Annotated in this window: 49 protein-coding genes (2 of these 49 running past the window's edge); 27 read left to right on the top strand and 22 right to left on the bottom strand. The window is 68.6% G+C overall.

All coding sequences use genetic code 11. The features are described from left to right. Positions 1 to 1172 carry the 5' portion of a branched-chain amino acid ABC transporter permease gene (locus AC1DGI_RS07940; protein WP_441403105.1) on the bottom strand. It extends 124 nt beyond the left edge of the window, so the window shows 1172 of its 1296 coding nt (coding positions 1-1172); its start codon is at positions 1170 to 1172; the stop codon falls past the left edge of the window. Positions 1173 to 1702: 530 nt separating this feature from the next. Between AC1DGI_RS07940 and AC1DGI_RS07935 the strand changes: the two genes are divergently transcribed. Continuing rightward, the gene (locus AC1DGI_RS07935; protein ID WP_441402751.1) at positions 1703 to 2587 is read left to right on the top strand and encodes a Bax inhibitor-1/YccA family protein; all 885 of its coding nucleotides are present in this window, start codon (positions 1703 to 1705) and stop codon (positions 2585 to 2587) included. A 74-nt stretch (positions 2588 to 2661) separates the two neighbouring features. Here AC1DGI_RS07935 and galK read toward each other — a convergent pair whose 3' ends face one another. Both galK and galT read right to left on the bottom strand, forming a co-directional pair. Continuing rightward, positions 2662 to 3822: a galactokinase gene (gene galK / locus AC1DGI_RS07930; RefSeq protein ID WP_476898372.1), complete on the bottom strand. Its 1161-nt coding sequence runs from the start codon at positions 3820 to 3822 to the stop codon at positions 2662 to 2664. Next, positions 3819 to 4997 (bottom strand): galactose-1-phosphate uridylyltransferase, encoded by a 1179-nt coding sequence (galT, locus tag AC1DGI_RS07925; RefSeq protein ID WP_476898371.1) that lies wholly within the window; start codon positions 4995 to 4997, stop codon positions 3819 to 3821. Before galT ends, galK begins: the two co-directional genes overlap by 4 nt. Positions 4998 to 5079: 82 nt before the next feature. Here galT and AC1DGI_RS07920 point away from each other — a divergent pair, with 82 nt between their 5' ends. The 4 genes from AC1DGI_RS07920 to AC1DGI_RS07905 all read left to right on the top strand — a co-directional run bounded on the left by AC1DGI_RS07920 (position 5080) and on the right by AC1DGI_RS07905 (position 9440). Continuing rightward, the gene (locus AC1DGI_RS07920; RefSeq protein ID WP_476898370.1) at positions 5080 to 6075 is read left to right on the top strand and encodes an aldose 1-epimerase family protein; all 996 of its coding nucleotides are present in this window, start codon (positions 5080 to 5082) and stop codon (positions 6073 to 6075) included. Positions 6076 to 6173: 98 nt separating this feature from the next. Further along, complete coding sequence (locus tag AC1DGI_RS07915) at positions 6174 to 7553, top strand: AI-2E family transporter (RefSeq protein ID WP_476898369.1); 1380 nt, start codon at positions 6174 to 6176, stop codon at positions 7551 to 7553. Between the two features lie 12 nt (positions 7554 to 7565). Next, entirely contained in the window at positions 7566 to 8804 is a 1239-nt protein-coding gene (ilvA, locus tag AC1DGI_RS07910) for a threonine ammonia-lyase (RefSeq protein WP_441403009.1), read from the top strand. A gap of 9 nt (positions 8805 to 8813) precedes the next feature. Next, on the top strand, positions 8814 to 9440 hold the full coding sequence (locus AC1DGI_RS07905) for a rhomboid family intramembrane serine protease (RefSeq protein ID WP_476898368.1): 627 nt from the start codon (positions 8814 to 8816) through the stop codon (positions 9438 to 9440). Positions 9441 to 9536: 96 nt separating this feature from the next. Here the strand turns inward: AC1DGI_RS07905 and greA are convergent, their stop codons facing one another. Both greA and AC1DGI_RS07895 read right to left on the bottom strand, forming a co-directional pair. Further along, on the bottom strand, positions 9537 to 10031 hold the full coding sequence (gene greA, locus AC1DGI_RS07900; RefSeq protein WP_441402584.1) for a transcription elongation factor GreA: 495 nt from the start codon (positions 10029 to 10031) through the stop codon (positions 9537 to 9539). 202 nt (positions 10032 to 10233) lie between these two features. Beyond that, entirely contained in the window at positions 10234 to 10692 is a 459-nt protein-coding gene (locus AC1DGI_RS07895; protein ID WP_441402585.1) for a DUF4307 domain-containing protein, read from the bottom strand. A 111-nt stretch (positions 10693 to 10803) separates the two neighbouring features. Here AC1DGI_RS07895 and mca point away from each other — a divergent pair, with 111 nt between their 5' ends. The 4 genes from mca (at position 10804) to AC1DGI_RS07875 (ending at position 15028) form a co-directional block, all read left to right on the top strand. Next, a complete protein-coding gene (gene mca, locus AC1DGI_RS07890; RefSeq protein WP_476898367.1) occupies positions 10804 to 11709 on the top strand; it encodes a mycothiol conjugate amidase Mca in 906 nt (301 codons plus the stop codon). A 76-nt stretch (positions 11710 to 11785) separates the two neighbouring features. After that, positions 11786 to 12169 (top strand): hypothetical protein, encoded by a 384-nt coding sequence (locus AC1DGI_RS07885; RefSeq protein WP_476898366.1) that lies wholly within the window; start codon positions 11786 to 11788, stop codon positions 12167 to 12169. After that, positions 12141 to 14354, top strand: a complete 2214-nt coding sequence (locus tag AC1DGI_RS07880; RefSeq protein ID WP_476898365.1) for a thioredoxin domain-containing protein — start codon at positions 12141 to 12143, stop codon at positions 14352 to 14354. The genes AC1DGI_RS07885 and AC1DGI_RS07880 overlap by 29 nt, the downstream gene beginning before the upstream one ends. Next, complete coding sequence (locus AC1DGI_RS07875; protein WP_476898364.1) at positions 14351 to 15028, top strand: HAD family hydrolase; 678 nt, start codon at positions 14351 to 14353, stop codon at positions 15026 to 15028. Before AC1DGI_RS07880 ends, AC1DGI_RS07875 begins: the two co-directional genes overlap by 4 nt. A gap of 140 nt (positions 15029 to 15168) precedes the next feature. Here the strand turns inward: AC1DGI_RS07875 and trhA are convergent, their stop codons facing one another. Continuing rightward, on the bottom strand, positions 15169 to 15810 hold the full coding sequence (gene trhA / locus AC1DGI_RS07870; protein WP_441402510.1) for a PAQR family membrane homeostasis protein TrhA: 642 nt from the start codon (positions 15808 to 15810) through the stop codon (positions 15169 to 15171). Between the two features lie 283 nt (positions 15811 to 16093). Here trhA and AC1DGI_RS07865 point away from each other — a divergent pair, with 283 nt between their 5' ends. Further along, positions 16094 to 16855 carry an isoprenyl transferase gene (locus AC1DGI_RS07865; protein ID WP_441402509.1) on the top strand — a complete coding sequence of 254 codons (762 nt, stop codon included), beginning with the start codon at positions 16094 to 16096 and terminating at the stop codon, positions 16853 to 16855. 235 nt (positions 16856 to 17090) lie between these two features. Next, complete coding sequence (locus AC1DGI_RS07860; RefSeq protein WP_476898363.1) at positions 17091 to 18533, top strand: PhoH family protein; 1443 nt, start codon at positions 17091 to 17093, stop codon at positions 18531 to 18533. A gap of 359 nt (positions 18534 to 18892) precedes the next feature. Here the strand turns inward: AC1DGI_RS07860 and AC1DGI_RS07855 are convergent, their stop codons facing one another. Further along, positions 18893 to 19543 carry a GNAT family N-acetyltransferase gene (locus AC1DGI_RS07855; RefSeq protein ID WP_476898362.1) on the bottom strand — a complete coding sequence of 217 codons (651 nt, stop codon included), beginning with the start codon at positions 19541 to 19543 and terminating at the stop codon, positions 18893 to 18895. A 94-nt stretch (positions 19544 to 19637) separates the two neighbouring features. Here AC1DGI_RS07855 and AC1DGI_RS07850 point away from each other — a divergent pair, with 94 nt between their 5' ends. Together AC1DGI_RS07850 and AC1DGI_RS07845 are read left to right on the top strand one after the other, a co-directional pair. Further along, the gene (locus tag AC1DGI_RS07850; protein WP_441401297.1) at positions 19638 to 20177 is read left to right on the top strand and encodes a prepilin peptidase; all 540 of its coding nucleotides are present in this window, start codon (positions 19638 to 19640) and stop codon (positions 20175 to 20177) included. Between the two features lie 9 nt (positions 20178 to 20186). Beyond that, positions 20187 to 20657, top strand: coding sequence for an NUDIX hydrolase (locus tag AC1DGI_RS07845; RefSeq protein ID WP_441401295.1), 471 nt, complete (start codon positions 20187 to 20189; stop codon positions 20655 to 20657). Positions 20658 to 20682: 25 nt separating this feature from the next. On the opposite strand, the gene AC1DGI_RS07840 is transcribed toward AC1DGI_RS07845, so the two are convergent. From AC1DGI_RS07840 to AC1DGI_RS07820, 5 genes are all read right to left on the bottom strand, one after another. After that, positions 20683 to 22392, bottom strand: coding sequence for an MDR family MFS transporter (locus AC1DGI_RS07840; protein ID WP_476898361.1), 1710 nt, complete (start codon positions 22390 to 22392; stop codon positions 20683 to 20685). Further along, positions 22389 to 23054 carry a TetR/AcrR family transcriptional regulator gene (locus AC1DGI_RS07835; protein ID WP_441401291.1) on the bottom strand — a complete coding sequence of 222 codons (666 nt, stop codon included), beginning with the start codon at positions 23052 to 23054 and terminating at the stop codon, positions 22389 to 22391. The genes AC1DGI_RS07840 and AC1DGI_RS07835 overlap by 4 nt, the downstream gene beginning before the upstream one ends. A 118-nt stretch (positions 23055 to 23172) precedes the next feature. After that, a complete protein-coding gene (locus AC1DGI_RS07830) occupies positions 23173 to 24609 on the bottom strand; it encodes a class II fumarate hydratase (protein ID WP_441401289.1) in 1437 nt (478 codons plus the stop codon). Between the two features lie 64 nt (positions 24610 to 24673). Next, a complete protein-coding gene (locus AC1DGI_RS07825) occupies positions 24674 to 25288 on the bottom strand; it encodes a carbonic anhydrase (protein WP_441401287.1) in 615 nt (204 codons plus the stop codon). A 10-nt stretch (positions 25289 to 25298) separates the two neighbouring features. Beyond that, positions 25299 to 25988 (bottom strand): DUF4245 domain-containing protein, encoded by a 690-nt coding sequence (locus tag AC1DGI_RS07820; protein ID WP_476898360.1) that lies wholly within the window; start codon positions 25986 to 25988, stop codon positions 25299 to 25301. Between the two features lie 212 nt (positions 25989 to 26200). Between AC1DGI_RS07820 and glpX the strand changes: the two genes are divergently transcribed. Both glpX and galE read left to right on the top strand, forming a co-directional pair. Then, the gene (glpX, locus tag AC1DGI_RS07815) at positions 26201 to 27223 is read left to right on the top strand and encodes a class II fructose-bisphosphatase (protein WP_186372267.1); all 1023 of its coding nucleotides are present in this window, start codon (positions 26201 to 26203) and stop codon (positions 27221 to 27223) included. A 446-nt stretch (positions 27224 to 27669) separates the two neighbouring features. Continuing rightward, positions 27670 to 28641, top strand: coding sequence for a UDP-glucose 4-epimerase GalE (galE, locus tag AC1DGI_RS07810; RefSeq protein WP_476898359.1), 972 nt, complete (start codon positions 27670 to 27672; stop codon positions 28639 to 28641). 71 nt (positions 28642 to 28712) lie between these two features. On the opposite strand, the gene AC1DGI_RS07805 is transcribed toward galE, so the two are convergent. The 5 genes from AC1DGI_RS07805 to AC1DGI_RS07785 form a co-directional block, all read right to left on the bottom strand. Beyond that, a complete protein-coding gene (locus AC1DGI_RS07805; RefSeq protein ID WP_476898358.1) occupies positions 28713 to 29684 on the bottom strand; it encodes a lipid II:glycine glycyltransferase FemX in 972 nt (323 codons plus the stop codon). 2 nt (positions 29685 to 29686) lie between these two features. Then, the gene (gene manA / locus AC1DGI_RS07800) at positions 29687 to 30955 is read right to left on the bottom strand and encodes a mannose-6-phosphate isomerase, class I (protein WP_476898357.1); all 1269 of its coding nucleotides are present in this window, start codon (positions 30953 to 30955) and stop codon (positions 29687 to 29689) included. Between the two features lie 67 nt (positions 30956 to 31022). Beyond that, positions 31023 to 32675 carry an LCP family protein gene (locus AC1DGI_RS07795; RefSeq protein ID WP_476898356.1) on the bottom strand — a complete coding sequence of 551 codons (1653 nt, stop codon included), beginning with the start codon at positions 32673 to 32675 and terminating at the stop codon, positions 31023 to 31025. An 11-nt stretch (positions 32676 to 32686) separates the two neighbouring features. Then, the gene (purE, locus tag AC1DGI_RS07790; protein ID WP_476898425.1) at positions 32687 to 33211 is read right to left on the bottom strand and encodes a 5-(carboxyamino)imidazole ribonucleotide mutase; all 525 of its coding nucleotides are present in this window, start codon (positions 33209 to 33211) and stop codon (positions 32687 to 32689) included. A 74-nt stretch (positions 33212 to 33285) separates the two neighbouring features. Beyond that, a complete protein-coding gene (locus AC1DGI_RS07785; RefSeq protein ID WP_476898424.1) occupies positions 33286 to 34434 on the bottom strand; it encodes a 5-(carboxyamino)imidazole ribonucleotide synthase in 1149 nt (382 codons plus the stop codon). Positions 34435 to 34687: 253 nt separating this feature from the next. Here AC1DGI_RS07785 and AC1DGI_RS07780 point away from each other — a divergent pair, with 253 nt between their 5' ends. Beyond that, the gene (locus AC1DGI_RS07780; protein WP_476898355.1) at positions 34688 to 35251 is read left to right on the top strand and encodes a GtrA family protein; all 564 of its coding nucleotides are present in this window, start codon (positions 34688 to 34690) and stop codon (positions 35249 to 35251) included. 83 nt (positions 35252 to 35334) lie between these two features. On the opposite strand, the gene AC1DGI_RS07775 is transcribed toward AC1DGI_RS07780, so the two are convergent. Further along, a complete protein-coding gene (locus AC1DGI_RS07775; RefSeq protein ID WP_476898354.1) occupies positions 35335 to 36051 on the bottom strand; it encodes a TIGR03089 family protein in 717 nt (238 codons plus the stop codon). Positions 36052 to 36401: 350 nt separating this feature from the next. On the opposite strand from AC1DGI_RS07775, the gene AC1DGI_RS07770 reads away from it, so the two are divergent. From AC1DGI_RS07770 to AC1DGI_RS07760, 3 genes are all read left to right on the top strand, one after another. Next, on the top strand, positions 36402 to 36947 hold the full coding sequence (locus AC1DGI_RS07770) for a WhiB family transcriptional regulator (protein ID WP_476898353.1): 546 nt from the start codon (positions 36402 to 36404) through the stop codon (positions 36945 to 36947). A gap of 68 nt (positions 36948 to 37015) precedes the next feature. Beyond that, positions 37016 to 40396, top strand: coding sequence for a glycosyltransferase family 2 protein (locus tag AC1DGI_RS07765; RefSeq protein WP_476898423.1), 3381 nt, complete (start codon positions 37016 to 37018; stop codon positions 40394 to 40396). Continuing rightward, a complete protein-coding gene (locus AC1DGI_RS07760; protein ID WP_476898352.1) occupies positions 40389 to 42149 on the top strand; it encodes a DUF5719 family protein in 1761 nt (586 codons plus the stop codon). Before AC1DGI_RS07765 ends, AC1DGI_RS07760 begins: the two co-directional genes overlap by 8 nt. A gap of 57 nt (positions 42150 to 42206) precedes the next feature. Here the strand turns inward: AC1DGI_RS07760 and AC1DGI_RS07755 are convergent, their stop codons facing one another. Beyond that, positions 42207 to 42704 carry a metallopeptidase family protein gene (locus AC1DGI_RS07755; protein WP_441400963.1) on the bottom strand — a complete coding sequence of 166 codons (498 nt, stop codon included), beginning with the start codon at positions 42702 to 42704 and terminating at the stop codon, positions 42207 to 42209. Between the two features lie 131 nt (positions 42705 to 42835). On the opposite strand from AC1DGI_RS07755, the gene AC1DGI_RS07750 reads away from it, so the two are divergent. The 6 genes from AC1DGI_RS07750 (at position 42836) to AC1DGI_RS07725 (ending at position 49438) form a co-directional block, all read left to right on the top strand. Then, complete coding sequence (locus AC1DGI_RS07750; RefSeq protein ID WP_441400965.1) at positions 42836 to 43228, top strand: DUF3499 domain-containing protein; 393 nt, start codon at positions 42836 to 42838, stop codon at positions 43226 to 43228. Positions 43229 to 43310: 82 nt separating this feature from the next. Beyond that, positions 43311 to 43559, top strand: coding sequence for a Trm112 family protein (locus AC1DGI_RS07745; protein WP_476898351.1), 249 nt, complete (start codon positions 43311 to 43313; stop codon positions 43557 to 43559). A 106-nt stretch (positions 43560 to 43665) separates the two neighbouring features. Then, on the top strand, positions 43666 to 45153 hold the full coding sequence (ahcY, locus tag AC1DGI_RS07740; protein ID WP_476898350.1) for an adenosylhomocysteinase: 1488 nt from the start codon (positions 43666 to 43668) through the stop codon (positions 45151 to 45153). Between the two features lie 143 nt (positions 45154 to 45296). Continuing rightward, positions 45297 to 46520, top strand: a complete 1224-nt coding sequence (locus AC1DGI_RS07735; RefSeq protein WP_476898422.1) for a L,D-transpeptidase — start codon at positions 45297 to 45299, stop codon at positions 46518 to 46520. A gap of 67 nt (positions 46521 to 46587) precedes the next feature. Further along, positions 46588 to 47901, top strand: coding sequence for a L,D-transpeptidase (locus AC1DGI_RS07730; RefSeq protein WP_441403587.1), 1314 nt, complete (start codon positions 46588 to 46590; stop codon positions 47899 to 47901). Between the two features lie 148 nt (positions 47902 to 48049). After that, positions 48050 to 49438 (top strand): TIGR01906 family membrane protein, encoded by a 1389-nt coding sequence (locus AC1DGI_RS07725; protein WP_441403638.1) that lies wholly within the window; start codon positions 48050 to 48052, stop codon positions 49436 to 49438. 91 nt (positions 49439 to 49529) lie between these two features. Here the strand turns inward: AC1DGI_RS07725 and AC1DGI_RS07720 are convergent, their stop codons facing one another. Both AC1DGI_RS07720 and AC1DGI_RS07715 read right to left on the bottom strand, forming a co-directional pair. Beyond that, complete coding sequence (locus AC1DGI_RS07720; protein ID WP_476898349.1) at positions 49530 to 51359, bottom strand: AMP-dependent synthetase/ligase; 1830 nt, start codon at positions 51357 to 51359, stop codon at positions 49530 to 49532. A 64-nt stretch (positions 51360 to 51423) separates the two neighbouring features. Next, positions 51424 to 53172, bottom strand: a complete 1749-nt coding sequence (locus AC1DGI_RS07715) for a dolichyl-phosphate-mannose--protein mannosyltransferase (protein ID WP_476898348.1) — start codon at positions 53170 to 53172, stop codon at positions 51424 to 51426. A 98-nt stretch (positions 53173 to 53270) separates the two neighbouring features. Here AC1DGI_RS07715 and rsmI point away from each other — a divergent pair, with 98 nt between their 5' ends. Together rsmI and AC1DGI_RS07705 are read left to right on the top strand one after the other, a co-directional pair. After that, the gene (gene rsmI, locus AC1DGI_RS07710) at positions 53271 to 54152 is read left to right on the top strand and encodes a 16S rRNA (cytidine(1402)-2'-O)-methyltransferase (RefSeq protein WP_441400865.1); all 882 of its coding nucleotides are present in this window, start codon (positions 53271 to 53273) and stop codon (positions 54150 to 54152) included. A 228-nt stretch (positions 54153 to 54380) separates the two neighbouring features. Then, positions 54381 to 55880 carry an NAD-dependent succinate-semialdehyde dehydrogenase gene (locus AC1DGI_RS07705; protein ID WP_441400859.1) on the top strand — a complete coding sequence of 500 codons (1500 nt, stop codon included), beginning with the start codon at positions 54381 to 54383 and terminating at the stop codon, positions 55878 to 55880. On the opposite strand, the gene AC1DGI_RS07700 is transcribed toward AC1DGI_RS07705, so the two are convergent. Continuing rightward, on the bottom strand, positions 55877 to 57671 hold the 3' portion of the coding sequence (locus tag AC1DGI_RS07700) for a transglutaminase TgpA family protein (RefSeq protein ID WP_441400861.1). Its footprint extends 701 nt past the window's final position; 1795 of the gene's 2496 nt are visible here — the last part of the coding sequence; its start codon lies beyond the right edge, outside the window; it ends in the stop codon at positions 55877 to 55879. The genes AC1DGI_RS07705 and AC1DGI_RS07700 overlap by 4 nt on opposite strands.

Raw genomic sequence — 57671 nt, 5'->3', positions numbered from 1 at the left:
ACGAAGATGCCGACGATGATGGATCCGAACAAGGCGCCCCAGACCGTGCCGAGGCCGCCGAGGGTCACGCCGGCGAAGATGAGCAGCAGGATCTGCGACCCCATGTCGAAGGTGACGCCGGGACGGTAGTAGGCCCAGAGGATGCCGCCGAGGGAGGCCAGCATGCCGCCGGTGACCCAGACGATCCTGATGACGGAGTCGACGTCGATGCCGGAAGCCGCCGCGAGTGCCGGGTTGTCGGCGACCGCGCGGGTGGCCTTGCCGAGGCGGGTCTTGAGCAGCACGACGCCGAGGGCGGCGATGACGACCACACTGATAAGCAGCGACCAGAGGTTGTTGGGCGAAATGGAGACCGGCCCGATCTGGATTTCCGCGCTTTGAGCGAAGGGCAGCTGCTGGGTGGCGCCGCCGAAGTAGAACTGGATTACGTAGCGCACGGCCAGGGCGAGGCCGATGCTGACGATCATCATCGGGACCAGCCCGGTGCCGCGGCGTCGCAACGGTTTCCACAGCCCGGCGTCCTGCACGTAGCCGAAGAGGCCGCCGCCAAGGAGCGCGAGGATGATGGCGAGCCAGAATGGCAGGTTCATAGCGTTGAACGCGAAGACCAGGACGGCGCCGAGCGTGACCATCTCGCCGTGCGCAAAGTTGGTCAGGCCGGTGGTGCCGAAGATCAACGAGAGCCCCACCGACGCGAGCGCGAGCAGCAATCCGAAGCTCAGGCCCGCGACGAGGCGGTTGATCAGGTTCTGGCCGAAGTCCTGCTGCTGCACAACGATGCCTTTGCCGAAGGCGAAGATCACCGAGAGATTGGAGGTCTGGCTAAAGGTGACTTTCCGGGGGTTTTCCTGGCCCTCGGCAAGCTTGATGCCCTCCGGAAGGGTCTTGACGTCCAGTTCCACCTCGTAGGTCCCTTGCTTGGGGACGCCGATGTTCCAGGAGCCGTTGGCGCCGGACTTGGCGGTTCCGGTGAAGTCCCCGCTCTTGGCGGTGATGGTGACACCGGCCAGCGGCGCGCGGTCGTCGCCGCGAAGGAAGCCGCTGATGGTGTCCTGGAACGTGGTGCTCGACGGGGATGGTGTCGGCGCCGGCGTCGTGGCCTGGGATGCCGGCGCGACGATGAGCAGAAGGGCAGCTACGGCGGCGAAAATAGCCCCCACAGCTTTCAACATTCCGCCGCGCCGTCTCCGGGGCAGGCCTCTCGATGTGCTTCTCAAATTGAAAACCTCCACATGGGGGTGGTCTGGGTTGCGCCATTGCAACCACTGCGAACGTTCAGGGCGACTGGGTGGAACGGATACTGCGATGCGATGAAGCGGTAGTGGCTGTGACATTCGTCACCCTGTTGCGCCAATCGTACAGCCCGCGCAGGGCATCCAATGCCCTCGTGAGCAGGCAGTACGTCGCGATCGCGTAACAACCGTGAAGCGAGCCCGGCGCATCAATGTAGCGGGACTAAAGAAAACTTTTGTTGATCGGGAGGCTTCCTAAACAGTCCTGCGCCGCCGGTGCCCCGGAACGGTTCGGCAGACCCGGGCCGCGTGCGTGCTGCGGCCGTCCACGCCGCCACATCACGGTTGGGTTGCGGCCGGAGCCGGACGGGAACTTCCCGCGCCCGCCGGGCGTGGGAATTGGTAGCGTGAAGTGTACGGAACTTCACCACTGATCATCACCTACCCCCTTAATCTGGAGGACACCAGCAATGGCACTTGGCGGAAACCCGATCTTCAACGGAAAGAGCTTCCGTGGGGCCACCCAGGCCCCGCAAGCCCCGTACGGACAGGGATACGGCCAGCCGCAGTACGCCCAGGCCCAGACCGGCTGGAACCCGGCACAGCAGGCCATGAGCAACGACCAGCTGAAGGACCTGTACAACCGCCCGGCTGCCGGGCCGGCCGACACCGGCCGCATGACCTTCGACGACGTCATCATGAAGACCGCGGCCTGCCTCGTTGCCGTAATCGCGGGCGCAGCCGTCACCCTCACTGTGGCGCAGGGCCTGGCCTCGATGCTGATGATCGTCGGCGCGCTGGGTGGTTTCGTGCTGGCCATGGTGAACACCTTCAAGAAGCAGCCGTCGCCGGCGCTGATTCTGGCCTACGCCGCCCTTGAGGGACTGTTCCTGGGCGGCCTCACCCGGATCCTCGACGGGATGTTCCCGGGCGTCGGACTGCAGGCCGTCATCGGGACGCTCTCCGTCTTCGCCGTTACCCTGGTCCTGTTCAAAAGCGGCAAGGTCCGGGCCACGCCCAAGGCCATGCGCTTCTTCATGATCGCGATCATCGGCTACGCCGTCTTCGCGGTCGTCAACATGGTCATGATGTGGACCGGCGCCGTGCAGTCCCCGTTCGGCCTGCGCTCCAGCGTCGAAATCTTCGGCATCCCGCTGGGCGTCTTCATCGGCCTGCTCGCGATCGGCCTGGCTGCCTTCTCTCTGATCCTGGACTTCACCAGCATTGAAGCCGGCGTCCGCAGCGGTGCCCCGCAGCGCTTCTCCTGGACGGCGGCGTTCGGCCTCACGGTCACCCTCGTCTGGCTTTACGTCGAGATCATCCGTCTGCTGGCCATCCTCCGCGGCGACGACTGACGGCCGCAGGGCACCAGTAAACCCGAAGCGGGTCCCGCCGATGGCGGGGCCCGTTTTTGCGTTGTCGGGGTCGTTCAGGCCAACCGCAGGGCGCCCGCCGCCGGGCGCACCGGAAAGATGTCCGGCGCGGCATACCCGGCCCGAGTGAAGGCGCGTCCGACGGCGTCCCGCACTGCGCGCTCCGCGTCCGCCGGGGTGAGTGCGATCGCGGATCCGCCGAAGCCGCCGCCGGTCATCCGGGCGCCGAGGGCGCCCGCGTGGCGGGCCGTCTCCACGGCAAGGTCCAGCTCGGGGCAGGAGATCTCGAAATCGTCGCGCATCGAGGCATGGGAGTCGTCCAGCAGCGCGCCGATCGCGCGCGGGCCGCTGGCCTCGAGCAGCTCGACTGTCCGCAGCACGCGGTCGTTTTCGGTGACGACATGACGGACGCGGCGGAACGTTTCCGCGTCCAGCAGACCGGAGGCTTCCTCGAGGTCCGAGAATCCGACGTCGCGCAGCGCTCGGACGCCAAGCACTTCGGCGCCGAGCTCGCAGGACGCACGACGGGCAGCGTAGCCCCCGCTGGCGTGCGAGTGCGAGACCTTGGTGTCAATCACCAGCAGCACCAAGCCGGCGGCTTCGGCGTCGAACGGCACCAGCCGGACGGCCTGGTCACGGCAGTCGAGGAAGACGGCCCGGCCCGCGGCGCCCCGGAGCGAGGCCGACTGATCCATGATCCCGGTGGGGGCACCGACGAAGTCGTTTTCCGCGCGCTGGGTGGCCAGGACCATGTCCTGCGCGCTGAGTCCTGCGCGGGTCAGGTCGTTGACGGCCACAATGACGGCGCATTCGATGGCGTGCGAGGAGGAGAGGCCCGCCCCGCGCGGCACATCCGAGTCGAGCAGCAGGTCCAGGCCGGGAACGGCGAGGCCGCGCTGTTCCAACGCCCAGAGCACGCCCAACGGATACTTCGTCCAGCCCCTGGCCCTGGCGGGGTCCAAGGCACCGGTGTCCGCGTGTGTCAGGCCCTGGTTTCCGAAGGTGGACAGCATCCGCACGGTGGAGTCCGGCCGGACCCGGACCGCCACCCGGGCGGTGCGGTCGATGGCGAACGGCAGCACATAGCCCTCGTTATAGTCCGTATGCTCGCCGATCAGGTTGACCCGGCCGGGGGCCTGCCACAGGCCGTCGGGGGCCGCCCCGAAGACGGACGCGAACCGCGAGCGGAGTTCACCGATGCCCGCCGGGACACTCATGCGGTGCTCCCTTGCGCTCGGGCCGCGGGGGCTGGTGAGGCTGCTGACGTTCCGGCGGCTGCGCTGCGGAGCCGGGCCGCCACGGCCTCCGGTGTGGTGTCGTTGATAAAGGCCCCCATCGCCGTCTCCGAGCCGGCCAGGTATTTGAGCTTGTCCGCGGCGCGGCGCGGAGAGGTCAGTTGCAGGTGCAGGTAGCCGGCTGGCCGGAGCAGCGCGTCCAGCGGCGCCTGCTGCCAGGCGGCGATGTAGGGCGTGGGGGTTGGGTAGAGGGCATCGAGGCGCCGGAGCAGGTCCAGGTACAACGGCGCGAGTTCGTCCCTCTCCGCGCCGCTGAGTGCCGCCAGGTCGGGGACCTGCCGGTGTGGAACCAGGTGCACCTCCAGCGGCCAGCGGGCCGCGAAGGGTACGTAGGCGCTAAAGTGCCGGCCCTCGAGCACCATCCGGCTCCCGTCAGACCGTTCGGCGCGCAGCAGCGAGCCGGTCAGCGTGTCCCGGCCGCCGGCGTCGTCGTAGTATTTCCGGGCAGCGGCGGCCAGCACGGCGGCCCGCGGCGGCAGGTACGGGTAGGCGTAGATCTGGCCGTGCGGGTGGTGCAGGGTGACACCGATTTCCGCGCCCCGGTTCTCGAACGGGAAGACCTGGCGGATCCCGGGCAGGGCGCTGAGCGCCTCGGTGCGGGCAGCCCAGGCCTCCACCACGGTGCGGGCGCGGGCCTCACCGAGGGTGCTGAAGGAGCCGGTGTGCTGTGGCGTGAAGGAGACCACCTCGCAGCGCCCGTACGCGGGCACCCCGGTGCCCCACGCCGGCCGCTCAGGGAGCCGCCCGACGTCGGGCCCCAGGGAGGGGAAACGGTTTTCAAACACGACGACGTCGTAGTCCGTCGCCGGGATTTCCGAGGGATTGTCCGGGGTGCTGGGGCACAGCGGGCACTCGTCCGCGGGCGGAAGATGCGTCCGGGACTGCCGGTGCGCGGCAATGGCCACCCACTCGCCGGTGAGGGCATCGAAGCGCAGTTCGCCGGCGGGCGCCCGTTCGCCGAGCGCACGACGGTCCGCGAACGACCCCGGTCCGGCCCGCCGCGGTCCGGCGTCGCCGCCCTCGGCGCGCGCATCATCAAAGTAATAGAGCTTCCTGCCGTCGGCGAGGGTGCCTTGGGTGATGCTGTTGGCGCGCATCCCATCATTCGATCAGACTTCGGGAACTTCCGGCAAAGCCCCGCCGTGTACGGGCGGACCCGCGTTGGGTACCGTGGTGCCCATGGACTCCCCAGCTTCCCCCTCCGCCGCAAGCCAGTCCGCCGCAAGCCCGTCCGCCGCAGGCGGCCGGGACACCTCCGCCCGGCGCTTCGCGACCGGCCGGCAGCATGAGCTGCGCCGGGGCGATGCCCTGGCCGTCATCACGGAGCTCGCAGCGGGCCTGAGGCTATACAGCCGCGCGGGCGTTCAGCTGACGGAGAGCTACGGCGACGCCGAGATCCCCCCGGGCGCTACCGGAATCACCCTGGCGCCGTGGTCGAACCGGGTGGAGGACGGCGTCTGGTACCTGAACGGCAAGAAGCAGCAGCTGGACGTCACCGAGGTAGCACGCAACAACGCCAGCCACGGGCTGCTGCGGAACTCCTCCTACGACCTGGTGGACGAGTCGGAATTCTCCGTGACCCTCGAGGCGGCAGTGTTTCCGCAGCACGGCTACCCGTTCCTGCTGCGGCACCGGGTGCGCTACGAGCTGGACGGCGGCCTGGGGCTCGCGGTCCGCCAGACCCTGGTTAACGACTCCCAGGATCCGGCCCCGTTCGTCCTCGGCGCGCACCCGTACCTGCGGCTGGGCGAGGTTCCGAGCGAGGAACTCACGGTGACCGTGGGTGCACGTACCCGGCTGGTGACGGACGCGCGCCTGATTCCGCGAAGCGCCGAGCCCGTCGACGGCGACTTCGACCTCCGTGCAGGCCGGCTGGCCGGCAGCCTCGACCTGGACTGTGCGTACACCGACCTGGATTTCGACGACGACAGCGGCCTGGCCCGCAGCACGCTGCGGGCACCGGACGGCCGCAGCGTGACCCTGTGGCAGGACGAAAGCTGCCGTTACCTCCACGTCTTCGTCACGGACAAGTTCCCGGGCCGGACCAAGGCGGTGGCACTCGAACCGATGACCGGGCCCGCCAACGCCTTCAACAGCGGCGACGGCCTGCGGTGGCTGCCGCCGGGGGAGTCGTTCAGCATGCGCTGGAGGATCACCGCCGCGCTCGGGAGCTAGCTGCACCCGGCCGGCGCCGTGCAACCCCGGCCGGCGCCGGGCTTTTCCGCGCGCCGCCGCCGTTTCGCTTCCACGGCGCACTGCGGAATTATGGAACTATGACGCCAGCCGAGGACTCGACCCCCCGCCCGGACTCCAGCCAACGCGACTCTGACCCACGGGGCTCTGACCCACGCGACTCTGACCAACGCGACGACTCCGCACTGCCCGGTTATGCTGCGCCGGGACTCTCCGCGCCTCCCGCCTCGGCCGCCGTCACGCAGGGGTCAGCCATCGCTGCGCCCCGTGCCGCGCGGCCGGCCCGGAGTGACCGTTCCCTGGACGAGGACATCCCTTACGGCGTACGGATCGCGGCGTCATGGGCTTGGCGGCTGGGCCTCATCCTGGTCGTGGCCGGGGCACTGATCTGGCTGCTCAGCAAGATCAGCTTCCTCATCATCCCGGTGATGGTCGCCGCGCTCCTGGCCGGCCTGCTCAGCCCGGTCACGCGCTGGCTCCGCCGCCGCAGGCTACCCAACGGCGCCGCGGTGGCCCTCACCGTACTCGGCTTCGTCGGGGTCATCGCCGCGGCGCTGGCCCTGGTTGGACGCCAACTCAGCGCCGGTTTCGGGGAACTCTGGAGCCAGGCGCTCGAAGGCGTGCAGCAGGTCCAGGGCTGGCTCGCCGAGGGCCCCCTGCACCTGACGGCCGCCCAGATCGACACCTACATCCAGGAGGGCACGTCTGCGCTGCAGAACAACAGCAGCAGCATCCTCAACGGAGCCCTGACCTTCGGCAGCACCGCGGGGCACTTCGCCGCCGGGCTCCTGCTGGCCATGTTTGTCTTGATCTTCTTCCTGCTCCAGGGCGAGCAGATCTGGGCCTTCCTGGTCAGGCTGATGCCCCGGAAGGCCCGTCCGGCCGTCTACGGCGCCGGGCGGCGCGGCTGGACTTCGATGGTCAGCTATGCCCGGATTCAAATGTTCGTCGCCTTTGTGGACGCGGTCGGAATCGGCGTCGGCGCCGCCATCATCGGGGTTCCGCTGGCCCTGCCGCTCGGCGTGCTGGTGTTCATTGGCTCATTCATCCCCGTGGTCGGCGCGCTGGTGACCGGAGCCGTCGCGGTACTGCTGGCGCTCGTCGCCAACGGCCTGGTCAACGCGCTGTTCATGCTCGGCATCGTGTTGCTGGTCCAGCAGCTGGAAAGCCACATCCTGCAGCCCCTGGTGATGGGCAAGGCGGTGTCACTGCATCCGGTGGCCGTCATCCTGTCGGTGGCCGCGGGCTCCTATTTGGCCGGCATCCCGGGCGCGCTGTTCTCTGTGCCGATCCTCGCCGTAGCAAACTCGGCCGTTCGATACATTGCGGGCAGAACGTGGGAACATGATGAAGAGCTGGCACCCGCAAGCCCGCAGGGAGTCCCTGCACTTGCCGGAGCCGGCGAGGACCCGCGCTCCCGGGAGGTCCACCTCCCAGGCGCCGACGCCGAAACCCCCTAAGGAGATCAGTTCGTGAATACCCTCGAGAGCCTGCCCGTCACGCTGGACGATGTCCTGGAGGCGCAGAAGCTGCTCGACGGAATTATTACCCGGACCCCGGTGGAGTCGTCCCGCGCACTGGGCGCCATCGCGGGCGGCGAGGTCTACTTCAAATGCGAGAACCTGCAGCGCGCCGGTTCCTTCAAGGTGCGCGGCGCCTACGTGCGGATGGCCAAGCTCTCCGCCGGGGAGAAAAAGCGCGGCGTCGTCGCGGCCTCGGCCGGCAATCACGCCCAGGGCGTCGCTGTCGCGGCCAAGGCCCTCGGCATCAAGGCCCGCATCTACATGCCGCTGGGCGTCGCGCTGCCCAAGCTGGCCGCGACGCGCAGCCATGGCGCCGAAGTCGTGTTGCACGGCCACAACGTGGATGAGGCGCTCGCCGAGGCCAAGCGCTACGCGGACGAATCCGGAGCGGTGTTTGTCCACCCCTTCGACGACGTCGACATCGTCGCGGGGCAGGGCACCGTCGGGCTGGAAATCCTCGAGCAGATCCCCAACGTGGACACCATCCTGATGGGCGTCGGCGGCGGAGGGCTGCTGGCCGGCGTGGCCGTGGCGGTGAAAGCCAGGGCCAAGGAGCTCGGCCGGGAAATCCGGATCATCGGCGTGCAGGCCGAGAACGCCGCCGCCTACCCGCCGTCGCTCGCCGCGGACGCACTCGTGCCGCTCAAGCGCGTTTCCACGATGGCGGACGGCATCGCCGTGGGCCGGCCCGGCCAGCTGCCGTTCAGCATCATCCGCGAACTGGTCGACGACGTCGTCACGGTCAGCGAGGACGCGCTGGCGCGCGCGCTGATCTTCCTGCTGGAACGGGCCAAAATGGTCGTCGAACCGGCCGGTGCCGTGGGCGTGGCCGCGCTGATGGAAGGCAAGATCGAAAACCCCGGAACCACCGCCATCGTGCTCTCCGGCGGCAACATCGACCCGATGCTGATGCTCAAAGTCATCCAGCGCGGCCTCTCCGCCGCCGGCCGCTATATGACGGTGCGGATGATGCTGGACGACCGGCCCGGCTCGCTGGCCACCATCGCCCGGATCATCGCCGAAAACGATGCCAACGTAACCGGGCTGGACCACACCCGCGTGGGCGGCTCGATCAGCATGGGCGACGTCTCCATCACCGTCAACCTGGAAACCAAGGGCCACGAGCACTGCGAGCAGGTCCTCGGCGCGCTCCGGGCCGAGGGTTTCCAGCCGATCGTCGTGCACTAGGCGGCCGGAGTGCTTGACGCCTTCAGGGGGGAACGGCGCCGGGGCCCGAGCGCCGCCCTGGCCCGCCAGGGTCTGTTGGTGGTGGGCTCGTTCGTGCTGTTGCTCTACGCGATCGAGATCCTCAACACGCTGATGCTGCACTCGCTCAACGGCGTCTTCGGGCTGCGGCCGCGGACGCCCGGCGGGCTACTGGATATCCTGACCTTTCCGCTGCTGCACGCGAACCTCGCCCACCTGCTGTCGAACACCCTGCCCTTGATCATCTTCGGCTTCCTGGTCTTCCTGTCCGGCCTGCGGGTCTTCGTTACCGCCGTGGCCTCCAGCTGGCTCGGTTCGGGTGTGGTCGTGTGGCTGATCGGCGGCCTAAACGTCACGGTGGGGGCTTCGGGGCTGGTCTTCGGACTCTTCGCATTCCTGCTGGTGCGCGGCTTCTTCAACCGGAACTGGGGCCAGATCCTGCTTTCCGTCGTGCTGTTCCTGGCCTACGGCGGCATCCTCTTCGGGGTGCTACCCACCGTCGCGGGCTACGTTTCGTGGCAGGCCCACCTGGGCGGGGCCGGCGGCGGCGTTCTGGCGGCACTGATGCTCAGCCGCCGCCGGCCGCGGTCCGGAACGTCCGGCCCCGCGGCGCCCTAGGCGGGGTCAGCACCAAGTTCTGAGCCGTCCTTAAACGCCGACGCCGACCGTCCCACTGAGGGGAGGGCCGGCGTCGGGGTTTAACCGCAAGTGCAATTAGCCGACGTACGGCTTGGCGGAGAGGATCTCCACCGTGATGTCCTTGCCGTTCGGGGCGGTGTAGCTGAGCTTGTCGCCTTCCTTGTGGCCGACGATGGCCGATCCCAGCGGTGACTTCTCACTGAAGACGTCCAGGTCGGAGTCGCCGGCAATTTCGCGGGAGCCGAGCAGGAACGTTTCTTCGTCGCCGGCGATCTTGGCAACCACGATCATGCCGGGCTCGACGATGCCGTCGTCGGCGGGAGGCTCGCCGACGTGCGCGTCCCGGAGCAGCGCGGTCAGCTGGCGGATGCGCGCCTCGATCTTGCCCTGCTCCTCCTTGGCCGCGTGGTAGCCGCCGTTCTCCTTGAGGTCGCCTTCCTGACGGGCAGCTTCGATCTTCTGAACGATGTCTGCACGGCCGGCGCCGGAGAGGTGGTCCAGTTCTGCCTTCAGGCGGTCAAAAGCTTCCTGGGTAAGCCAAGCTGCAGTTGCGCTGTTGGTGGTCGACACGGACTTCTCCTTTTAGTGGTCAAACAAACTGGTCAAACAAGCAAAGACCCCGCCACGGTGGCCACTTATGGATCTCAGTAACCAACTCAGCGGGGCAGAGGTATTGATCCATTGTAGTCAATGCTGTGGATAAACCCAAGAACGGCTGCGGTGCAGATCACACCGTGTTACGCCGGGAGCCGCTTCCCGCGGGGGGGATGCCTTACTTCGACGCGGCCGGGATCCAACAGCCGTCGACGACGGCGGACACGGACTGTGATTCGGTGCGCAGCGTGGTCCGGTGCACCGTCGTGCGGCCGCCGTCGGCGCCGTCCTCGGCCGCGTTGGGACCGATGTCCACGACCTTCCAGCCAACCACGGCGAACTTGGAGTCCAGGGCCTTGACCGCGCACTTGGCGGCCGTGCCGGGATTCTTGATGACCTGGAAATCGATCTCGGCCGAGGTGGCGTCCGGGGTGCTGTAGCCAAGGTCCTTGAAGCTGACCGATTCGGTGGCCGCTGACGTCGAGACCCACGCCAGGAAGCCGATTCCGACCGCGACGCCGGCGACCAGAACGGCCCGCCGCGTCTTGCCGCTCAGCGCACGCTTTTGACCGCCGTAACGATTGGCTAGGCTGGTAGGTGCCGGCGCGGGCGGGGCAGGCTGCTCCTCGGAAGTCACCAATCCAGTTTAGTGTGGATCGGGCGTGCGAAAGTCCGCACTCCCGTTCCGCCCGCGCAGCACCGAATTCGCAGCAGAAAAATCCGCAAGAGAAAGAGGAGCCGTCCGACGATGACAGCGCCCCCCAGCCAGCCGGCTCCGCTCCGGCTCCTAGCCGTCCACGCCCACCCCGACGACGAGTCCAGCAAGGGTGCCGCGACGATGGCCATGTACGCGGCCGCCGGCGTAGACGTCATGGTGGCCACCTGCACCGACGGTTCCCGCGGCGACATTCAAAACCCCGCGATGGAGAAGGCGCCGCACCCCAAGCGGGACATGGCGGGCGCCCGCCGGCTGGAAATGAACAACGCTGCCCGGGTCCTGGGCATCCGCCAGCGCTGGCTGGGCTTCGTCGACTCGGGGCTGCCCGAAGGCGACCCGCTCCCGCCGCTGCCGACCGGTTCTTTCGCCACCTTGCCGCTGGAACGTGCGGCAGCGCCGCTGGTCCGGCTGGTCCGCGCTTTCAAGCCGCACGTCATCCTCAGCTACGACGAGAACGGGGGCTACCCGCACCCGGACCACATCATGGCGCACCGCGTCGCCGTCGAGGCCTACGAAGCCGCCGGCGACCCGGCGCGGTACCCCGGCACGGGCGCGGCCTGGGAACCCGGCAAGCTTTACTACGACCGGGCCTTCAGCCCGGAACGCTTCCGCGCCTTGCACTATGCGCTTGAGGAAGCCGGCCTGCAGTCACCGTACGCAGAACGGCTCGCGGCCTGGCTGGAGGCCGACGCCGAGGGCCACACGCCGCCGGCGCCCACCCACCCCACCACGACCCAGATCGAGTGCGGGAACTTCTTTGAAGCCCGCGACGACGCCTTGCGCTGCCACCGCACCCAGGTCGATCCGGAGGGCTTTTTCTTCGCTGTCTCGCCGGCGATGCAGCGGCAGACCTGGCCGTGGGAGGACTACTCGCTGATCCAGTCCCGGGTCCAGGCAGACGTGCCCGAAACGGACTTCTTTGCCGGGCTAAGATAGATCCAGCAGGGACTTCTATGCTGCGTAGAAGCAATGGAAGTCCTGCCGAAGATACTCCCCACAGAAGGTTTCCACCGTGCATTCCTTGCTCATCGCCCTGGCGACATCCCCGGCGCCCGCTCCGTCGCCGTCCTTGCGCCCGGGGCTCGACCAGGATCAGGTCACCCCGGGCCTGCTGGGCTTCCTGCTGACCGCATTCATCGTGGTGCTCACCGCGCTGCTGATTGTGGATATGGTGCGCAGGATCCGCCGGGTCCGCTATCGTGCGCAGGTGGAAGAAGAGCGCTCCGAGGCGGATGTCCCTGCGCTTCCCGGGACCGGGCATCCCGGCGCCGGAGCTCCCGGGGCCGCGCCGCACCGGGCCGGCCTGCATGGCCGGGACGGGAAGCAATGGCCGGCCGCCGGTCGTGCCGATACCCCGCCAGAGGCCAATGGTGACGCCGGCTCCGGGAACCGCTGAGCCCGGCTCCTCCGCTGCTTCGCCCGGTGCGGCCAACGCGCTGGGCGGGGAACCTTCTGCCTACCTCCGCCAGCACGCGGACAACCCCGTGCACTGGCGCCCCTTCGGCGATGAGGCGTTCGGCTTCGCCGAGGCCCGCGACGTGCCGGTCTTCTTGTCGATCGGCTACGCGGCGTGCCACTGGTGCCACGTCATGGCCCGGGAGTCCTTCGAGGATCACGACACCGCCGCCTTCCTGAACGCCAACTTCGTCGCCATCAAGGTGGACCGCGAGGAACGTCCCGACGTCGATGCGGTCTGCATGGCCGCCACGCAGGCGATCAGCGGCGAGGGCGGCTGGCCGATGTCAGTCTTCCTGCTGCCGGACGGCCGGGCCTTCCACGCCGGCACCTACTATCCGCCCCGGCCCATGCCCGGCCGGCCCTCCTTCCGCCAGGTGCTGGAAGCGGTCCGCGAGGCGTGGCTGGAACGCCGCACCGCCGTCGAAGCGAGTGCCGACGCGCTGGCACGCGGAATTGCCGCCGCGCAGGCCGGCTCCGCCGTCCGGCTGGACGGCCCCGCGCCGGCCCCGGATGCGGCCCTGCTCTCCGCGGCAGTGCGAGAACTGTCCCGCTCCGAGGATGCGGCCGGAGGTTTCGGCGCGGCCCCCAAATTCCCGCCGTCGGCGGTGCTGGAGTTCCTGATCCGGCACGCCGCCGTAGCCTCCGACACGGCGGAGACCGCTCGCGGGCTGGCGGGACGCACGCTCGCCGCAATGGCTCGGTCGGCCTTGTTCGACCAGCTCGACGGCGGCTTTGCGCGCTACTCCGTGACGCGCGACTGGTCCGTACCGCACTTCGAGAAAATGCTCTACGACAATGCCCAGCTGCTGCGCTGCTACGTCCACTGGGTCCGGCTTGGCGGCACGGAAGGGTATACGGCCGAGGAGGCCGCCGCCGTCGCTGGCAGCACCGCGGACTGGATGCTCGCCGCGCTCGGACTCGGCAGCACCGGCCCCGGCGGCGCCGACATTTCGGGGGACTCCGGGGCTCCGGCGGCGCTGGCATCGTCCCTTGACGCGGACACCGTGGTGGACGGGGTGCACTCCGAAGGGGCCAGCTACCTCTGGACACCCGAGGAGCTCAGCGCACTGCTGGGACCCGCGGACGGACATGCCCTCGCACGGATGATGAACGTCCACCCCCGGGGCGCCGTGTCGGAAACCGGTTCGCCGCTGCACCCGGGCCGAAGGCTGGATGGTCCGGACGATGACCTGTGGCGGCGGGCGCGGCCCGTGCTGCTGCGTTCCCGGACGGCGCGGCCCCAACCTGCCCGGGACGACAAGGTGGTCGCCGGCTGGAACGGACTTGCCATCGCAGCCCTGGCCGAGGCAGGTGCGGTGCTGGACCGGTCCGACCTGCTGGGTGCCGCCGAACGCATCGCAGGCTATCTGGAACGGGTGCACTGGATGCCGGCCCGGGGCGCCGCGCCCGGGCGCCTGGTCCGGGTATCCCACGACGGTGCCGCCCGCGGGATCGGGGGACTCCTCGAGGACTACGCCTTCTGCGCGGAGGGGCTGCTCGCGCTCTATGCCGTGTCCGGGCGGACCCTCTGGTATGAACTGGCCGAGGACATCCTGGCGGCCGCGTGCGCCCAGTTTGCCGCTGGCGGGGAGCTGCGCGACGCGGCCGGGGAATCGGCGCAGGTCTTCAACGCCCAGGGCGGGCGCGACGGGATGGATCCCTTCGACAACGCCACCCCCAGCGGAGCCGCCGGGTTCGCCGGGGCGCTCCTGAGCTACTCCGCGCTCTCCGGCTCCGCGGAACACCGCTCCCTGGCCGGAAATATCCTCGCCCTGCTGCCGCCGCTGGCCACCAACGCACCCCGGGTGGCCGGCTGGCTGCTGGCCACGGCGCAGGCCGCACTGGCGGGCCCGCTGGAAGCCGCCGTCGTCGGAGCGGACACGCCGCTGCGGACGGCGCTGCACCGTACGCTGCTGCGCTCGCCCAGTCCGGGACTGGTGATTGCGCTGCAGGACCCGGAAGGGGATGCCGCCGCCGACGTCGAGGCGCGGGTGCCACTGCTCCGCGGCCGGACAGCACCGGATGGCTCGGCCCAGGTGTTCCTCTGCCGCGGCATGGTCTGTGACCTTCCAGTGGGCTCCGTCGAGGCGCTCCAGGAACGACTGGCTAGCATGGCTGAATGACTTTTCCCCCTGCGGCTGCGCGTCCCTTTGAACTGGTGGTCTTCGACTGCGACGGCGTCCTGGTCGATTCCGAGGTGATCTCGGTCCGGGTGGACCAGCTCGTGCTTGCCGATCTTGGCTGGGAGCTGGATATCGAGGAAATCGTGCAGCGCTTCGTCGGCAAAAGCGAGGCCAACTTCATTTCGACTATCGAACGTCATCTGGGCATCCAGCTGGCCGACGGGTGGGACAGCACCTACCAGCAGTGGTACCACGAGGCCTTCGAGCGGGACCTCACGGCCGTCGACGGCGTGGAAGATGCGCTTGACCGGCTCCGGCTTCCGCACTGCGTCGCCTCCAGCGGCAGCCACGCCAAGATGCGGCAGACACTCGGCCGGACCGGGCTGCTGCACCGCTTCGCCGGCCGCATCTTCAGCGCCACGGAAGTCGCCAACGGCAAACCCGCCCCCGACCTCTTCCTGCACGCGGCCTGGACGCTCGGGACCGCCCCGGAGCGCTGCGCCGTCGTCGAGGACAGTACCTACGGCGTCCAGGCGGCGCGGGCCGCGGGGATGTATGCGTTTGCCTATGCCGGCGGCGTCACGCCCGCCGAGCGGCTGGCGGGCCCAGGCACCACAGTTTTCCACGACATGCGCCAGCTCCCGGAACTGATCTCAGCCGGACAGCCCAGCTGAGGTTGGCTTGGCACAGCAGGGCGGGATTTCCTCACCTTTGACGTCGGCGCACCGGCCTGTCGGGCCGGATCACCGCAGAGTCCCGGCGTCGTCCCTTAGGCGTGGGGTGCAGGCGCCGGGCCAGCGGCTGCGGAGCCGGGTCAGCCCAGGACGGCGATCGCGATGGCGATGTAGTGCGCGGCGAAGGCAAAGACCGTGAAGGCGTGGAAGAGTTCGTGGAAGCCGAAGTGCTCGTAGCTGAAGTTCGGCTTCTTCAACGCGTAGAACACGGCGCCGGCAATGTAGAGCGCCCCGCCCACGCAGATGAGCACCGCGGCGGCGACGCTGGCGGCGAAGAAGTCCGGCAGGTAGAACAGGGCGCCGCAGCCAAGGGCGATGTAGATCGGCACATACAGCCAGCGCGGGGCGTGGGTCCAGAGCAGACGGAACAGCACGCCCAGTACCGCGCCGGACCAGATCACCCACAGCAGCAGCACGGCCTTCGGCCGGTCCAGCAGCGCCCAGGCCAGCGGCGTGTAGCTGCCGGCGATGACGAGCATGATGTTCGTGTGGTCGAGCCGTTTCAGTACGATCTTGACGCCGGGGGACCAGTTGCCGCGGTGGTAGACGGCGCTGACGCCGAAGAGCAGCACGCCGGTGAAGGCGTAGACCGCCGAGGCGACTTTCAGATCCGGAGTGGGGGCGAGGAGCACCAGGACCAAGCCCGCCACGAACGCCAGTGGGGCCGTGGCGGTATGGATCCAGCCCCGCCACTTTGGTTTGATCATCAGGAGTTCGGCGATCCTGACGGCGGCGTCGTCCATCGGACTGTTATCGCGGGCCGCGGCCCGGTGCTCGCCGTGGTTGCCGTGCACGGGCCGCTCGCCGGGCGCGGGCCGCTCGGATCCGGGCTCCGGGCTGTTGCTCTCCATCCTGCAATAATAACCTACGGTCCAGTAAGTTACCGCTGAGTAACAAGGTCCGAGGCCGGGTACCGCGGCAGTGGCGTGCGCACCGCGGGCCCTCCGGCGGGTAGCCTAGGAATGCACTGCTGTCAGACCTCAAGGAAGCCAGGTGAATCTCCGGATGGAACTGCCCGGGTTCCTTTATGGCTTCTACGAGCGGAAGCTCCAGCGGTCCCTCGACCCGGAGCGGATCCCCAGGCACGTCGGCGTCATGGTCGACGGCAACCGGCGCTGGGCCCGGCAGTTCAACGCCCCCACCAGCCAGGGCCACCAAGCCGGCGCGGACAAGATCCACGAATTCCTCGGCTGGTGCCAGGAGTTGGGCGTCAAGGTCGTCACCCTATACATGCTGTCCACCGACAACATGAACCGCTCGGGCGAAGAGCTGGAGCTGCTCATGGGGATCATCGCCAACACCCTGGACCGGCTCGACGAGGACGCCGATATCTCGGTAAACGCCATGGGCGCCCCGGAACTTCTGCCGGATTATCTGGCCGAGCGGCTGAACAAACTCACGGCCCGCACGCCGGTGCACGAGAAGATCCACGTCAACGTCGCCGTCGGCTACGGCGGCCGCCGCGAGATTGTCGACGCCGTCCGGGAACTGCTGCACGACGCCGTCGCCCGTGGCGCCGACATCGGCAAACTGGCCGACGATCTCACCGTCGACGACATCTCGCGCTTCCTGTACACCCGCGGGCAGCCCGATCCCGACCTTGTGATCCGGACCTCCGGGGAGCAGCGGCTCTCCGGGTTCCTCATGTGGCAAAGCGCCTACAGCGAGTTCTATTTCTGCGAGGCCCTGTGGCCGGCGTTCCGCAAAGTGGACTTCCTCCGCGCCCTGCGCGACTACGCCGGCAGGCAGCGCCGCTTCGGGACCTGAGGCGGTTCATCCGGGCTTCATCTGATGGCAAGAAGAATCGCCGGAAAATGGACCGGAATTCGACAGTCCTTGGACGTACGTTAATCCCATCAGCGGGCAAGCCGCCGGCTGATCGGGGAGGCCAGTACATGGAGCGGAAGTTCGCACCGGGTGTATGGGAGGCCGCGTCCGGCCTCACGGCCGAGCCGCCTCACCAATAACAAATCCGGGCCAGCGGCCCGGGGCTGGAGTCGATGTGGCTATTTCTGAACAACTGCCCGGTGTCAGTTCCGACCAGGGCAAGAAGGCTACCTCTCGCGCCACGCGAGCCACCTCACGGACCGGCACAGCGACATCCGACGCTGCGGCCGGTCCTGCTGTCTCCGGGGAAGGAACAGCAGGCCGGGAGACCGCCCGAAGCTACGTGATCGACACCTCCGTGCTGCTCTCGGACCCGCGGGCCCTGCTGCGGTTCGCCGAACACGAAGTCATCGTGCCGATCGTGGTCATCACCGAACTAGAGGGCAAACGGCACGACCCGGAGCTGGGCTACTTCGCCCGCAAGGCGCTGCGGCTCCTTGACGACCTCCGGGTGGAACACGGCGGCCTGGACCGCCCCATCCCGCTGGGCGACGACGGCGGCACCCTGATGGTGGAGATGAACCACATCTCCGCTGACGTGCTGCCCGCAGGATTCCGCGGCGGCGACAACGACAGCCGGATCCTCGCCGTCGCCAAGAACCTCTCCAACGAGGGCCGGGACGTGACAGTGGTGTCCAAGGACCTGCCGATGCGGGTCAAGGCCTCCGCCATGGGGCTGATCGCCGACGAGTACCGCAACGAACTCGTCAAGGACTCCGGCTGGACCGGGATCGCCGAGATTGACGCCGCGGAAGACGAAGTCGCCACGCTCTATGGGCACGAGCCGGTCTTCATCCCTTCCGCGGCCGAACTGCCCGTGAACACCGGTTTGGTGCTGCTCTCCAGCCGGGGGTCCGCCCTGGGCAGGGTCGGTGCCGACAAGCAGGTCCGCCTAGTGAAGGGCGACCGGGACGTGTTCGGCCTGCATGGGCGCTCGGCAGAACAGCGGCTGGCCATCGACCTGCTGATGGACCCGTCCGTCGGCATTGTCTCCCTCGGCGGCCGGGCCGGCACCGGCAAGTCGGCACTGGCCCTGTGTGCAGGGCTCGAAGCCGTCCTGGAACGCCGGGAGCACCGCAAGGTGATCGTCTTCCGTCCGCTCTACGCGGTGGGCGGCCAGGAGCTCGGCTACCTGCCCGGCTCCGAGTCGGAAAAAATGAACCCATGGGCGCAGGCCGTCTTCGACACGCTCGGCGCCCTGGTCAGCCAGGAAGTGGTCGAGGAGGTCATGGACCGCGGCATGCTCGAGGTCATGCCCCTCACCCACATCCGCGGACGCTCTCTCCACGATGCCTTCGTGATCGTGGACGAGGCCCAGTCCCTCGAGAAGAACGTGCTGCTCACGGTGATGAGCCGGATCGGCCAGAACTCCAAGATCGTCCTGACCCACGACGTCGCCCAGCGCGACAACCTGCGGGTCGGACGGCACGACGGCGTGGCCGCCGTCGTCGAAACCCTCAAGGGCCACCCGCTCTTCGGCCACATCACCCTGACCCGCTCCGAGCGCTCGCCGATCGCGGCTCTGGTCACGGACATGCTCGAGGGGGCCGAGATCTAGGGTCTCGTCCGCGGGCTTTCGCTCGCCTCCGCGGGGGGCTGTGGCCGGGTTCGCCGGCCGCGGTCCCTTCGCCGTCGCTTAGACACGTCCCATCGGCCCCCGACGGTCGCTGGGCGACCTTTGGGGGCCGATGTGCCGTGATGCGCTCCTACGCGAAGGCGCCGCGTCCGGCTTGCGGGTGCGGTGCCTTTACGCGAAGGGGCCGCCTCCGGCTTGTGCGGTCTCACGTTCGCGGGGCTGCGGTGGCCCGCAAAGGAGCGCATCGCCGACCAGAGCGAAGCGGAGGTCGCCCGCGACCGAAGCGCAGCGACGGGAGGTGTCTAAGCGACGGCGGGGCGCCGTTGCCCCGCTTGCGGCTTCTACTGCCGGATGCCCAGGTATTTCGCGGTGGGTTCGTGGCCTTGGACTTGGAGGGTCCAGTCGGGGCGTTTGAAGGTGGCGGGGGTGAGTCGGACCCGTTGGGTGTCCCGGAGTTTGCCGCCCCAGTTGGCGCGGGTGGTGCCGTTGAGTTCGTAGCCGAGCGAGCGGGAGACGCCCAGGGATTGCTGGTTCCAGGCGGCCGCCTCGGACTCCGCGACTTCGGCGCCGAGCCAGTCGAACGCGTAGAGGGCGACCGCGGCACGCATCTCCTTGCCGAATCCGTGGCCCTGCGCGCTGCGTTTGAGCCACGAACCTGTGCCTACCGCCTTCAGGGTGGCGAAGTCCTTGGCTTCGATGTCTTGGCATCCGAGGAACTCGCCGTCGTGCCAGATGCCCAGCAGCAGGGTCCATTCTTGCGGCGACATGTTTCCGCGGCAGCGCCAGTACCACTGCGCCATGGTCGGGCCGAGCTCTTCGGCGGGGGATTCGGCCCAGGGCCTGCTGAACGGGCTGCGGCCGGGTTCGTGGATGCCGCTCAGGGCCGCCTGTACCGCGGCCGGGATGTCCTCGTCGCGGACGGGCCGGAGCATGAGGCGGGGCGTGGTGAGTGAGAGGGCGAAAGGGGGCCAATAGGAGTCGGGCGCAGTCATCCCGGAAGCCTAGCGGTGGGGAGCCGCGGTCGCCAGTCACCGATACCCGGTCAGGGAGCGGCGCGGGAGCGGCAAAATCCAGTAGCATCCGAGGGTGATCCATCGTCTCGGCGAACTGGGGGGAGCCGCCCCGCCGGCCTTTTGGCTGGTACTCCTGGCGTGCGCCTATTACCTCCTGATGGCGGCTCGATTGACCGTCATCGACGTCAGGCACCATCTGCTGCCCAACCGGATCATCTTCCCCTCGTATGCGGTTGCCGGTCTCCTGCTGCTCGGGGCTACCACGTTCCAGTCATCCGCCGGGGCCGACGGCGGCGCCGGACTCTTCGGGGTGCCCGGGCTCCGGGTCGTGGCCGGCGGCGCGGTCCTATGGCTGTTCTACTTCCTGCTGCGGGCCGTCTACCCGCCGGGGATGGGCTTTGGCGACGTCAAGCTCGCGGGGGTGCTGGGCCTGTATCTGGGGTTCCTGGGCTGGGGTCACGTGTTTGCCGGAACGTTTGCGGCGTTCCTGTTCGGCGGCCTCTGGAGCCTGGCCCTGCTGGTAACTCGGCGGGGAACGATGAAATCGGATATTCCGTTCGGACCGTTCATGTTGGCCGGGGCGGCGGCCGCGATGCTGCTGCCTGCGGGTTAGGCTGACGGCATGGCCACCCCCGATTTCATCCTGAATCTGCGCGCGAAGATCGGCCACGACACCCTCTGGATTCCGGGTGCCCGGGCCGTGGTATTTGACGATCACGGCAGGGTCCTGCTCGGCCAGCGGGCCGACAACGGCCGCTGGGGGCTGATCACCGGGATCCTTGAACCGGGGGAGGAGCCCGCGGCCGGCCTATTGCGGGAGGTCCTGGAGGAGACCGGGGTGGTTGCCGTCGCCGAGCGGCTGGTTTCGGTGGACACCGTCGGTCCCACCACCTATCCCAACGGCGACGTCTGCCACTTCCTGACCCTGGTCTTCCGGTGCCGCTTCGTCTCCGGCGAGGCGCGTGTCAACGACGACGAATCCCTCGCCGTGGGCTGGTTCCGGCCGGCCGACTTCCCCGAGCTTCTGCCCGGCCACCTGGAGGCGATCGAACGGGCCAGCGAGCCCGACGGCGAGGCACACTTCCGCAGCTGAACCGCCCCTGCTGCGGCCCGGTCGGTCAGCCGTGCAGGCGGGCCAGATCGGCGTCGTCGTTGCCGGACGTTTGATCTCCCTTCGCCGGGACGGTGTCCACGGGTTCCGTGCCGTCGGCAGGGTGGCGGACAGCGGCCCGTTCAGCCTCGAGCCGTTCAGCTTCCTCGCCGCCCACTGCCTCGCCGCGGGCCACCATTCCGGCGGTGTCCGAGAGCGGGATCTGCTTCAGCGTCAACGCCAGGAGCAGCGCGATGCCGAGGAACGGCAGCAGGTACCAGAAGACCGGAGCGAGCGAATCCGCGTAGGCGTTAACGATTGCGTCCTTGAGTTGGGCGGGCAGCTGGCTGAGGGCCTGCGGATCCAGTGTTTTGGTGGACTGCGACGCGTCCGCGCTGGAGGCGCCGGCACCCGTGAAGGCTTTGGTCAGCGACTCCGAGAGCCGGGAGGTGAAGATCGAGCCGAACACCGCGACGCCCAGCGAGGCGCCGACCTCGCGGAAGTAGTTGTTGGTGCTGGTGGCGGTGCCGATCTGTTCGGCCGGCACGGAGTTCTGTACCACCAGGACGATCACCTGCATGATCGAGCCGAGGCCCGCACCGAAGATGAACAGCTGGACGCAGATGACCCAGATGGGAGTCGCCGCCGTCAGTGTGGTCAGCCACAGCATGGCGGCAATTGTGAGGACCCCGCCCAGGATCGGGAACATCTTGTACTTGCCGGTCTTGGAGATCCGGATGCCGGAGAAGATGGCCATGCCCATCAGGCCCACCATCATGGGCAGCATCAGCAGTCCGGACTCCGCGGCGGAGGTGCCGGAGGACATCTGCAGGAAGGTCGGGACGAAGGCGATCGCGGCGAACATCCCGAGGCCGAGCGTGAAGCCGATAGCGGTGGCCTTGATGAAGATCGGATTCTTGAACAGGCTCAGCGGGATGATGGGGTCCTCGGCCCGGCGCTCCACCAGGATGAATGCGGCGGCGGCAAGGACGACGCCGGCGCCGAAGGCCCAGGTCACCGGGGAATCCCAGCCCTGGTCCTTCTTGCCGCCGAAGTCGGTGAAGAAGATAAGGCAGGTGGTGGCCGCGGAGAGCAACAGCACCCCGAGAATGTCGATCCGCTTTTCGGCCTTCTTGTTCGGCAGCGTCAGGGTGAACCAGGCAATGGTGAACGCGGCAATGCCGATGGGGATGTTGATGTAGAAGGCCCATTCCCAGGTCAGGTGGTCCACGAAGAAACCGCCCAGCAGCGGGCCGGCGACGGCGGAGAGGCCGAAGATCGCGCCGAGCGGGCCCATGTACTTGCCGCGGTCCTTGGCGGGCACGATGTCCGCGATGATGGCCTGGGAGAGGATCATCAGGCCACCGCCACCCAGGCCCTGGACGGCCCGGAAGATGACAAAGCCCCAGAAATCGGTCGCGAAGGCGCAGCCCACCGAGGCCAGGGTGAACAGGGCGATTGCCACGAGGAAGAGGTTCCGGCGGCCGAGGATGTCGCCGAACTTCCCGTAGATCGGCATGACGATGGTGGTGGCCAGCAGGTAGGCCGTGGTGATCCAGGCCTGGTGCTCGACGCCGCCGAGCTTGCCGACGATGGTGGGCATGGCGGTGGAGACGATGGTCTGGTCCAGGCTGGAGAGCAGCATTCCCGCGATGAGGGCGGAGAAGATGATCCAGATGCGTTTCTGGGTCAGCAGCAGCGGGGCCGCCGCCGCTTTGGTACCTACGGTGGTGCTCATTGTTGTCCTTTTGCGGAGACGGGTTCTGTGAAGTTCTGGGTGAAGAGTTGCCGGGCGGCCGAGACGTTGGCCAGCAGCAGCTCCGGGTACGGGCGCGTGTTGCCCTCGGAGAAAAAAGTCATGCTCGTTTTGCGGGCGATGTTGGCGAGCAGCACGACGGCCATCTGGACAACCGGGTGATCCGGGGAGACGCCCTCGCGGCGTGCGAGGACGCCAGCGAATTCCCTCTCGCGTTCGTCCGTGGCACCAATGATCCTCAGCATGAGCTGGGGTTCCTTCTTGATCACCCCGATCAGCTGGCGGGTTTCCTCCGGAGAGGAGACCATGTTTTCTGACAGCTTCAGGGTCAGCGCGATGAGGTCCTGGAACAGGGTCGGCGAGATTTCACCGGGCGCCGATGACTCGCCACCGCAGATGAAATCCTCAAGAACGTCGGCAGGAACCTCGTCGTCCGCGTGGCCGAGGATGGCGTCTTCCTTGGTGGGGAAGTAGTTGAAGAACGTGCGGCGTGAAATGTCCGCTCGCTCGCAGACCTCTTCCACCGTGTATCCGTTCAGGCCGCGCTCCGCTGTCAGGGCACGCGCGACGGCGGTGATGGCGGCCCGCGTCGCGGCCCGCTTTCGGCTGCGGAGCCCTCCGCCAATTGGTGCACTATTACTCACAAAGTAAAGTTTTGCACTCCTGCTCGTTTAGTGCAAGATTGGCAGATGTGGCCTTAAACACCAGCGGCGGCCCGCCTTCGCTGGGAAGGGGGCCGCCGCCGTCGTGCTTGGCGGGAAATCAGGCCTTGTGCGGCGGGCGCGTCATCGACATGACGTCCAGGGCRGTGTCCAGCTGCTCTTCGGTCAGCTCGCCGCGCTCCAGGAAGCCCATCGCGACGACGGTCTCGCGGATGGTCAGGCCCTCCGCGACGGCCTTCTTGGCGATCTTGGCGGCGTTCTCATAGCCGATGTACTTGTTCAGCGGCGTCACGATGGACGGCGACGCCTCGGCGAGGAAGCGGGCGCGCTCGACGTTCGCGGTGATGCCGTCGATCATCTTGTCGGCCATGACGCGGCTGGTGTTGGCCAGGAGGCGGACGGATTCGAGCAGGTTGGCGGCCATCACCGGGATGCCGACGTTTAGTTCGAAGGCCCCGTTGGTGCCGGACCAGGCGATGGCGGTGTCATTGCCGATGACCTGGGCGGCCACCATGATGGACGCTTCACAGATGACCGGGTTGACCTTGCCCGGCATGATCGAGGAACCGGGCTGCAGGTCCGGGATCGCGATTTCGCCCAGACCGGTGTTGGGGCCGGAGCCCATCCAGCGCAGGTCGTTGTTGATCTTCATGAAGGAGATCGCGATGTTGCGCAGCTGGCTGGACGCCTCGATCAGGCCGTCGCGGTTGGCCTGGGCCTCGAAGTGGTCGCGGGCCTCCGTCAGCGGCAGACCGGTGTCCGCGGCGAGGATTTCGATCACGCGCTCGGGGAAGCCCGCAGGGGTGTTGATGCCGGTGCCGACGGCGGTGCCGCCCAGCGGAACTTCGGCGACGCGGGGGAGGGAAGCGTTGATGCGTTCGATGCCGTAGCGGACCTGCGCCGCGTAGCCGCCGAACTCCTGGCCGAGGGTTACCGGGGTGGCATCCATCAGGTGCGTGCGGCCGGACTTCACGACGTCCTTGAACTCCACCGCCTTGCGCTCCAGGGACTCCGCCAGGTAGCCGAGGGCCGGGATCAGGTCATTGATCAGCGCGGACGTGGCAGCGACGTGGACCGAGGTCGGGAAGACGTCGTTGGAGGACTGCGAGGCGTTCACGTGGTCGTTCGGGTGGACCACCTTGTCACTGCCGGCGGCCGAGAGTGCGCGGGACGCGAGTTCGGCGATGACTTCGTTGGTGTTCATGTTCGAGGAGGTTCCGGACCCGGTCTGGAACACATCAATCGGGAAGTGGCCGTCGTATTTGCCGGTGGCGACCTCGTCGGCGGCGTCGGCAATGGCCTGGGCCAGCTCACCGTCGAGCACTCCCAGTTCCGCGTTGGCCTGGGCGGCAGCCTTCTTCACCCGGGCGAGTGCCTCGATGTGGGTTCGTTCCAGGGTCTTGCCCGAGATCGGGAAGTTTTCGACCGCGCGCTGCGTCTGGGCGCGGTACAGCGCGTTCACCGGGACGCGGACTTCGCCCATCGTGTCGTGTTCAATCCGGAATTCTTCAGTGTTCAAATCTGCTGTGGAAGTCATGGGGCTAGCTTATTGGGCCAAGGCGTCCCACCGAAAACCGTGACCTGCGGCGGAATCCCGGCTGCTAGAGCTCGCCGATTCCGGAAACCAGGTCGGCCCGGCCCTCGGCGAGGCTGTAGGCCAGCCCGATCACGGCCGCGCGGCCGCTTTCAACGGCGTCGGAAATCACCCGGGAGCTGTCCACAAGGCGCTGCGACGTCTGCTTGACGTTCTCCACCACCATGTCGTGGACGTCGTGCTGGTCGTTGCGCAGCGAGGTCAGGACGGACGGCGTGATGCGCTCCACCAGGCTGCGGATGAACCCGACCGGCATCTGCCCGGTCTCCACGGCGTTCTTCGTGGCGATGACCGCGCCGCAGCTGTCGTGGCCGAGGACCACAATCAGCGGCACGCCGAGCACGCCGATGCTGTATTCGATCGAGCCGAGCACGGCGTCGTCGATCACCTGGCCGGCGGTCCGGACTACGAATGCGTCACCCAGGCCCAAGTCGAAGATGATCTCCGCGGCCAGGCGGGAATCCGCGCAGCCAAAGATGACGGCGAAGGGATGCTGAGTCTCCACCAGCGAGGACCGCCGCGAGGCGTCCTGGTTCGGGTGCGAGGATTCGCCGGCGACAAAACGCGCGTTGCCTTCGCGCAGGCGGTGCCAAGCGAGGGCGGGGGTCAGTTGAGTAGTCACCGTGCTTACTTTACTGCGCCGGCGTGGCCGAAGGTGAAACGGTGGCCGCCGGGTTGCTGTCCAGCGACTTCACGACCGCTGCGGCGAGCACCGAGAACTCTTCCAGCTGTGCCGGCCCGGTCAGGACCACCGTGGTCCCGCGGTAGTCGAGCACCATGCTCTTCTCGCCCTTGCCGGTGTCGCGCAGCTGCCAGTCACGTCCGCCGGCGTTCCGGGTGCCGGTCACCGGCGCGCTTTTGGTCTGTTGCTGCAGCCACGTCGGATTCGGCTGCCGGGTCTGTACCAGGGCGATGAAGGACTCCTTCGGCGTCAGGTAGCCGACCTGCCAGGTCGCCACCCCGCTGCCGGAACCGGACTCCCAGCGGGCGTAATTCGAACGGAATGTGTCGCCGATTTCCGGCGTCACGGGTGTGAATCCCGCCACACCGGCGGCGTTCTGGGCGATGGCGCTGACGTTGATATTCGGGCGGTAGCCGTCGCCGTTGGGCGACGGGTTCATCAGCACCACCGGGAGGAAAGCGCCGATGCTCACCACCAACGCGATGATCATGCCGATCACCGATGCGTTGGCCCGCTTTGCCGCCGCGGCGCGGATGACGGGCTTGACGGGCTGGTCACTGGCGGTGCTGTCAGCGTCGGGCGCCGTTCCGCCGGCCGGCGATCCGGGAGCCTCGGGCGGCGTTTCCTGCAATTCATTCACCCCTCTATAGTCGCCCATTCCGGGCCGTTCTCACACTCGGCTGGCGGGCGCCGTCCGGCGGCGGGCGGTTTCGCGGTGTGGTCATTCCATGACCGATCGGGACCGCCGCGACTATGATCAGTAACAGTCGAATCACCGCGGCAGCCGGAGACCGGATGCCGCGGGTTCAATGATCGCCACTCGAAGAAGAGGTTCACGTGTCACCAGCGTCCATGACCCAGAAGTACTCCACGCTTTCCCCGTCGCTTGCCGTCGGAATCGATGAGCCTGACCGCAACCTGGCCCTGGAACTGGTCCGTGTCACCGAGGCGGCGGCGATCGCCGGCGGCCACTGGGTTGGCTTCGGCGACAAGAACAAGGCCGACGGCGCCGCCGTTGACGCCATGCGTTCCTTCCTGCAGACCGTGCACTTCAACGGCGTCGTGGTCATCGGAGAAGGCGAAAAAGACGAAGCGCCAATGCTGTTCAACGGTGAGCGTGTCGGCGACGGCACCGGCCCCGAGTGCGACGTCGCCGTCGACCCGATCGACGGGACCCGGCTGACCGCCCTCGGCATCAACAACGCCCTGGCGGTCCTGGCCGTGGCTGAGCGGGGTTCCATGTTCGACCCCTCCGCCGTGTTCTACATGGAGAAGCTCGTCACCGGGCCCGAGGCCGCCGACATGGTCGACCTGCGCCTGCCGGTGAAGCAGAACCTGCACCTGATCGCCAAGGCCAAGGGGGTCAAGGTCAACCAGCTCAACGTGATGATCCTGGACCGTGACCGGCACCGCCCGCTGGTCGAGGAGATCCGCGAGGCCGGCGCCCGCACGAAGTTCATCATGGACGGCGACGTCGCCGGCGCCATCGCGGCCGCTCGTGCCGGCACCGGCGTCGATGCCCTGATGGGCATCGGCGGAACCCCGGAAGGCATCGTCGCGGCCTGTGCGATCAAGTCCCTCGGCGGCGTCATCCAGGGCCGGCTCTGGCCCACCAGTGACGAGGAGAAGCAGAAGGCGATCGACGCCGGGCACGACCTCGACCGGGTGCTCTCCACCAACGACCTGGTCTCGAGCGACAACTGCTACTTCGCCGCCACGGGCATCACCGACGGCGACCTGCTCAAGGGTGTGCGCTACTCCAAGGACAAGGTCCTCACCCAGTCCATCGTGATGCGCTCCAAGTCGGGCACCATCCGCTTCGTGGACGGCGAGCACCAGGCCAGCAAGTGGGAGGGCTACGCCCGCAAGCACTAGCCCGCGGCCTCCCGCCCGCGGCCTCCCGGCCGGTGGACATGCTCAGCGCGAACCACGAACAGTGGACAGAAGCACATTCTGTCCACTGTTCGTGTTTAAGACTGGGCATGTCCCCCCGGTCTGGCTACGAAGAATGGGCATGTCCACCCGGGCCGGCTACGAACGTTGGACATGTCCACCCGGGCCGGCTACGAACGTTGGACATGCCCACCTGGGCGGGCTACGAAGAATGGGCATGCGCCCCGGGCGGGCTACGAAGAATGGGCATGTCCCGTTCATTGCGCAGCCCAGGGACATATGCCCCTATGTCCCGCCGAGGGCTCGAAGAATGGGCATGTCCCACTGGGTTAGCGACGAAGAATGGGCATGTCCCTCGGAACAAGCCGCCGCAGCTGTTCCTGGGGCTGCGTTCACCGGTCCCGTCCGGCATTGGATAGGGTGGGGCCATGACTTGGCTTGTTACCGGCGGTGCTGGATATATCGGATCTCACGTGGTTGCCGCATTGCGCGCGGCATCGATTCCGTCCGTGGTGGTGGACTCGCTCTCCAGCGGGCACCGGGAGTTCGTTCCGGACGACGTGCCATTTGTGCACGCGAGCATCCTCGACGACGAGCTGCTGGCCCGAACCATGCGAGACCACGCCGTGACCGGTGTGATCCACCTCGCGGGCTTCAAATACGCCGGGGTTTCGGTGCAGGAACCGTTGCTCACCTATGAGCAGAATGTGACCGGCACGGCGCAGTTGCTGAAGGCGATGGAGCTTGCCGGCGTCGAGAATCTGGTCTTCTCCTCGTCCGCGGCCACCTATGGCACCCCCAGGGTCGATATCGTCACCGAAGACACTCCAACGCGGCCCGAGTCTCCCTACGGCGAGAGCAAACTCATCGGTGAGTGGCTCATCCGCGACCAGGGCGTAGCCCGCGGCCTGCGGCACACCTCGCTGCGCTACTTCAACGTCGTCGGATCCGGCTCGCCCGAGCTCTACGACACGAGCCCGCATAATCTCTTCCCGATCGTGCTCCGGGCCTTGACGTCCGGGAAGACCCCGAGGATCAACGGCACAGACTACAACACCGCCGACGGCACCTGCGTCCGCGACTATGTCCACGTGGCCGACCTCGCTGCGTCCCACGTGGCGGCTGCGCAGGCCCTTGCCGGCGGCCGGACGTTGGAACGCGTCTACAACCTCGGTTCCGGCGACGGATTGTCCGTACGGCAGATCATGACCGCCATGGCGCAGGTCACCGGCATCGACTTCGAACCGGAAATTGGGCCCCGGCGGCCCGGAGACCCCGATCGGATCGTCGCCGACGGCACCCTGGCGGCCCGGGACCTGGACTGGAAAATGCGTCACAGCGTGGAAGACATGGTTGCCAGCGCGTACGAGGCGCAGATGCGCGCTGTAACCGCCGTCTAGGCCTAGCCGCTCGGGGCGGTAGCCGCCCAGGTACCGCCGTCGAGGCCTAGCCGCCCGGGCGCGACGGGGCCTTAGCGCCCGACCTTCGCGCGGAGCAATCGGAGAAGTTTCTTCCCGTTTTGCGCGGCCTTCCGGGCCTGTTGATACGCGCCGTAGCGAAACTTCTTCACCGGCAGATCCCAGGTCCCCGGGTACGCGACCTCACGGCCGCCGAACGATTTCTTGAATGTAGTGAAGCCGGCCCACTTATGATCGGGCTGGTCGGCCGGTGCGACGCCCCAGAGGTCTACGTGCTGGAGGCCCTTTTCCTTGGCGTCGGCCATCAGGGTGACGAGCAACGGAATGCCCGCGCTGAGCTTGCGGTGTGCGTCGTCCAGCGCGGCGTGGGCGTAGGTGCGGGTGTCCGCCGAGTCGTAGGCCAGGGCCGCCGCGATCGGCTCGCCTTCCAGTTCCGCGACGAAGAGCGTAGCGGCGCCGGCGGGCATCAGCGACCGAGCCACTTGGCTGAGGTACTGGTCGCTTTGGGGCTTGAACCCGTTGCGCGCCGCGGTCAGATGCAGGAACCCCAGCAGTATGGAAATCTCCGCGGGGTCCTGGCTGGACCGGAAAGTCACGCCCTTTTTATGGATGTTGCGGTAGAGGTTGCGGTTCACGGGCTTCATGTCAGCCAGGACGTCCTTGAATTCCCGGTCCAGATCCACGACCCAGCTCAGCTCCGGCTGCAGGTTTGCCGGCGCAGGGAGCAATCCCCGGCTACGCAGCACGGTATCGGCGTCGGAGCGGTCAAAGCCGGCGCAGACCGGTTCCACCCTGACAAACACCGCCCCGCAACTGCGGGCCAGCCCGGTCAGGGTCTCCAGCGCCGAGTCGAAGGCGGTGAGGGAATCGGCCAGTGGCCCGTACGGCACGTAGAGCAGTTTGCCGGCCGGGTTGCTCTCCTCTACGGCTAGGAAACGCCAGCCGTCGCCGGTCTGTTCGTGGACCGTGCGGCCCAAAGCACGCTGGACGTCGGCCCAGTACGGACCCTGCAGAAAGTAATCCATGGTCAGTTCTTCATTCCAGTCGTGACGGCAAAGGCGACGGCCGGCCCCGTGGCACCGGCAACAGCGTGCACGTTAACCGGGGCCTCGGCGGCCGGCAGGAAGGCGGAAGCGCCGCGTTCCAGCTGCAGATCGCCCTTGGGGGAGTCCAGCAGCACCGCCCCGGAGACCACAATGATGACTGCGGCACCGGACTGTGCCAGCGGGACCGGCTCCGCGCCGGGTTGCAGCTCCACCCGCTGCAGCTGGAATTCCCGGAACGGCGGCCGGAACAGCTCCTGGTCCAGCATCGTGGTCTCGGCACTGAGCCGCGGTACCCCGACAGCTTCGAAGGCGATGGTGTTCAGAAGCTCCGGCACATCGACGAATTTCGGCGTCAGCCCGCCGCGGAGCACGTTGTCCGATGAGGCCATCACTTCGATGCCCAGGCCGTGCAGGTAGGCGTGCACATTGCCGGCGGGCAGGTAGACGGCCTCGCCGGGCGCGAGCGAGATTCGGTTCAGCAGCAATGAAATCAGCACGCCTGGATCCGCGGGGTACTCCTCGTTGAGCTTCACCACCGTGGTCAGTTCCGCCACGTATGAACTCATGGGCGCCCCGGAGAGGAGCGCGGCGGCGACGGCGGCCGTCGCCGCGGCGACTTCCTCGCCGCCGGCGATGAGCCGTTCGAAGGCGCACCGGAGGGCGGCCGGTTCGTCTGGCTGTGCCAAATCGTCGAGCAGCCGCGGAATGAGCGGCGGGAGCTCCAGACCGGCCAGCTCGAAGCACTCGGCAACGTGCAGGAGCACGGCCCGCGACTGTGCTGCGGGCCGGAAGCCGCACAGCGCCTCAAACTGCGTCAGGGCAAAGATCATTTCCGGTTTGTGGTTGTCGTCCTTGTAGTTGCGCGTGGCGGCGCCGCGGCCGACGCCGGCCGCATCCTCGCGGGCGTACCCGGCCCGCGCCTGGTCCAGCGTGGGATGTACCTGCAGCGAGAGCGGGCTCTCGGCGGCCAGGACCTTGAGCAGGAAGGGCAGCCGCGCCCCGAATTCGGCCACGCTCTCGCTGCCCAGGTAATGCTCCGGGTCACGGGCGATCAGCGCGTCGAGGGGCACCCTGCCGCCGGCCGTGCCAGCGGCCCCGCCGGCGTTGAGCGCCGTGGACGGGGAGTCCGGGTGGGCGCCGACCCACAGTTCGGCCTCCGGGCCGCCGGTCGCCGGCCGGTCGAGCAGCCCGGCGATGGCCGTGGTCGACCCCCACGCGTAGGGGCGGAGGACGTTCTCAAGTTCGTACACGGGGTCCCTGTCTGCTCGTGGAGAGCCGGTGGCTGGAGCTGCTGGAATGGGGGGCGGAGGTCAGGGGCTAGAGCGGGGCGCACTGTCCATTGGTGGCCACGAGGTTCCGGATTGACTGTTCATCGCCGTTGCGCTTGAAATCGTTGAGGATCTGTTCGGTGATCGGTTCGCCCTCGGGCGTGGTGGTCACGGGGGTGAAATCAGACGACGACGGCGACGGCGACGCTTGGGTGCCGGGCCGGGTGCCCGGCACGGCGGCCGGCCGGGGACCCGCGGCGGCGAGCGGCCCGGGCGCGGCAGCCGGCTGACGGAACGAATCGCCCGACGCCCCCGCAGCCGGGGCGGGGCCGAGCAGCTTGTCCACTGCCTGGTGGATCCGGTCAAAGTCGGGAACGGTGGAGAACGAGGCGTCGAAGTCCGGCGGCCCGATGGTCAGGCGGCTCACGGGCTGGCCCTTGGACTTCATCGCCAGGTCCACGAAGCTGCCCAGCTGGCTGGCGGAGATGTTGGAATCGACCACCTTAGTGCCGGCCTTGACGATGTCCTCAAACTTCGACAGCAGGGTTGCCGGATCCAGTTGCTTGAGCATGGCCTGCTGGACGCACTGCTGGCGGGCGATACGTGCGTAATCGTCGACGAACTCGCGGGAGCGCCCGTACCAAAGAGCGTGGTAGCCGTCCAAGGTGTTGTCCCCGGCCGGGATCCAGCCCAGCGGCATGCCGTGGATGCCGTTGGCCTCGTCGATCGTCTCGCCGCTGATGGGGACCCAGCCGCCGGCCTTGATCTTGATGCCGCCCATCGCGTCGATTAGTTTGGCGAAGCCATCCATGTCCACCAAGACGTAGGCCTGCACCTTGATGCCGAGGGTGCCGGAGACCGCCTCCAGGGTGGCCTGCGCGCCCGGGTCTTCCACCCCCGGGTAGAGGTTCTTGTACTTGTCGGTGACCTCGGTGTTGATGGCGTTGATGAGGCACTCATCGCCGCAGTCGTAGCCGTCAGGGTAGATCTTCCGCATCGGCGAGTCGTCGCTGAACCGGGCGTTCTGGAGGTTGCGGGGGATCGAGATGATGGCGGACTGGCCGGTCTTGGCGTCCACGCTGATCACGGACAGGCTGTCCGGCCGGCGGCCGGTCCTGTCGGCCCCGGCGTCGCCGCCCATCATCAGGAAGTTGTAGCGGCCCTCGGACGGCTCCATCGCGGGTCCGTTGGCGAAGATCGTGCCGATCGCGGTCCGGCCGACGTTGAGCAGGTACGCCGCGTAGCCCAGGCTGCCGCTGCTGAGCAGCATGGCCAGGACCAGAGTCAGGACGACGGCGGCGCGCATCCCGGTCTCGAGCAGCACCGGCCGGATCAGGCGCAGGGTGTTGAGGAACAATGCCGCCCAGCCCAGGGCGAGCGCGGTGAGCACGACGACCAGCAGGAGCGAGGTGATGGGGTTGGTAATGACGTTGATCAGGGTCGGGCGGGAGGCCACGAGCACCACGAGGGCCACAATGAGCAGGGCCCAGACCGAGAGCGTGACACGGAGCGCGGTCCGCCCCAGCCTGCGGTTGCCAGCGACCAGCTGGGCGCTGCCCGGGACCAGGAGCGTCAGCAGGATCAGCAGGAAGGCGCGCTTTGAAAGGATCCCCGGGGCCGACCCGGAGGGATAACGGACCGGATCCGTCAGGCTCCCTCGGGGCCGCGTCTTTTCCGCCGCAGCGGCGAAACCATTGCTCATGGGCTGGATCCTTACTGGCCGCTCCGTGTGGCGCTGGTTTCATCGGAGAACACGTCGGCCACCTTGCTGCGCAGGTTCGCGCCTTTCCGGGTGGCGGAGTCGTTGAGCTCCTGCGCGAATTCCACCAGAGCGGACCGGAGCCGGTCCGCGAGGGCATCGGTGCCGGAGGCCAGCACCCGCACCGCGAGCAGCCCGGCGTTGCGGGCACCGGCGATGGAGACCGTGGCGACCGGCACACCGGCCGGCATCTGCACGATGGACAGGAGCGAATCCATCCCGTCCAGGGTTTTCAGCGGCACGGGTACCCCGATTACCGGCAGCGGAGTCACCGAGGCGAGCATGCCCGGCAGGTGCGCGGCGCCGCCGGCGCCGGCGATGATCACCCGCAGGCCGCGCTGATGGGCGGTTTGCCCGTAACGGATCATTTCGGTGGGCATCCGGTGGGCGGAGACGACGTCTGCCTCGAAGGGGATGCCGAATTCGGCCAGCGCTTCGGCGGCGGCCTCCATCACCGGCCAATCGGAGTCGGAGCCCATCACGAGGCCCACGATCGGGCCGTTCCCGGTGCCGGCGGCCCGGTTTGCGGATCCTGGGGCTTCGTTGCTGGGGTTCACGCGCTCTCCTCGGAGGTTTCCGGCGCGGCGCCGGCAGGTGCCCGCCCGTCCCGGATGATGTTGGCGACGACGCCGGCGCGCCGCCGGACGGAGTCGACGTCGGCGGCGGCGGCACCGACGAGGTTGACGTGGCCGATCTTGCGGCCAGGCCGCACGGCCTTGCCGTAGCAGTGGACCTTGGCGGCCGGCTCACTGGCCAAGGCTGCGGGGTAGGCGGAGAACAGGTTCTGGTTCGCGCCGCCGAGGAAGTTCTTCATGACCACGACGGGTCCGAGAAGTTCGGTGGCCCCGAGCGGCAGGTTCAGGATGGCGCGCAGGTGCTGTTCGAACTGGCTCGTGACTGACCCGTCCTGAGTCCAGTGGCCGGTGTTATGCGGGCGCATGGCGAGTTCGTTGATCAGGAAGCCGGCACCGACACCAGGGGTTTCGAACATCTCCACGGCCATGACACCGGTGACGCCGAGCTCGTTCGCGATCCGGACCGCGGCGTCCTCCGCCGCGGCGGCGACCTCCAGCGGGATGTGCAGGGCGGGGGCGATGACTTCGTCGCAGACCCCGTCGACCTGGATGGTGTGGACCACGGGCCACGCCCGCGTTTCACCGTCGGGGGTACGGGCGACCATCGCTGAAAGCTCACGGCTGAATTCCACCTTGGCTTCGGCCAGGAGCGGGGACATGGCCTCGAACCAGTCCGCGGCGTCCGCGGCTTCCGAAGCAGAGGCAACGATCCGCACCCCCTTGCCGTCGTAGCCGCCGCGCGGCGTCTTCAGCACGACTGGCCAGCCGGTGTCGTCCCCGAAAGCGACGAGAGCGTCGACGTCGGCCACGGCGGCCCAACGCGGGTTGGGAAGTTCCAGCCGGTCGATCGCGGCACGCATCACCAACTTGTCCTGGGCGTTGACCAGCGCGTCCGGGCCCGGGTGGACGTTGACGCCGGCATCGATCAGCGCGCGCAGGTGACCGGTGGGGACGTGCTCATGGTCAAAGGTAAGGACGTCCAGTCCGCGGGAGAACTCCAGCAACTGGTCGAGGTCGGTGTAGTCGCCGACGGGGGCCGTGGCCACGGCAGCGACCGCGGAGACGTCTTCAGACTCCGCCAGGACGCGGAGTTCGAAGCCGAGGGCGGTGGCGGCCGGAGCCATCATGCGGGCAAGCTGGCCGCCGCCAACCACCCCGATTACAGGAAAAGTCACGTCTACCAGCCTACCGAAAAGCTCACAGGAACCGGCCGCCGCGCGCCCGGCCCCCGGAAACAGGGCCATTATTGCGGCGTAAACTGGCACGAACCACCCTGATCCTCGCGCCGGATTAGAGGAGGCCGGGGCGTCCACCCGGGAAACGGCGCTAAAATGGGCCGTCGGCCATCTGGCCAACCGATTCAAAAGGCCACGGAGGGTCATGATTAACACACTTGCGGACCGGATGCGCGGCCTTGCCTCGCTCTTCTGGCGCGAAGTGGCGAAGTTCGGCGCCGTCGGCGGTGTCGCCTTCGTCATCGACAACGGCCTGACCTACTACCTGATGCACGGCGCCATGTCCGACAGCGAAGCGAAGGCCCGGTTCGTCGGGGCCACAGTCGCCACGATCTTCTCCTGGATCGCGAACCGCTTCTGGACCTTCCGCCACCGCCGCCAGGCCAACGTGCTGCGCGAATTCATGATGTTCGTCTTGATTAACGGCATTGGTATCGGCATCTCCACCGGCCTCACCGCCCTCGCCAAGTACGGCATGGGAATCACGGACAAGAACATGCTCTTCTCCGCCGGAATTGTCGGCATCCTCGTCGCGACGGTGGTGCGGTTCTTTGCCTACCGGTTCCTGGTCTTCAACAAGGAACTCGACGACGAGCCGGAGTTCTCGCACGATCACGAAATCATCGACCGGCCGCCGCACACCCAGCCGGGCGTCACCGTCCCGGAGCAGGGTGCCGCGGATCCGGCCCATCCCGACCCCAAGTCCTAGAACGACCCCGGCGACCCGGACAGATAGAACGACCCGGGCGCTCGGCCCGCGCCGCGCGCCGCGCGCCGCGCGCCCGCCCTTTTCTAGGGCTCCTGGGTGTCTGCGGACACTCGCTCGTCGCTGAGCAGCCGCTCCGTCACCGCGACGTCCGGGTGCACGAGCACCACCGAGCCGCCGCTCCTCCAAACTCCCAGAGACTGCGCCAAGGCGGCTGCCAGGCCATCGCCGGCCTTCACCAGCAGCCGCAGGCTGTCGTCGTGGGCCACGGCGAAACCCTGCAACAACTCGCCGTGGGTGTGGACGGCGCCGCCGTCGGCTCGGACGGCGCGGCGGCCGGCTTCGGGTTCCACATGGGGCATGAACACGTCGCCGTGGGAGCGCACCTCGGCGGCGTAGTCCACGACGCCGGAGGGCAGTACGCCCTGCCAGCGCATTGCCAGGGCCGGCAGCGCCACCGCGATGACGGCGTCGAAGGCTCCTGTTGCCGCGCCGGGGCCGGGCTCCGTGGTGGCGAGCAGTTCGGCGTCCGCGTCGTCGAGCACCACCTCCATGCCGAGCTGCCAAGCTGCCAGAGCGAGCACGACCGACTTCCAGTGCGCGGGCAAATCCAAGCGCAGCCGTGTTCCCGGTTCCGCGTCCAGCTCGTCCTGGAGCAGGTTGCTGCTCTTGGCCACCCAGTTGTCCAGCACATGCCCGGAAAGTTCCACGCGTTCGGCGTCCGGTCCGTACCAGGTCAGCCGCGGGGAGGTGGACTGGCCCGAACGCAGGGCTGTCATAAGTTCGATTGCCGGGATGTTCATGCTGTCATCTTGCCACGGCCCGCGGACCGTGATCTCGGTCACACGTGCAGCCAGGTGCTTGCTTCTCCGGCGGAGGACGGCCACCGCAGATTTCCCTAAAAGTCAATAAAAATCCTCGAAAGTGCTCAGCACGCTGATGATTTTCCCGGTACTGCAAGGGAGTTGGGAAAAATCTCGGGCGTGGCGTGGACCGATATTGCCGCCGAACGTGATTATTATTCCCGCTGCCGCTTGACTCCCGGATACTTACACACGTGTAATTAGGTATCGAAAGCCAATGCGCATCAGCCGACACACAACCGAGTGTCCGAGGGTCAGGCAAAGGCTGCAAATCAGAGAGGGAAACGCCAATGGGGCTTGCAGAGCGTATCCATGAAGATGAAGTCGTCGCCGGCCAGGCGACGGCAAAGTACCGTTCGCGGGGCGTGCCCAGCGACTGGTATTTGGACCCGGCCGATCCGGATGCCGCTGAGCGGTACAACGAAAGCACCAAGGATTCGCTGCAGGACCAGGCCACGGCCTTCCTCGCGGCCCACGAAGCATTGCTGGCGGGGAACCCGGAGTCGGACAACGACCCGCTCGATCCGCCAATGGAACTCCAGACCCTGCACCCCGGAACCACCGCCCAGCCGGTGTGGATCGGCTTGCCCGCCCGGCAGGACTTCGACGATGAAGGCGAGCTGGGATGGCAGACGGATGCGCTTTGTGCGCAAACCGATCCGGAGGCCTTCTTCCCGGAAAAGGGAGGCTCCACCCGCGACGCCAAGAAGGTGTGCGGTGCGTGCAACGTGCGCTCACAGTGCCTGGAATATGCCTTGTCCAACGACGAGCGCTTCGGCATCTGGGGCGGCCTCTCCGAGCGGGAGCGCCGCCGGCTTAGGAAGCGAGCAGTCTAATTCTTCAAGAAGTACGAGTCACCGCCGTCGTCGTAACCCACGACGGCGGTGACTATCTCCCCAGGACCCTGGCGGCCGTGGCGGCTCAATCGCGGCCGGCAGATTCGGTCATCGGGGTCGATACCGGTTCCCGCGACCACTCGGGGGCCCTGCTTGCGCAGGCGTTCGGCACGTCCAACGTCACCGTCGTCGAGCAGACCAGGAGCGGGATGGGCGGAGCCGTCCAGGCCGGGCTGCAGGCCCTCGCGCCCCGGCGCGCGGACTCCGGACCCGCGGACTCCGAATGGATCTGGCTGCTGCACGACGACGCTGCGCCGGCTCCCGAAGCCCTTGCCGAACTGCTGCGCGCCGTCGAGCGGGCGCCCTCCGTTACGGTGGCCGGCTGTAAACAGCTGGACTGGCACGCCGGGCGCCGGCTGATCGACGTCGGGCTCTCCACCAGCCGCTGGGCCGAGCGCCTGACCCTGATCGAGGCCGACGAACTGGACCAGGGACAATACGACGGCCGCAGCGACACCTTTGCGGTTAACTCCGCCGGCATGCTGGTCCGCCGTGATGTCTGGGAAGACCTCGGCGGCTTCGACCCCGCGCTGCCCGGCAGCGGCGACGACGTGGACTTCTGCTGGCGCAACCGGCTCGCCGGCCACCGCGTGGTGGTGGTCCCGAGCGCCAGGATGTTCCACGTCTCGCATCGGCCGCACGCGCAGGGGAACGCGACGGCGGCCCGGAAGGCCCAGGTCCACCTGCGGCTCAAGCATGCCTCGGCCTGGAAGGTCCCGCTGCACGCCGTCGGCGCCCTCCTCGGAAGCCTCTTCAAACTTGTCCTCAGCGTCGCCGTCAAGGACCCCGGGCACGGATTCTCGCAGCTGCTGGCGACCCTTGGCGCACTGGGGCGCCCCCTTGCCGTGCTGCGCGGCCGCCGCAATGCCGCCCGCACCCGGCGCATCCGGCGCTCCGTGATCAAGGGCCTGCAGACGCCCCGGCGCGAGGTCTGGGCGCACCGCCGCTCGCTGATGGAAGCGCTCGGATCGGACGACGCCGGCGACTCGCCCTTCCATGATCCGCTGGCCGAACAGCCCAGCGGAGATTCCGCCGACGATTTCGCTGCCCTGAGCACCACCGAGCGCGGCTGGGTGGGCAACGGGGCGCTGCTGGCGTTGCTCGTCACCGCCGCGGCCTCGCTCATCGGCTTGCTGAACGTGTTCCGGGCCGACGCCGTCGCTGGCGGTGCGCTGATCCCGGTCTCGGCCAGCCTGGGTGAGATTTGGAACCACGCCTCCAGTTGGTGGATTGCCCTGGGGGCCGGCCTTCCGGGACACGGCGACCCCTTCGGCTACGTGCTCTGGCTGATCGGGGTCTTGGGTGCCGGTAATGCCAGCGGCGCCATGGCTTGGCTGTTGGTCCTTGCCATGCCGCTGTCGGCGCTGGCGGCGTGGTTCGCGGCCGGGGCGCTGACGCAGCGGCGCCGGCTCCGGCTCGCGGCCGCGTTGGTCTGGGCCGGGGCACCAGCCCTGCAGGTGGCGCTCAACCAGGGACGACCGGGGTCGTTCATTGCGCATTTGATGATGCCGCTGCTCGTCCTGGCTTTGCTGCGCGCCACCGGCTCCGTCCCCGGCCGCGGCCGCTACGCCGTCCCGGCTCCGGGGGAGCGGCGCTTCACCGAGAAGCCTCCGGCCAAGCCCGGCATAAATGGCACCCCGTCCTGGACCGCGGCCGCTGCTGCGGGACTGGCGCTGGCAGTCGTCACCGCGGCTGCCCCGTCGCTGCTGCTGCCCGCCGTCTTCGTGATCGCGCTGTTCGGCGTGCTGCTGGGACGCCGGGGACGCACCCTTTGGTGGTCGCTGCTGCCGAGCCTGGCACTCTTCCTCCCGTTTGCCCTCTCCGTCCTGGACCGGCCCCGCGCCCTGCTGGCCGATCCGGGCCTGCCGCTGGGCTTCGACGCCGCCCCGCTCTGGCAGCAGGCGCTGGGTCAGCCGCTGCGCTTCGAGCCCGGCGCCGGCCTCGCCGGTCTTTCCGCCTTCGGGCCCTCGGCCCTACCCTGGGCGCTCCTGCTTGCCCTTCTGCTAGGGCTGCCCGTCCTGCTGCTGGCACTGGGCGCGTTGTTCCTCCCGGGCCGGAACACAGGCCGCCGCCGGCCGCGGCTGGCCCGCAGCCTCTGGGCCGCCGGAACCGTCATGCTGGCTGGCGGCTGGTTCGCCGGGCACGTCGCCACCGGTGCCGGCGCCGAGGTCATGGTCACCCCGTTCCCCGGCCCGGCTGTCTCCGCCGCCGCTTTCGCGTTACTGGGAGCGGCGCTGATCGGCGCCGAGGCCCTGCTGGACGCCGCGGACGCGTCCGCGCCCGACCACACATCGCCCGACCGCAAGTCCCAGGGCCGCACCTCCCTGGCCCGCAGGATCCTGGTCCACGGCGCCGCCGTCACCGCAACGGTCCTCCTGCTCGCCGGTCCGCTGGCCGGAATCGCCGTCTGGGCGGCGCAAAACGTGGCACAGTCCGCTGCGCCGCCTGCCGCGACGACGGATCCCCGCGCCGGAGCTGGTGCGGGCAGCGCCGCGGCAACTGTCGGCGACGGCGCGCTCGGCACCCGGCGGCTGGTCCAGGCCAGCAGCGCCCGCACGCTGCCCGCGACGGCGATCGACCGGGGCGAGGGGCCGGAACAGGCCCGGACCCTGGTCATCTCCGCCCGGGAAGACGGTTCCTTCGCCGCCTCCCTTGAGCGCGGCGCCGGCACCCGGCTGGATGCACTGTCCGCCGTCGCGTCCGCACGTCCGGTAATGGGTGCACCGGGGAAGGAGACGCTCCGTGAGGACGACGCCGTCGCCGCGTCACTGCGCGGGATCGTTGCCACCATCGTGGCCGGCCAAGGCGTGGACCCCCGCGGGCAGCTCGAGCAGCTCGGCGTCGGCTTCGTGGTACTTGAGTCCACGGACAGCGCCGCCCAGCTGACGGCCAGCCGGATGGATGCCGTCCCGGGCCTCGTGGCCGTCGGCCAGACCGACGTCGGCTGGCTGTGGCGGATCAGCCCGCTGAACCAGCCGGTGATCGATGCGGCCGATGTCGCGCACCGCGTCCGCATCGTCGACGGGGCCGGCGCGACCGTGGGACTGCTGCCCGCGGGCGTCGTAGCGGCCGACGCCGCAGTACCGGCCGGGCCCGAAGGCCGGTTGGTGGTCCTAGCCGACCGCGCGGATCCAGGTTGGAGCGCCTGGCTCGACGGCCGGCGCCTGACCGCCACCTCCGCGGACTGGGCGCAGGCTTTCACCCTGCCGGCGCAGGGCGGCCAGCTGAGCATCCGCTACGAAAACCCTTGGGCGCTTTGGACCGGCGTAGTGCAGGCCGTCGTGATCGGTCTGACCGTCCTGCTCGCCATCCCGATGCCCGCCCGACGCCCGAACACCGGGCTGTCCAGGGACGAGGGCTCGCTGCGTAAGGAACACCAGCATGCATGATCAACACGACGCTGCAACCCGTCCAGAACAGCCGCCAGCGGCCCCGCAACGTTCGGTTCCGGCCGAGCAGGCGGAAGAGGCCGAGACGAGCAAGCGAGACAGGAGCGGACGCGTCAGCAACGGCCGCGGCGCCCTCCCCGCCGTCCCGGTGCTGGCCCGGCTGAAGGGCCTTTCGGGGACTGTGGGCGGCATCCTTGCCGCTGTGGTGCTCGTGGCAGCCGGCGGCGGACTGGTGGCTGCTTCGGCGTTGTCCCCGCAGGTCCCCGGCAGCAGACCGCTCACGGCACCGCTGGCCGCTGTTCCGGCCGGCAGCAGCGTTGGCATCTGCCCTGGACCGGCGCGGCTGCTCGAAGGCTCTCCGGTCGGGACGGACCCGCAGTTTAGCCCGGAGTCGGCTACCGCCAAGAGTGCAGTCAGCGCCGTCGTCCTCAGCTCCAGCGCGGGCGACTTGCCCGGAAGCCGGCTCGCCGCGCTTACCGGCGGGCCGCTGGTGGAACTGGCCAAGGCAGTCCCGACATCCGCTCCGGCGACGTCGGGCCCAGCCGCGTCCGCCGCAGCCCCGGCCTTGCGGGCCGGCGTGGTGCCGCAGCGCGCCGTCGACGCTGTCAGCGTGCTCAGCGCCGACGCGCAGGCAAACCGGCAGCCCTCCGCCGGTGCCGTGATGAGCTACACCGCCACGGACGGGGACCTTCGGGGTACGGCTGCCGCTGCCTGCCAGCGCCCGGCCAACGATCTGTGGCTGGTCGGGGCGAACACCGCCGTCGGCAGGACCGCGGTCCTGAACCTCAGCAACGCCTCCAGCACCCCGGCCACCGTCAGCCTGGACCTCTTCGGCGCCAAGGGAACCATCCAGGCCCCGGGGAGCCGTGGCCTGCTGGTTGCTCCCGGCAGCACCCGGGCCATCATCCTTGCCGGTCTCGCACCCGGCCAGGAGCAACTAAGCGTGCGGGTGCGCAGCACCGGCGGCCCGGTCTCGGCCGTGATCCAGCAGAGCGTCCTGCGCGGACTGACGCCCGGCGGCGTGGACTTCATTGTGCCGGGAACAGCCCCCGCCGCGCGGCAGGTGATTTCCGGCCTGGATCTGCAGGACCCGGCCGGACTGGCGGCCCTCGCCGCGAAACCCGGCTTCGCCGACGCCAAACCCGCCCTCCAGCTCACCGTTCCGGGCGCCGCGGACGCCGTGGTGGAAGTGAAGCTGTTCGGTCGCGACGGCCAGAAACCCCTTCCCGGCGGCGGCGTGGTGACGGCGAAGGCTGGTGCGGTCACGGAAGTGTCGCTCGCCGGCGTCCCGGCGGGCCACTACACGATCGCCGCCAGCTCGGACGTATCGTTTGCCGCAGCCGCCCGCGTCACCCGCGGGCTCAAGGCCGACGAAGCCGGAGATTTTGCCTGGACGCCGTCGTCGGCGAGGCTCGGCAGCCAGCACGTGGTGCCGGTGCCCGCGACCGGCACCAGGTTTCTGATGTTCGGCGCGCCGGACGGCCGTGCCACGATTTCCTACACGCCGATTACCGCCGACGGGAAGGTCCGCTCCGCGGCCACCGCCGACATCGCCGGCGGCACCACCGCCACCGTCCAGATCCCCGGTGATGTGGGTGGGTCGCCGCTGGTGGGATACCTGGTGTCAGCGGCAGGAGACGCAGCCTACGGGGCCGTCGTGCTGGAGCAGGATGGCAGGCCGGACATTTCCAGCCTCCCGCTGGCGCCCGGAGCCGCGGGCCAGGAACAGGTCGCCGTCACGCTCGGGCGCTAGCTGTACTTGGCCGCAGCCGGCGGACCGGGCCATCCCCGCGCGCTTAAGAGCGCCGGCCTAATAGCGGCGGCGGTACACCGGGTCCAGCGACTCGGGCGGGACACCGAGCATTTCGGCGGTGCGCTCCACGACGACGTCGTGCACCAGGTCCTGGAGCTCGTCACGGCTGCTGCACGCGTGTTCCACCACCCGCCGGTACAGCGTGATCACGGGACCCTCTTCCGCGGTGGCCGGCGAGTAGGCGCCCATCGGCGCCTGCGTGCCGTCGGCCACCAACTGCTCGAGTCCGGGCGGGATCTCTTCCACGGCAAAGCGGACGCCGTCCAGCGGCTTGCCCCAGATATCGTGCAGGCGCTGGGCCGAATCCAGGACGAAGTCATCGAAACGGTCCGAACGGGTCCGGTAGCCGGGCAGCGTGGGGAGCATCAGCTCGCCGCGGAGGCCGCGGCCGTGCCGGTTCCTGCGGCGCTCCCGGAAGCTCTTGCCCTGGGACGTGCCGCCGGCGGGGTCAGCCAACCGGACCGTAAAGCCGGGATCTTGGTGCGATGACTGCATAGCTTGACTCTAAACCCGGCGCCTGATTTCTGCGATATGGCGCCCCGCGCGCCCCGCGGCGCGGGGCCACAGGCGCGCTAGAGCGTTTCAATGCCGGGCCTCGGGGCCATGCAGGGGTAGTCTGTGATGTCGTGGGTGCAATTCGTCAATGTTCAAGGTCCGCTTGCCGCAATTCGGCGGTGGCGACTTTGACGTACGTCTACGCCGACTCCACGGCAGTCCTGGGTCCGCTGGCAACCTACGCTGAACCGCACTGTTACGACCTTTGCGAGCAGCACGCCGGTTCGCTGACCGTGCCGCGCGGCTGGGAAGTCCTGCGGCTCGCCCTGCCCGCCACCCCGGCCGGCCCCGGCCCCGACGACCTGCTGGCCCTCGCGCACGCCGTCCGCGAAGCTGCCGCCCGTCCGGCAGCGGCGACGGACCCCGGCCAAGGGCAACGGGCCGCGCATCCGGCGCTCGAAGCCCCTGCTGCCGGCGAGGGAACCCGCCGGGGGCACCTGCGGGTCCTGCGCGAACCCTCCTGAGCGGCGAACTGGCGGTAGGCTGGAAACTGAAATTTCGGTCCGCCACCGGCGCCTGCTGCGCCGACTCCAGGGAGCCCTCACCATGCCACTGATCAGTCCCGAACTGTTGTCTGTCCTGCGCTGCCCCGTCACGGGCTCGGCCCTGGTGCAGGAGGGCGACGAACTGGTCGCCGCGAGCCCCGACGCGAACGGCCAAAAGCTCCGGTATCCCATCGAAGACGGCATCCCGTTGCTGCTGCCGCCGGAACTGCTGGCCGCGGCCACCGCCGCCCCCTCCGACCAGCACGACGGCGGCCGGCCCGACGCCGGTGCCCGGCACGCGGCCGAGTAGTCAGCGCCCCGGCAGACGGAACAGCCGCCGGCCCATCGGTAGCCGCCCCGGCGCCGAACTACTTCCAGTCCCTTCAGCTTCATCCCGGTTACCGCAAAGGATCCCCATGACAGTCGATTACAAAATTGCCGACATTTCGCTGGCCGAGGCGGGACGGCACCAGATCCGCCTCGCGGAGCACGAGATGCCGGGGCTGATGTCCCTGCGCGAAGAGTTCGGCGCGAGCCAGCCGCTCAAAGGCGCCCGGATCGCCGGTTCGCTGCACATGACGGTCCAGACCGCCGTGCTGATCGAGACCCTCACCGCACTCGGCGCCGAGGTCCGCTGGGCTTCCTGCAACATCTTCTCCACCCAGAACGAGGCGGCCGCCGCCGTCGTCGTCGGCCACGGCACGGTCGAGGACCCGCAGGGTGTCCCCGTCTTCGCCTGGAAGGGCGAAACGCTCGAGGAATACTGGTGGACTGCCGAACAGATCCTGACCTGGCCGGGCGCCGACGCCAACCCCGAACTGGGCCCGAACATGATCCTGGACGACGGCGGCGACGCCACCATGCTGGTGCACAAGGGCGCGGAGTTCGAGGCGCTCGGCGCGGTGCCGGCCGCAGCCGACGACGAGTCCGAGGAAGGCCGCGTCTTCCTCCAGGTGCTGCGTGCCTCGCTCCAGCAGGACCCGCAGAAGTGGACCCGGATCGGCTCGCGCCTGCTCGGCGTGACCGAGGAAACCACCACCGGCGTCCACCGGCTGTACCAGCTCGCCGAGCAGGGAAAGCTGCTGTTCCCGGCAATCAATGTCAACGACTCCGTCACCAAGAGCAAGTTCGACAACAAATACGGCATCCGCCACTCGCTGCCGGACGGCATCAACCGCGCCACCGACGTGCTGATGGGCGGCAAGGTCGCCGTCGTCTGCGGCTACGGCGACGTCGGCAAGGGCGCGGCGGAAGCGTTCCGCGGCCAGGGCTCGCGCGTCATCGTCACCGAAATCGACCCGATCTGCGCCCTGCAGGCAGCCATGGACGGCTATCAGGTGGCAACGCTGGAGAGCGTCCTGGCCGAGGGGCACATCTTCATCACCACCACCGGTAACAAGGACGTCATCATGGCCGAGCACATGGCCGGGATGCGCGACAAGGCCATCGTGGGCAACATCGGACACTTCGACAACGAGATCGACATGGCCGGACTCGCCCGGATCGAAGGCATCAAAAAGGTCGAAATCAAGCCGCAGGTGCACGAATGGGTCTTCGAGGCCGATCCCGCCAAGGGCAAGGACAGCCGTTCCATCATCGTCCTGTCCGAGGGCCGTTTGCTGAACCTCGGCAACGCCACCGGCCACCCCTCCTTCGTGATGAGCAACTCGTTCGCCAACCAGACGATCGCGCAGATCGAGCTGTTCACCAAGGCGGGCCAGCCCGAGGGCGAGCGCGAATACGAAAAGCAGGTCTACGTGCTGCCGAAGATCCTCGACGAGAAGGTCGCCCGGCTGCACCTGGACGCCCTCGGCGTGGAACTCACCGAGCTGACCAAGGAACAGGCCGCTTACCTGGACCTCGACGTCGCCGGCCCCTACAAGCCGGATCACTACCGCTACTAGCCGCCGAGCACCCCCGCGCCAAGGAGCCCCGGACTCGCCGTCCGGGGCTCCTTTGTGACCATATCGTCGCGTTCGGGAAAGCGGTCCGCGCCGGAACTTCACTTATGCTTTCAAGGTAACGTCTGGAAGGACCGAGTATAGTGATCGCCCCGAAAAGCTGGAGCACCGGCCGCAAGGCCGCCGTGCTGGCAGCGGTGTGCGCCTTGGCAGCGGGCGGCGGCGTGTTCGCCGCGGCCGGACCGCTGGCCCACCCCTCCTTTGCCTCCGAGGCTGCCTCCCCGGAGCGCGCCACCCAGGGGCTCGCTTTTCCGGTGGTGCCCCCGGTCCAGCTCACTGCAGCGCCCGAAGACGCCGCCACCCAGGTCAACCCGGCGGCGCCGGTGACCCTGAAGGTGGGCAACGGCCGGATTGACCGCGCGGCCCTCACCAGCGCTTCCGGCGACGCCGTGGACGGCACACTCAGCCCCGACGGTTCCAGCTGGTCCGCCGCCGGGCCGCTGAAATTCAACACCCGCTACAGCTACACGTACTCCATCGTGGACGGCGCCGGGCGCACCACGAACACCACACGGACGTTCACCACCGTCTCGACCGCCAACGAGGCCGACGCGGCGATCTACCCGCTGGACGGCATGAAGGTGGGGGTGGCGCAGCCGCTGCAGATCACCTTCAGCGAGCCGGTCCTGAACCGGGCCGCCGTCGAGAAGGCCATTACGGTCAGCTCCAGCGCCGGGCAGGCCGGTGCGTTCCACTGGTTCAGCAACACGATGGTCAGATACCGGCCGGAAAACTTCTGGGCGGCCAACAGCACCATCACGATGGACATGAAGCTGTTCGGCGTCGACCTCGGCAAAGGCCAGATCGGCAACTTCAACAAGAAGGTCACTGTGCACATCGGCGACAAGAAAGTCGCTATCGCGGACGCCACGGCACACACCTTCAAGGCCTTCATCAACGACAAACAGGTCGGCGAGTGGCCCTCGACCATGGGCGACACCAGGTTCCCGTCCGCGCGCGGCTATCTGGTCCTGATGGAGAAATACCGGGTGGAGCACATGTCTGCCGCCAGCATCGGGCTCAAGCCGGGCGATCCCGCCTATTACGGCGAGCTGGACGTCAACTTCGCCACGAGGCTGACCCCCAGCGGGGAATTCATCCACCAGGCCACGGACTCCGCCATGCCCTACGTTGGCCAAGTCAACCTCTCGCACGGCTGCATCGGTCTGGGGCCGGAGGGCGCCCAGTGGGTCTTTGACAACATGACCGCCGGCGACGTCGTCCAAGTGGTCAACACCGAGGGCGATTTTGCCAACTTCGACGACGGCTTCGGAGACTGGAACATCCCCTGGGCCCAGTATGCGAACTGAGCCGGGGCACCGGCCACCCGGCGGCAGCATCCGCTGAGGGCCGGGCAGTGAATTTGGGGGACACTGGATGGACAAGCAGTTGGGGGACACCATGGACCAGCGCATGAGTGTGCGGAACGCCGGGCGCGCTGCCGGCCGGAGCCGGCGCAGTGGGCGTGGTCCAGGCAAGAGCACCGGAAAGATGCTGGCCGTCGGCGGGATTTGTCTCGCCGTCGCCGCCGGCGGGATCGGCGCCGCCACTGCCCCCGTCTGGGCCGACAGCGCCTTGCCCTCGGAGTCGTCTGCGCCGATGCGAAACATCGTGGGCCTGGCAGCCCCGGTCGTGAAAGCTGTTGAACTCGGGGTCACACCCATCGACGGGGCCAAGGGCGTCAACCCGGCCGCTCTTCCGTCGGTGAAGGCCGTCAACGGGGTGGTCAAGGACGTGCAGCTTCGGCCCATTGCGGGCGGCGACTCCGTTCCCGGCACGAGGAGCGCGGACGGTTCCACCTGGACCGCGGAAGATCCTCTGGAGTTCGACACCAGCTACCGGTACTCCTTCACGATCGTTGACCGGGCCGGCCGGGAGACGAAGAAGACTCAAAGCTTCTCGACCGTCGCCAGGGCCAACGAAGCGGACGCCGCCGTCTACCCGCTGAACGGCAGCACGGTTGGGGCCGGCCAGCCGATCGAGATCGTGTTCAGCGAACCGGTCCTCAACAAGGCAGCCCTGGAGAAAGCCGTCGCGGTGACCGCGTCCTCCGGCCAGCCCGTGGCCTGGCGCTGGTACTCGGACCGCCGCGTGCGGATCCGGCCGGAGACCTTCTGGGCCGCGAACAGCCAGATCACCGTGGACCTCAGGCTGTTCGGCGTCGACTTCGGCAACAAGATGGTCGGCAACTCGGACGTCATGGTTTCCTACACGGTCGGGCCGCAGCGGGTCGCCGTCGTCGACGACGTCACCAAGACCATGAAGGTCTACTTCGACGGGCAACTGGTCCGGACGGCCCCCGTCACCCTTGGCAGTGCGGACTGGCTCTCACCCGCCGGCTACGCGGTGGTCATGGAGCAGGAGCGCCACTCCAAGTTCGACGCGGGCAGCATCGGCCTCAAGCCGGGGGACAAGGGCTACTATCCGCCGTTGACCGTGGAGTACGCCAACAGACTGACCACGTCCGGCGTTTACGTCCACCAGGCGCTTGAGTCGGCCTGGGGCGCGGTGGGCGTGTACAACGTCTCGCACGGTTGCGTGGGCCTGCTGCCGGCGGACGCAGAGTGGTTCTTCAAGAACATGAAAACCGGCGATGTGGTGCAGACCCTCAACACGGGCGCACCGCCGGTTGAACCGCTTGAAGGCTTCGGCGACTGGAACATCCCGTGGGCGCAGTACGCCAAACGCTGAGGCCGGCCGAAATTGCGGCCTGATTCGGTGCGGCCACGGGGTGGCACCTCGCCGGTGCTGAGGCTCTGACGGTAGGCTCGGTGTCAGATATGTGGCGCTGCCGGACCCCTCGTCCGGCGGCGCGGAAGCCTACGGAAGCGAAGCTGCAGTGACTGAAACGAGTCCCACCCCTCCGAACCGGCCGGATCCCCTGGTGGAACCTGCCGAGGACGCCGACGAGCCGGCCTTCGAATGGATGAAGCCCGCCGCGGGCAAGCGGGCCGGCACAGCTTCGGAGGACTCCGCCCACACGGACACAACTGCCGCCCCGGCCGCCGGCGCCGGAACACCTCCCGGCCCCGGAACAACTCCCGACGCAGGAACAACTCCCGGCGCCGGAACTGCCGACGCCGCGACCCCGGCGGCCGCACAGGGCAGCACGCCGGTCGAGGCGGGGGAGCGGGCCGCAACCCCCGGCACCCGCGAACGCCAGGGACGCCGCGCCGAGCGGACGGCCTCCCCGGCGTCCGGGCCGGACACGGCCGCTGGCACGGCCGGGGACGAAGGGGTGCACCGCAACGAGGCGCTGCCCACCTCGGCGCTGCAGCTTCGGCCCCCCCGCGAAGAGGTGGAACGCCGCAACGCCGAACGTGAAAGTGCCGCCAACGCCAAGCCCGTGGCCCCCCGGGTCATGCAGGTCCTGCTGGCGGTCTGCTTCCCGATCATCCTGCTGGTCCTGGCCGTCCGCGCCGTGGCCAGCCCGCTGTTCCTCTGGGTCGAGTACAACCGCCCCGGTTTCCCGGGCGACGGCTACGGCTTCAACGCCGACGACCGGATGACCTACGGATCCTACGCGGTCGACTATCTGAGCAACTGGTCCGGCCCGCGCTACCTCGGCGATCTGGTCAACCGGGGCGGCGAGACGCTGTTCAAGGACGGCGAAGTCAGCCACATGGCCGACGTCAAGCTTGTCATCCTGTCCACCTTCGGTGCCGGGGTCCTGCTGGTCCTGCTCAGCCTGGTCGCCATCCTTTACCTGCGCCGCCGCAGCCCCGGCGGCGTCCGTCGCGGCCTGTTCGCCGGGTCCATCGCCACCCTGGTGATCATCATCGGACTGGGCGTGCTCGCCGTGCTGGGCTGGGAGCAGTTCTTCACCGAGTTCCACCGCATCTTCTTCGCCAACGGCACGTGGACGTTCTCACTGCAGGACACCCTGATCCGGTTGTTCCCCGGACAGTTCTGGGTCGACGCCGGAATAACCATCGGCGGCCTGGTCCTGCTCGCAGCCATCCTCACCCTGATCCTGACCTGGCCGACCCGGAAACGCCGCGGACTGCCGCCCCGGCGCGCCGCCGCGGCTGCCCAGGACGGCGCTGCCCAGGAAGCCGACGCCGGCATGGTGGACCCCGCCGCGCTCAAGGGCCGGCGCTTCAAGCGCCGGAACGGCGCCGCCGCCGAGCACGAGCCTGCCCCCGGCCACGAATCAGCTGCCGGCCCCGGCGCCGCCAGCAGCGGCGACAAGCCCGCGGACCGCGCCGGCGCCGCACAGGAGCTGTAAACAACCTGGACAAGTAGAAGCGGCCGGCACCGCAGGTGYCGGCCGCTTTTATCTGCGCCCCGCGGCGGGGACCTACGGCAAGCGCCGGGGGCTAGCGATAGATCCGGTTGATCTGGGCCGCGAAGTCACGCACCACGGCGGCGCGCTTGAGCTTCAGGGACGGCGTCAAGTGCCCCGACTCAACCGTGAAATCGGCGTCGAGCACAACGAAGCTGCGGATCGACTCGGCCTTGGACACCAGGGTGTTCGCCTCGTCGACGGCGGCCTGAAGGGCAGCCCGGACCTGGCCGTTGGCGGCGGCTTCCGTGGCACCCATAACGGGGATCCGCTGCGCTGCACACCAGTTCTCCAGGCCCTCCGGGTCCAGATTGATCAGGGCCGACACGAACGGCCGCCCGTCGCCGACCACCACGGCCTGCGCCACCAGCTGGTGTTCGCGGATTTTCTCCTCGAGCGGTCCGGGAGCAACGTTCTTCCCGCCCGCCGTGACCAACAGGTCCTTCTTCCGCCCCGTGATAGTCAGGAAGCCGTCGGCGTCCAGGGAACCAAGGTCACCGGTGCGGAAGAACCCGTCCACAAACGCCTCGGCATTGGCTGTCTCGTTGGCGTGGTAGCCCTTGAAAACGCCGATGCCCTTGACCAGGATCTCGCCGTCTTCGGCGATCCTGATGGTGGTCCCGGGCACCGGGATGCCCACGGTCCCCACCCTGGTGCGGGTGGGGGTGTTGGCCGTGCACGGCGCCGTCGTCTCGGTCAGGCCGTAGCCTTCCAGGACCGGGACGCCGGCGCCGCGGAAGAAGTGGGCGTCGTTGGAGCTCAGCGGACTCGCGCCGGAGACGGTGTAGCCCAGTTGGCCGCCGAAGGCCTGCCGTAGTTTCGGGTAAAGCACCTTGTCGAAGAGGCCGCGCCTGGCCCGCAGGACCCAGCCGGGGCCGGTGCCTTGCCCGCGGGCGGCGGCGTCGAGGGCTTTCGAATACTCGACGGCGACGGCGGCGGCCGACCCGAAGAGCCGGTCCTTGCCGGCCAGGGCCGCTTTTTGCGCGGCGCCGGCGTAGACCTTTTCAAAGATGCGCGGCACCACCAGCAGGAAGCTGGGCTTGAACGTGCCGAGGTCCGTCAGCAGGTCCTTTGCGCTGGAAGTGTGGCCCAGTGTGGTCCCGGCACTGAGGCAGATGACCTGCACGGCGCGGGCCAGAACGTGGGCCAGCGGCAGGAACATGAGCGTCCGGGTGTTGGGCTGGAGCAGGATTTCCGGCAGGAACAGGATAATGTTCTTCGCGACCAGGGCGAAGTTGCCGTGCGTGATTTCGCAGCCCTTGGGGCGGCCGGTGGTGCCGGAGGTGTAGACCAGCGAGGCCACGTCGGCGAGGCCCGCCGTGGAGCGGTGTCGTTCCAGCTCGGCGTCGCCGACTCCGGTGCCGGCGGCCGCGAGGCTTGCGAGGTTCGGGGCGGCGCCGTCGTAGTCCATCCGGACGACGCCGAGCAGTCGCTGCGCCAGCAGGCCGGAGCCGTCCAGGACGCCCTGGACCAGCGTGGCCTTCGCCTGGTCCTCGACGAAGATGCGCAGGGCGCCGGAGTCGTGCAGGATCCACTCGACCTGGCCGGCGGAGGAGGTTTCGTAGATGGGGACCGTGACGCCGCCGGCGAACCAGATGGCGAAGTCCACGACTGTCCATTCGTAGCGGGTGGCGGACATGACGGCGACCGTCTCGCCGGGGGCCAGGCCGCCGGCGATCAGTCCCTTGGCCAGGGCCCTGACCTGGTCCAGGAACTGCTGGACCGGAACGTCGGTCCAGCCGGCGGGGCCCTTACGGGAGTACAGCGCGTGGACGGGGTCCTGGGCGTGCTGCTCCAGCAACAGGTCCGTCACGTTGCTTTCCGGGGTCAGCTCCACGAGCAGTCCGGTGCTAGCTTCTCTCAAAACCCATGTCTCCCGTTCCGGTCCGCAGCCGCCCGGTGGCCCGGGCTCCGCTAGCAATCCTGCCCTAGATCCAGGACGGCATCCACATCCGGAACCGCCAGTCCTGGTACGAGATCACCTCCGCGGTCCAGACCGGGTAGAAGAACGCCGAGAGCAGCACGGCCGCCACGACGAACAACGCCACGAGGTAGAAGCCGGAGCGCCGCCGCCACAGCGCGTCCGTGCGCCGGCCCAGGACCAGCCCCAGACAGTAGACAAGGGCGAGCACCAGGAACGGTTCGAATGAGACTGCGTAGAAGAAGAACGTGGTGCGTTCCGGGTACATGAACCACGGCAGGTAACCGGCGCCGACGCCGGCCAGGACGGCCCCGGCGCGCCAGTCGCGGCGGCCCAGCCACCAGAACAGCAGGACGCCGAGGCAGATTGCCGCGCTCCACCAGATCAGCGGGTTGCCCACCGAGAGGATGGCCGAGGTGCAGCTGGGCAGCTCGCAGCCGGCCGTACCCTGCTTGGGCGACTCATAGAAGAACGACGTCGGCCGGCCCATCACCAGCCAGGTCCAGGCGCTCGCCTCGTAGGGGTGGTCCGCGCTCAGGCCCTGGTGGAACTTGTAGGCCTCGAGGTGGTAGTGCGCCAGCGAGCGGAGCGAATCGGGAATCCAGCCCCACTGCGCCGATGGGTTGCTTTCGGCCCAGTGCCGGTAGTAGGCGTTGCTGGAGCGGAACCAGCCGGTCCAGGTAGCCGTGTAGACGAGGCCCGCGACGGGGACGATGCTCAGGAAGGCGGCGATGCCGTCCTTGAGGATGCCGCCGGTGATCCAGCCGTGGACTCCGGCGATCCGCCGCGCACTGAGGTCCCAGAGGACGGTTAAGAGCCCGAAGCCGGCCAGGAAGAACAGCGCTGACCATTTCGTGCCGACCGCCAGCCCGAGGCATCCCCCCGCGGCCAGCCGCCACCAGCGGACTCCCAGCCACGGGCCGGCGGCCAGCTGCAGGCGCGACGGAACGCCGCCGGGGGAGGCCGCGGCCTGCTGGCCGAGCCGCACCGCCAGCCGGCGCCGGCCGTCGTCGCGGTCCATCAGCAGGGCACCGAAGGCGGCCAGGATCCAGAACATCAGGAAGATGTCCAGCAGCGAGGTGCGCGACATGACGAGGTGGTGGCCGTCCACCGCCAGCAGCACGCCGGCCACGGCGCCCAGCGTGAGCGAGCGGAACAGCTTCTGCGCGATCAGGGCGAGCAGGAGGATCGAAAGGGTGCCGATCAGCGCGGCACTGAAACGCCAGCCGAAGGAGCTCTCCGGCCCGAACAACCACATGCCCGCGGCGATCATCCACTTGCCCACCGGCGGGTGGACCACGTACTCCGGGCTGTCCAGCAGCACCCCGGGATTTCCCGCGATGAAGGAATCGTTGGCCTTGTCCGGCCACGCGCGCTCGTAGCCGCTGACCAGGAGGGAGTACGCGTCCTTGACGTAGTAGGTCTCATCGAAGACCAGGTTGTGCGGGGTGTCCAGTCGGACGAAGCGCAGGATCCCGCCGAGCACCGCGGTCAAGGCCGGGATCAGCCAGAACCACAGGCGCAGCGAGGGTGGAAAGTCCCGCCAGCTGCGGATGTTGCCGATCAGCCGCTCGGTGAGGGCTTGACGGGTGAACGCCTCGGCAGGCCGGCTGACCCAGCGGTGCCCCTCGAGATTGCGGCCGGTGCCGGCGCCGCCGGCGTCGTGGCGGATGCTGTCCGGGCGGTCGTCGGCGCGCACCGACGTGGTTGAACCGGCCTCGGCAGGCCGCATGGGGGTCTGCGTCACGTTGCCCATGCTACCTTTCGCGGACGGGATCCCGGGTCCCGCGCGCCGCCCGCCGGCAGTAGGCTGGGGGTGTGGATCCCGAGCAAAGCATTTCCCAAGGCACGTCGTTGCCTCCTGCCGCCGCCGACGCCGTTCCGGCAGCAGGGACGGCATCCGGTCCGGGCCGGATCGTGCTGGCCGCGACACCGATCGGCAACGTCGGCGACGCCTCGGCCCGGCTGGTCGAACTGCTGACCACCGCCGATATCGTCGCCGCCGAGGACACCCGGCGGCTGCACCGGCTGGTGCAGAGCCTCGGCATTGCCGTGGCCGGCCGGGTGATCAGCTACCACGAGCACAACGAGGCGGCGAAGACCGGCGAGCTCCTGGACCAAGTGCGGTCCGGTAAGACGCTGGTGATGGTGACCGACGCCGGCATGCCGTCGGTCTCGGATCCGGGCTTCCGGCTGGTGGAAGGAGCCGTCGCCGCCGGGCTCACGGTCACCGCCGCGCCCGGTCCCTCGGCCGTGCTGACCGCGCTCGCCCTCTCCGGGTTGCCGACGGACCGCTTTTGTTTCGAGGGCTTCCTGCCGCGGAAGGCGGGGGAGCGGAGTTCGCGGCTCGCCGACCTCGACGCCGAACGGCGCACCATGGTGTTCTTCGAGGCGCCCCACCGGCTGGAGCCGATGCTTCGCGCGTTGCATGAGCGCTTCGGCGCCGACCGCCGCGCGGCAGTCTGCCGGGAGCTCACCAAAACCTACGAAGAGGTCATCCGCGGGACCCTGCACGAGCTTCTTGAGTGGGCCGAAACCAACGAGGTCCGCGGCGAGATCGTCGTCGTCGTGGGCGGCGCGCCGGAACGGGAGCCGGGCAAACCGGAGGACCAGGTCGCCGCCGTGAACGCGCTGATCGCCCAGGGCATCCGGCTGAAGGAAGCCGTTGCCGCCGTCGCCGACGACGCCCGGGTCAGCAAACGGGAACTCTATTCGGCAGTCCTCGCGGCTCGCTGAGCCAACGGCCGCACCCGGTCCGCCCCGGGCTTCGGCCCGGCCAGCGGGCCGGGTACGGACACCATGCTTACGCTTGTGCAGCTGCACAGCGAAACCAGCAGAGCCTAGTGCGGGCAGGCGTAGACACCCCGCAGAAGCCGGCAGTACCGTGGCATAAAGGCAGCCCCGCAGCGCACCGGTGCGGGGCGATCCGAAGCGTTCCACCCCATTGCTGACGAGGGAGTCGTTGTGACCGTAACTGCCCAGCCCACCGTGACCGCGGAGCGTGAGGCTGCTCTGCTGGCCTCCGTGCCGACAGGCCTGCTGATTGACGGACAGTGGCGTCCGGCCGTGTCCGGCAAGACCTTCGACGTCGAGGATCCCGCCACCGGCAAGGTGCTGTTGAGCATCGCCGACGCCGGTCCCGAGGACGGCGCCGCCGCCCTGGACGCGGCGGCCGCAGCGCAGGAATCCTGGGCCAAGGTCCCGCCGCGGGAGCGCGGCGAAATCCTGCGCCGCGCCTTCGACCTCGTCACCGAACGGGCCGATGACTTCGCGCTGCTGATGACCCTCGAGATGGGCAAGCCGCTGGCCGAGGCCCGCGGTGAGGTCACCTACGGTGCCGAGTTCCTGCGCTGGTTCTCCGAGGAAGCCGTCCGCGCGTTCGGCCGTTACTCGGTGTCCCCGGACGGGAAGTCCCGGCTGCTGGTGACCAAGAAGCCGGTGGGGCCGTGCCTGCTGATTACGCCATGGAACTTCCCGTTGGCGATGGCGACCCGCAAGATCGCCCCGGCCGTCGCCGCGGGCTGCACCATGGTCCTTAAGTCCGCGAACCTTACGCCGCTGACCTCGCAACTCTTTGCCGCCGTCATGTTGGAGGCAGGCCTGCCCGCCGGCGTGCTGAACGTAATCCCCACCTCCACGGCCGGCGCCACGACCGGCCCGCTGATCAAGGATGTCCGGCTCCGCAAGCTCTCCTTCACCGGTTCCACCGAGGTGGGCCGGCGTCTGCTCGCAGACGCGTCTGAGACGGTGCTGCGGACCTCGATGGAACTCGGCGGCAACGCCCCGTTCGTGGTGTTCGAGGATGCCGACATCGACGCCGCCGTGGCCGGGGCGATGCTGGCGAAGCTGCGGAACATGGGCGAGGCGTGCACCGCCGCCAACCGGTTCATCGTGCACGAGTCCGTCGCCGACGAATTCGCGGAGAAGTTCGCCGCGAAAATGGCGGAAATGACCACCGCGCGTGGAACCGAGGCCGACTCCAAACTCGGGCCCTTGATCGACGCCAAGAGCCGCGACAAGGTTCACGAACTCGTCGCCGACGCGGTTTCCGCGGGCGCGGTCGCGGTCTTGGGTGGCGCCCCCGTCGAAGGACCCGGCTACTTCTACCAGCCCACGATCCTCACCGGCGTCACCGAGGGCACCCGGATCCTGGCCGAGGAGATTTTCGGGCCCGTCGCCCCAATCACCACCTTCGACTCCGAGGACGAGGCGGTCCGGCTCGCCAACAACACCGAGTACGGCCTGGTGGCCTACGTCTTTACGAAGGACCTGAACCGGGGCATCCGGATGGGTGAACGCCTCGAAACCGGCATGCTCGGACTCAACGCCGGCGTCGTGTCCAACGCGGCGGCCCCGTTCGGCGGCGTCAAGCAGTCCGGTCTGGGACGCGAAGGCGGCCTCGAGGGCATCGAGGAATACCTCTACACCCAGTACATCGGCATCGCCGATCCGTACGCCGGCTAGCCGCGGCGCAGCCTGCGCACGGCGTCGCGGAGCCGGGGCCATGACTCCGCGGCGCCGTGCCGGGCGGTCTTCGCCGGAGCGGACACCGCCCGTAGCGGCGTCGACGCCCGGCCCCGCCAGCGGGCGATGAGCGAGGGTGGCAGCCAGGCGGCGCGCAGCCGGGTCCACCACGAAGCGTTGGCCTGCAGGGTCTCACGGACCAGTGCGATCCGGTCCGCGGGTGAGTCGTCGGTGCGAGTCCCGGCGCCGGGACGGCCATATTCTTGGTGTTCGAAGTCTCTGGTCAGCGACCCCACAGCGTCGTGGGCCGGTGCGTCCAGACCGCCGGGCTCGCCCAGCGCCGGCGACCCGCTCAGCCGCCCGGCGAAGTGCCGCGGCGTTTCGCTGTTGCGCGGCGGAACGCCGTAATCCGTGGCCAGGTCCTGCAGCTCGGCCCACGCCGGCGCCGCGCTCCCGGGGCCGGCAGCCCCGGACGCTTTTAGCCGGCGGCGGTGGATGCCTTCGCGGGCCAGTGCCGGGGTTGCCAGCAGCAGCATCATCAGGAGGAGACCGCCGACGCCGTAGAGCGCCGGGAGGTAGCGGGAGCCGGAGCCGGCCTCACCGCCGGTGCTGGGCAGCGGCACAACGGACGGCGCGGGAGTCGCGCTGGGCTTAGGATCGTTTGTGGGGACCAGCCCGTCGTTGTTCTCGTTGGTGCTGGCGCCGCTGGGCGCCGCGGGTTCGGTGGCGTAGGCCGGCACCACACCGCGGGACGGGGTCGGTTCGAAAGCCACCCAGCCGACGCCCTGGAAGTAGAGTTCCGGCCAGGCATGGGCGTCACGGGCGTCGACCGCGTACTCGGGCAGCGCCCCCCGGCCGGGAATCGACACAGTGGCGCCTGTGACGTGACCCGGCGCGTAGCCGACGGCGATCCGGCTCGGGATCCCTTCCACGCGGGCCATGACGGCCATGGCGGAGGCGAAGTGGATGCAGTAGCCGCTCTTTTGCGTCAGGAAGTCGGCCAGCACGGAAAGGCCATTGCCGTCATAGCCGCCCTGGACGGGGGACTGGAGCGAGTAGCTGAACGCCGTGGAGCGGAGGTAGGTCTGGATCGCCATCGCCTTGGCGTAGCTGGTCTTGCTGCCCGCCGTGACGCTATCGGCCGTCTGCCGCACAATCTGGGGAACGTTGGCCGGGATCCGCGTGAACGTGTCCGGAATGCCGCGCACCTGGTCCGCGGACTGCGCCAGCACCGTAGGAGTCAGCTTCGGCGCCACCGACGTCACCACGTACTGCTGGTTGCGGGAGTTCACGTCCACCCCCTTGATGCTCAGCGTGGCTGGATCCCAGCTCCACCGGCCGGTCAGGCCGCTGACTGCCTCGGGCGCGTAGGGGACCGGCAGGTACGGGCTGGTGAACTGGCCGGCGTCCACTGCCGTGACCACCTGGACCTGCTCCGCGAAGGTGGAGGCGAGTCCGGAGTCTATCCGTCCGGTGCCCGTCTGGCGGCTGGCGTCCCGGTCATCCGGTGCCCATGTATCGCCGTCGAAGCTGTCCACGGTGACGGAGCGCAGGTAGGGCGCCGCCGCCGCGTTCGTGGCGTAGGTGATCCGGCCGGTTCCGGCGGGGCTGCGCAGGCTGTTGCCCAGGCTGATCATCGGGTTCAGGCCGTTAGACGTGCCCCAGGGATTCAGCCGCGAGCCCTGGGGGAAGGTGCCCTGGTCGAATCCGGGGACCACCAGCTGGAGAAGGAGCGTGAGGGCCAGCGCCATGGCCCCGGTCACGGCGGCGCGTTTAAGCTGCCCCGGGCTC

This window comes from Arthrobacter sp. 05N428_2, assembly GCF_056397065.1.
Note: the sequence above shows the minus strand (reverse complement) of the source record. Positions and strands in the feature narration are given on the sequence as shown.

What these genes read in the sequence shown, in the direction of transcription:
- AC1DGI_RS07935 (WP_441402751.1), top strand. Translation starts at nt 1,703, where the DNA reads ATGGCACTTGGCGGAAACCCGATCTTCAACGGAAAGAGCTTCCGTGGG.
- galK (WP_476898372.1), bottom strand. Translation starts at nt 3,822, where the DNA reads ATGAGTGTCCCGGCGGGCATCGGTGAACTCCGCTCGCGGTTCGCGTCC.
- galT (WP_476898371.1), bottom strand. Translation starts at nt 4,997, where the DNA reads ATGCGCGCCAACAGCATCACCCAAGGCACCCTCGCCGACGGCAGGAAG.
- AC1DGI_RS07920 (WP_476898370.1), top strand. Translation starts at nt 5,080, where the DNA reads ATGGACTCCCCAGCTTCCCCCTCCGCCGCAAGCCAGTCCGCCGCAAGC.
- AC1DGI_RS07915 (WP_476898369.1), top strand. Translation starts at nt 6,174, where the DNA reads ATGACGCCAGCCGAGGACTCGACCCCCCGCCCGGACTCCAGCCAACGC.
- mca (WP_476898367.1), top strand. Translation starts at nt 10,804, where the DNA reads ATGACAGCGCCCCCCAGCCAGCCGGCTCCGCTCCGGCTCCTAGCCGTC.
- AC1DGI_RS07880 (WP_476898365.1), top strand. Translation starts at nt 12,141, where the DNA reads ATGGTGACGCCGGCTCCGGGAACCGCTGAGCCCGGCTCCTCCGCTGCT.
- AC1DGI_RS07875 (WP_476898364.1), top strand. Translation starts at nt 14,351, where the DNA reads ATGACTTTTCCCCCTGCGGCTGCGCGTCCCTTTGAACTGGTGGTCTTC.
- AC1DGI_RS07865 (WP_441402509.1), top strand. Translation starts at nt 16,094, where the DNA reads ATGGAACTGCCCGGGTTCCTTTATGGCTTCTACGAGCGGAAGCTCCAG.
- AC1DGI_RS07855 (WP_476898362.1), bottom strand. Translation starts at nt 19,543, where the DNA reads ATGACTGCGCCCGACTCCTATTGGCCCCCTTTCGCCCTCTCACTCACC.
- AC1DGI_RS07845 (WP_441401295.1), top strand. Translation starts at nt 20,187, where the DNA reads ATGGCCACCCCCGATTTCATCCTGAATCTGCGCGCGAAGATCGGCCAC.
- AC1DGI_RS07840 (WP_476898361.1), bottom strand. Translation starts at nt 22,392, where the DNA reads ATGAGCACCACCGTAGGTACCAAAGCGGCGGCGGCCCCGCTGCTGCTG.
- glpX (WP_186372267.1), top strand. Translation starts at nt 26,201, where the DNA reads ATGACCCAGAAGTACTCCACGCTTTCCCCGTCGCTTGCCGTCGGAATC.
- galE (WP_476898359.1), top strand. Translation starts at nt 27,670, where the DNA reads ATGACTTGGCTTGTTACCGGCGGTGCTGGATATATCGGATCTCACGTG.
- AC1DGI_RS07805 (WP_476898358.1), bottom strand. Translation starts at nt 29,684, where the DNA reads ATGGATTACTTTCTGCAGGGTCCGTACTGGGCCGACGTCCAGCGTGCT.
- AC1DGI_RS07795 (WP_476898356.1), bottom strand. Translation starts at nt 32,675, where the DNA reads ATGAGCAATGGTTTCGCCGCTGCGGCGGAAAAGACGCGGCCCCGAGGG.
- purE (WP_476898425.1), bottom strand. Translation starts at nt 33,211, where the DNA reads ATGGGCTCCGACTCCGATTGGCCGGTGATGGAGGCCGCCGCCGAAGCG.
- AC1DGI_RS07785 (WP_476898424.1), bottom strand. Translation starts at nt 34,434, where the DNA reads ATGATGGCTCCGGCCGCCACCGCCCTCGGCTTCGAACTCCGCGTCCTG.
- AC1DGI_RS07780 (WP_476898355.1), top strand. Translation starts at nt 34,688, where the DNA reads ATGATTAACACACTTGCGGACCGGATGCGCGGCCTTGCCTCGCTCTTC.
- AC1DGI_RS07775 (WP_476898354.1), bottom strand. Translation starts at nt 36,051, where the DNA reads ATGAACATCCCGGCAATCGAACTTATGACAGCCCTGCGTTCGGGCCAG.
- AC1DGI_RS07770 (WP_476898353.1), top strand. Translation starts at nt 36,402, where the DNA reads ATGGGGCTTGCAGAGCGTATCCATGAAGATGAAGTCGTCGCCGGCCAG.
- AC1DGI_RS07760 (WP_476898352.1), top strand. Translation starts at nt 40,389, where the DNA reads ATGCATGATCAACACGACGCTGCAACCCGTCCAGAACAGCCGCCAGCG.
- AC1DGI_RS07755 (WP_441400963.1), bottom strand. Translation starts at nt 42,704, where the DNA reads ATGCAGTCATCGCACCAAGATCCCGGCTTTACGGTCCGGTTGGCTGAC.
- AC1DGI_RS07745 (WP_476898351.1), top strand. Translation starts at nt 43,311, where the DNA reads ATGCCACTGATCAGTCCCGAACTGTTGTCTGTCCTGCGCTGCCCCGTC.
- ahcY (WP_476898350.1), top strand. Translation starts at nt 43,666, where the DNA reads ATGACAGTCGATTACAAAATTGCCGACATTTCGCTGGCCGAGGCGGGA.
- AC1DGI_RS07730 (WP_441403587.1), top strand. Translation starts at nt 46,588, where the DNA reads ATGGACAAGCAGTTGGGGGACACCATGGACCAGCGCATGAGTGTGCGG.
- AC1DGI_RS07715 (WP_476898348.1), bottom strand. Translation starts at nt 53,172, where the DNA reads ATGGGCAACGTGACGCAGACCCCCATGCGGCCTGCCGAGGCCGGTTCA.